Annotated in this window: 53 protein-coding genes (2 of these 53 cut by a window edge); 33 read left to right on the top strand and 20 right to left on the bottom strand. The window is 69.8% G+C overall.

Going from position 1 to position 57,671, the window contains the following annotated elements:
• A protein-coding gene (locus ABD259_RS14275; protein ID WP_344162810.1) for a Gfo/Idh/MocA family oxidoreductase crosses the window boundary here: on the top strand, positions 1-893 show its 3' portion. 208 nt of this gene lie to the left of the window's left edge; 893 of the gene's 1,101 nt are visible here — the last part of the coding sequence; the start codon falls outside the window, past its left edge; the stop codon is at positions 891-893.
• 373 nt (positions 894-1,266) lie between these two features.
• On the opposite strand, the gene ABD259_RS14270 is transcribed toward ABD259_RS14275, so the two are convergent.
• Both ABD259_RS14270 and ABD259_RS14265 read right to left on the bottom strand, forming a co-directional pair.
• A complete protein-coding gene (locus ABD259_RS14270; protein WP_344162808.1) occupies positions 1,267-2,937 on the bottom strand; it encodes a hypothetical protein in 1,671 nt (556 codons plus the stop codon).
• Positions 2,934-3,602, bottom strand: coding sequence for an ABC transporter ATP-binding protein (locus tag ABD259_RS14265; protein WP_344162805.1), 669 nt, complete (start codon positions 3,600-3,602; stop codon positions 2,934-2,936). The genes ABD259_RS14270 and ABD259_RS14265 overlap by 4 nt, the downstream gene beginning before the upstream one ends.
• Positions 3,603-3,899: 297 nt before the next feature.
• Here ABD259_RS14265 and ABD259_RS14260 point away from each other — a divergent pair, with 297 nt between their 5' ends.
• On the top strand, positions 3,900-4,244 hold the full coding sequence (locus tag ABD259_RS14260; RefSeq protein WP_344101287.1) for a PadR family transcriptional regulator: 345 nt from the start codon (positions 3,900-3,902) through the stop codon (positions 4,242-4,244).
• A 59-nt stretch (positions 4,245-4,303) separates the two neighbouring features.
• A complete protein-coding gene (locus tag ABD259_RS14255; RefSeq protein ID WP_344101285.1) occupies positions 4,304-4,918 on the top strand; it encodes a hypothetical protein in 615 nt (204 codons plus the stop codon).
• A 74-nt stretch (positions 4,919-4,992) separates the two neighbouring features.
• On the opposite strand, the gene ABD259_RS14250 is transcribed toward ABD259_RS14255, so the two are convergent.
• Entirely contained in the window at positions 4,993-6,117 is a 1,125-nt protein-coding gene (locus ABD259_RS14250; protein ID WP_344101283.1) for an MFS transporter, read from the bottom strand.
• A 231-nt stretch (positions 6,118-6,348) separates the two neighbouring features.
• Here ABD259_RS14250 and ABD259_RS14245 point away from each other — a divergent pair, with 231 nt between their 5' ends.
• The 4 genes from ABD259_RS14245 to ABD259_RS14230 all read left to right on the top strand — a co-directional run bounded on the left by ABD259_RS14245 (position 6,349) and on the right by ABD259_RS14230 (position 9,004).
• Positions 6,349-7,239, top strand: a complete 891-nt coding sequence (locus ABD259_RS14245; RefSeq protein WP_344162803.1) for a LysR family transcriptional regulator — start codon at positions 6,349-6,351, stop codon at positions 7,237-7,239.
• Between the two features lie 41 nt (positions 7,240-7,280).
• The gene (locus tag ABD259_RS14240) at positions 7,281-7,610 is read left to right on the top strand and encodes a hypothetical protein (RefSeq protein ID WP_344101279.1); all 330 of its coding nucleotides are present in this window, start codon (positions 7,281-7,283) and stop codon (positions 7,608-7,610) included.
• Positions 7,611-7,684: 74 nt separating this feature from the next.
• The gene (locus tag ABD259_RS14235; RefSeq protein ID WP_344101277.1) at positions 7,685-7,966 is read left to right on the top strand and encodes a hypothetical protein; all 282 of its coding nucleotides are present in this window, start codon (positions 7,685-7,687) and stop codon (positions 7,964-7,966) included.
• Between the two features lie 216 nt (positions 7,967-8,182).
• Complete coding sequence (locus ABD259_RS14230) at positions 8,183-9,004, top strand: hypothetical protein (RefSeq protein WP_344162801.1); 822 nt, start codon at positions 8,183-8,185, stop codon at positions 9,002-9,004.
• Positions 9,005-9,607: 603 nt separating this feature from the next.
• On the opposite strand, the gene ABD259_RS14225 is transcribed toward ABD259_RS14230, so the two are convergent.
• The gene (locus ABD259_RS14225; protein WP_344101273.1) at positions 9,608-9,823 is read right to left on the bottom strand and encodes a cold-shock protein; all 216 of its coding nucleotides are present in this window, start codon (positions 9,821-9,823) and stop codon (positions 9,608-9,610) included.
• Positions 9,824-10,012: 189 nt separating this feature from the next.
• Entirely contained in the window at positions 10,013-10,450 is a 438-nt protein-coding gene (locus ABD259_RS14220) for a hypothetical protein (RefSeq protein WP_344101271.1), read from the bottom strand.
• Between the two features lie 270 nt (positions 10,451-10,720).
• Between ABD259_RS14220 and ABD259_RS14215 the strand changes: the two genes are divergently transcribed.
• The 3 genes from ABD259_RS14215 (at position 10,721) to ABD259_RS14205 (ending at position 14,716) form a co-directional block, all read left to right on the top strand.
• Entirely contained in the window at positions 10,721-11,953 is a 1,233-nt protein-coding gene (locus tag ABD259_RS14215; protein WP_344162795.1) for an MFS transporter, read from the top strand.
• Between the two features lie 97 nt (positions 11,954-12,050).
• Complete coding sequence (locus ABD259_RS14210) at positions 12,051-13,427, top strand: four-carbon acid sugar kinase family protein (protein ID WP_344162792.1); 1,377 nt, start codon at positions 12,051-12,053, stop codon at positions 13,425-13,427.
• A gap of 152 nt (positions 13,428-13,579) precedes the next feature.
• Positions 13,580-14,716 carry an adenosine deaminase gene (locus ABD259_RS14205; RefSeq protein ID WP_344101265.1) on the top strand — a complete coding sequence of 379 codons (1,137 nt, stop codon included), beginning with the start codon at positions 13,580-13,582 and terminating at the stop codon, positions 14,714-14,716.
• 112 nt (positions 14,717-14,828) lie between these two features.
• On the opposite strand, the gene ABD259_RS14200 is transcribed toward ABD259_RS14205, so the two are convergent.
• The 4 genes from ABD259_RS14200 to ABD259_RS14185 form a co-directional block, all read right to left on the bottom strand.
• A complete protein-coding gene (locus ABD259_RS14200; protein ID WP_344101263.1) occupies positions 14,829-15,173 on the bottom strand; it encodes a DUF4873 domain-containing protein in 345 nt (114 codons plus the stop codon).
• On the bottom strand, positions 15,170-16,672 hold the full coding sequence (locus tag ABD259_RS14195) for a flavin-containing monooxygenase (RefSeq protein ID WP_344101261.1): 1,503 nt from the start codon (positions 16,670-16,672) through the stop codon (positions 15,170-15,172). Before ABD259_RS14195 ends, ABD259_RS14200 begins: the two co-directional genes overlap by 4 nt.
• Before the next feature lie 116 nt (positions 16,673-16,788).
• Positions 16,789-17,736, bottom strand: a complete 948-nt coding sequence (locus ABD259_RS14190) for an AurF N-oxygenase family protein (RefSeq protein WP_344162789.1) — start codon at positions 17,734-17,736, stop codon at positions 16,789-16,791.
• 28 nt (positions 17,737-17,764) lie between these two features.
• Positions 17,765-18,640: an SDR family NAD(P)-dependent oxidoreductase gene (locus ABD259_RS14185; RefSeq protein ID WP_344162786.1), complete on the bottom strand. Its 876-nt coding sequence runs from the start codon at positions 18,638-18,640 to the stop codon at positions 17,765-17,767.
• A 167-nt stretch (positions 18,641-18,807) separates the two neighbouring features.
• Here ABD259_RS14185 and ABD259_RS14180 point away from each other — a divergent pair, with 167 nt between their 5' ends.
• A complete protein-coding gene (locus tag ABD259_RS14180) occupies positions 18,808-19,605 on the top strand; it encodes a MerR family transcriptional regulator (RefSeq protein ID WP_344162783.1) in 798 nt (265 codons plus the stop codon).
• Positions 19,606-19,634: 29 nt separating this feature from the next.
• Here the strand turns inward: ABD259_RS14180 and ABD259_RS14175 are convergent, their stop codons facing one another.
• A complete protein-coding gene (locus tag ABD259_RS14175; protein WP_344162780.1) occupies positions 19,635-21,458 on the bottom strand; it encodes a GMC oxidoreductase in 1,824 nt (607 codons plus the stop codon).
• A 247-nt stretch (positions 21,459-21,705) separates the two neighbouring features.
• Between ABD259_RS14175 and ABD259_RS14170 the strand changes: the two genes are divergently transcribed.
• Positions 21,706-22,320: a DUF6230 family protein gene (locus tag ABD259_RS14170; protein ID WP_344101251.1), complete on the top strand. Its 615-nt coding sequence runs from the start codon at positions 21,706-21,708 to the stop codon at positions 22,318-22,320.
• Positions 22,321-22,324: 4 nt separating this feature from the next.
• Entirely contained in the window at positions 22,325-23,746 is a 1,422-nt protein-coding gene (locus ABD259_RS14165; RefSeq protein ID WP_344101249.1) for a DUF6114 domain-containing protein, read from the top strand.
• Positions 23,747-23,788: 42 nt separating this feature from the next.
• On the opposite strand, the gene ABD259_RS14160 is transcribed toward ABD259_RS14165, so the two are convergent.
• Positions 23,789-25,609: a UvrD-helicase domain-containing protein gene (locus tag ABD259_RS14160; protein ID WP_344101247.1), complete on the bottom strand. Its 1,821-nt coding sequence runs from the start codon at positions 25,607-25,609 to the stop codon at positions 23,789-23,791.
• A gap of 609 nt (positions 25,610-26,218) precedes the next feature.
• Here ABD259_RS14160 and ABD259_RS14155 point away from each other — a divergent pair.
• Together ABD259_RS14155 and ABD259_RS14150 are read left to right on the top strand one after the other, a co-directional pair.
• Entirely contained in the window at positions 26,219-26,593 is a 375-nt protein-coding gene (locus ABD259_RS14155; protein ID WP_344162777.1) for a DUF3817 domain-containing protein, read from the top strand.
• A 414-nt stretch (positions 26,594-27,007) separates the two neighbouring features.
• A complete protein-coding gene (locus ABD259_RS14150; protein WP_344101241.1) occupies positions 27,008-27,577 on the top strand; it encodes a DM13 domain-containing protein in 570 nt (189 codons plus the stop codon).
• 4 nt (positions 27,578-27,581) lie between these two features.
• Here the strand turns inward: ABD259_RS14150 and cydC are convergent, their stop codons facing one another.
• From cydC to ABD259_RS14120, 6 genes are all read right to left on the bottom strand, one after another.
• Entirely contained in the window at positions 27,582-29,342 is a 1,761-nt protein-coding gene (gene cydC, locus ABD259_RS14145) for a thiol reductant ABC exporter subunit CydC (RefSeq protein ID WP_344162774.1), read from the bottom strand.
• Entirely contained in the window at positions 29,339-31,132 is a 1,794-nt protein-coding gene (gene cydD / locus ABD259_RS14140; protein ID WP_344101237.1) for a thiol reductant ABC exporter subunit CydD, read from the bottom strand. The genes cydC and cydD overlap by 4 nt, the downstream gene beginning before the upstream one ends.
• A 37-nt stretch (positions 31,133-31,169) precedes the next feature.
• Positions 31,170-32,231 (bottom strand): cytochrome d ubiquinol oxidase subunit II, encoded by a 1,062-nt coding sequence (gene cydB, locus ABD259_RS14135; RefSeq protein WP_344101236.1) that lies wholly within the window; start codon positions 32,229-32,231, stop codon positions 31,170-31,172.
• 11 nt (positions 32,232-32,242) lie between these two features.
• Entirely contained in the window at positions 32,243-33,736 is a 1,494-nt protein-coding gene (locus ABD259_RS14130) for a cytochrome ubiquinol oxidase subunit I (RefSeq protein WP_344101235.1), read from the bottom strand.
• A 329-nt stretch (positions 33,737-34,065) separates the two neighbouring features.
• Positions 34,066-34,719, bottom strand: coding sequence for a formylglycine-generating enzyme family protein (locus ABD259_RS14125; protein ID WP_344162873.1), 654 nt, complete (start codon positions 34,717-34,719; stop codon positions 34,066-34,068).
• Positions 34,720-34,826: 107 nt separating this feature from the next.
• Positions 34,827-35,477 (bottom strand): DUF305 domain-containing protein, encoded by a 651-nt coding sequence (locus tag ABD259_RS14120; protein WP_344162771.1) that lies wholly within the window; start codon positions 35,475-35,477, stop codon positions 34,827-34,829.
• Positions 35,478-35,563: 86 nt separating this feature from the next.
• Here ABD259_RS14120 and ABD259_RS14115 point away from each other — a divergent pair, with 86 nt between their 5' ends.
• A complete protein-coding gene (locus ABD259_RS14115; protein ID WP_344101231.1) occupies positions 35,564-36,238 on the top strand; it encodes a thioredoxin-like domain-containing protein in 675 nt (224 codons plus the stop codon).
• Between the two features lie 37 nt (positions 36,239-36,275).
• Here ABD259_RS14115 and ABD259_RS14110 read toward each other — a convergent pair whose 3' ends face one another.
• Positions 36,276-36,752, bottom strand: coding sequence for a DUF3515 domain-containing protein (locus tag ABD259_RS14110; RefSeq protein WP_344101229.1), 477 nt, complete (start codon positions 36,750-36,752; stop codon positions 36,276-36,278).
• Positions 36,753-36,784: 32 nt separating this feature from the next.
• Entirely contained in the window at positions 36,785-37,018 is a 234-nt protein-coding gene (locus ABD259_RS14105; RefSeq protein WP_344101227.1) for an Lrp/AsnC family transcriptional regulator, read from the bottom strand.
• A gap of 104 nt (positions 37,019-37,122) precedes the next feature.
• On the opposite strand from ABD259_RS14105, the gene ABD259_RS14100 reads away from it, so the two are divergent.
• Together ABD259_RS14100 and ABD259_RS14095 are read left to right on the top strand one after the other, a co-directional pair.
• A complete protein-coding gene (locus ABD259_RS14100; RefSeq protein WP_344101225.1) occupies positions 37,123-38,082 on the top strand; it encodes a thiamine-phosphate kinase in 960 nt (319 codons plus the stop codon).
• A gap of 323 nt (positions 38,083-38,405) precedes the next feature.
• Positions 38,406-39,086 carry a cellulose binding domain-containing protein gene (locus ABD259_RS14095; protein ID WP_344101223.1) on the top strand — a complete coding sequence of 227 codons (681 nt, stop codon included), beginning with the start codon at positions 38,406-38,408 and terminating at the stop codon, positions 39,084-39,086.
• Positions 39,087-39,238: 152 nt separating this feature from the next.
• Here ABD259_RS14095 and rpmB read toward each other — a convergent pair whose 3' ends face one another.
• Entirely contained in the window at positions 39,239-39,424 is a 186-nt protein-coding gene (rpmB, locus tag ABD259_RS14090) for a 50S ribosomal protein L28 (RefSeq protein ID WP_344101221.1), read from the bottom strand.
• Positions 39,425-39,846: 422 nt separating this feature from the next.
• On the opposite strand from rpmB, the gene ABD259_RS14085 reads away from it, so the two are divergent.
• The 15 genes from ABD259_RS14085 to ABD259_RS14015 form a co-directional block, all read left to right on the top strand.
• A complete protein-coding gene (locus ABD259_RS14085) occupies positions 39,847-42,168 on the top strand; it encodes an ATP-dependent DNA helicase RecG (RefSeq protein ID WP_344101219.1) in 2,322 nt (773 codons plus the stop codon).
• Positions 42,169-42,218: 50 nt separating this feature from the next.
• Positions 42,219-42,800: a 16S rRNA (guanine(966)-N(2))-methyltransferase RsmD gene (rsmD, locus tag ABD259_RS14080; RefSeq protein WP_344101217.1), complete on the top strand. Its 582-nt coding sequence runs from the start codon at positions 42,219-42,221 to the stop codon at positions 42,798-42,800.
• Between the two features lie 76 nt (positions 42,801-42,876).
• On the top strand, positions 42,877-43,407 hold the full coding sequence (coaD, locus tag ABD259_RS14075) for a pantetheine-phosphate adenylyltransferase (protein ID WP_344101215.1): 531 nt from the start codon (positions 42,877-42,879) through the stop codon (positions 43,405-43,407).
• Between the two features lie 278 nt (positions 43,408-43,685).
• Positions 43,686-44,192: a YceD family protein gene (locus ABD259_RS14070; protein ID WP_344101213.1), complete on the top strand. Its 507-nt coding sequence runs from the start codon at positions 43,686-43,688 to the stop codon at positions 44,190-44,192.
• Between the two features lie 136 nt (positions 44,193-44,328).
• Positions 44,329-44,505 (top strand): 50S ribosomal protein L32, encoded by a 177-nt coding sequence (gene rpmF, locus ABD259_RS14065; protein WP_017617437.1) that lies wholly within the window; start codon positions 44,329-44,331, stop codon positions 44,503-44,505.
• A gap of 265 nt (positions 44,506-44,770) precedes the next feature.
• Positions 44,771-45,508: a ribonuclease III gene (gene rnc, locus ABD259_RS14060; protein WP_344101210.1), complete on the top strand. Its 738-nt coding sequence runs from the start codon at positions 44,771-44,773 to the stop codon at positions 45,506-45,508.
• Positions 45,509-45,515: 7 nt separating this feature from the next.
• Positions 45,516-46,400 (top strand): bifunctional DNA-formamidopyrimidine glycosylase/DNA-(apurinic or apyrimidinic site) lyase, encoded by an 885-nt coding sequence (gene mutM, locus ABD259_RS14055; protein WP_344101208.1) that lies wholly within the window; start codon positions 45,516-45,518, stop codon positions 46,398-46,400.
• Between the two features lie 42 nt (positions 46,401-46,442).
• Positions 46,443-46,718 carry an acylphosphatase gene (locus tag ABD259_RS14050; RefSeq protein ID WP_344162767.1) on the top strand — a complete coding sequence of 92 codons (276 nt, stop codon included), beginning with the start codon at positions 46,443-46,445 and terminating at the stop codon, positions 46,716-46,718.
• 317 nt (positions 46,719-47,035) lie between these two features.
• The gene (locus ABD259_RS14045) at positions 47,036-47,227 is read left to right on the top strand and encodes a hypothetical protein (RefSeq protein ID WP_026125550.1); all 192 of its coding nucleotides are present in this window, start codon (positions 47,036-47,038) and stop codon (positions 47,225-47,227) included.
• A 375-nt stretch (positions 47,228-47,602) separates the two neighbouring features.
• The gene (gene smc / locus ABD259_RS14040) at positions 47,603-51,166 is read left to right on the top strand and encodes a chromosome segregation protein SMC (RefSeq protein ID WP_344162764.1); all 3,564 of its coding nucleotides are present in this window, start codon (positions 47,603-47,605) and stop codon (positions 51,164-51,166) included.
• A gap of 402 nt (positions 51,167-51,568) precedes the next feature.
• On the top strand, positions 51,569-52,507 hold the full coding sequence (locus ABD259_RS14035) for an ABC transporter substrate-binding protein (protein WP_344101202.1): 939 nt from the start codon (positions 51,569-51,571) through the stop codon (positions 52,505-52,507).
• Positions 52,508-52,514: 7 nt separating this feature from the next.
• On the top strand, positions 52,515-53,549 hold the full coding sequence (locus ABD259_RS14030; protein ID WP_344101200.1) for a FecCD family ABC transporter permease: 1,035 nt from the start codon (positions 52,515-52,517) through the stop codon (positions 53,547-53,549).
• A 67-nt stretch (positions 53,550-53,616) separates the two neighbouring features.
• Positions 53,617-54,798, top strand: a complete 1,182-nt coding sequence (ftsY, locus tag ABD259_RS14025) for a signal recognition particle-docking protein FtsY (RefSeq protein WP_344101198.1) — start codon at positions 53,617-53,619, stop codon at positions 54,796-54,798.
• A 476-nt stretch (positions 54,799-55,274) separates the two neighbouring features.
• The gene (locus ABD259_RS14020; RefSeq protein ID WP_344162761.1) at positions 55,275-56,618 is read left to right on the top strand and encodes an ammonium transporter; all 1,344 of its coding nucleotides are present in this window, start codon (positions 55,275-55,277) and stop codon (positions 56,616-56,618) included.
• A 466-nt stretch (positions 56,619-57,084) separates the two neighbouring features.
• Positions 57,085-57,671, top strand: partial view of a LolA-like protein gene (locus ABD259_RS14015; protein WP_344162758.1) — the 5' portion only. The gene runs 583 nt beyond the window's last position; the window shows 587 of its 1,170 coding nt (coding positions 1-587); its start codon is at positions 57,085-57,087; its stop codon lies off the right edge, out of view.

Here is a 57,671-nt window from a genome sequence, read left to right as displayed (position 1 = left end):
AGCGAAGCGACGAGTTCGAGATCGCCGTCATCACCACCCCCAACGCCACCCACGCGACGCTCGCCCGCGCCGCGCTCAAGGCCGGCATGGCTGTCGTGGTCGACAAGCCGTTCGCGCTCACCGCCGACGACGCGCGCCAACTCACCGAGGAGGCGGAACAGCTCGGTCAGGTCCTCACCGTCTACCAGAACCGACGCTGGGACAGTGACTTTCTGACCCTGTGGAAGCTCATCGAGGAGGGGGAGCTGGGCCGGGTCCACCGCTTCGAGTCCCGGTTCGAACGGTGGCGGCCGACAGCCAAGCAGACCTGGCGCGAGCGTGGCGGTGCCGACGACGGAGCCGGGATCCTCTACGACCTCGGACCACACCTCATCGACCAGGCGATCAACCTCTTCGGTCCGGTGTCCTCCGTCTACGCCGAACTCGACGCCCGCCGCGACGGCGTCGCCGCCGATGACGACTCCTTCCTGGCACTGACCCACACCCGCGGGGTTCGGTCGCACCTGTGGATGAACGCGCTGAGCGCCCAGCCCGGCCCGCGCTTCCGTGTCCTCGGCGACCGCGCGGCGTTCACGATCGACGGCTTCGACGGGCAGGAGGCGCGACTCGGAGAGGGGCAGCGCCCGGACTCCGCCGACTGGGGAGTCGAGCCCGAGTCGGCATGGGGCCGCATCGGTGCCGATGGCGACCTGCGCCCGGTACCGTCCGAACGCGGCGACTACCTGGCGTTTTACGCGGCCCTCCGCGACGCGGTCGCCGAGGGGGAACCAATCCCGGTGGAACCGCATGAGGTGGTGCACGGCCTGGAGGTCATCGAAGCCGCCCGCCGCAGCACACGGACCGGCGGCACCGTCGACCTGGGGGAGTCCGCGGGATGGGGAACGTCGACCTAGCGCGTCCCGGGCCGACTCCGCTGGTGGAAGGGGACGCGTTTCCCGGAGGACGCGAGTCTTGTCGCGACGCGCCGTACTGCGGAGGCGACGAACCCGCGGGGAAAGCCGCCTGGGACCTTTTCCGTGCCTCGCGGTGTCCGGCCCGCCGCCCCCGCCCCCTGCCTTTCGGTCAGGTAGCGCCAGGCGCCCCGCTGGCTGTCGTCGGTGCCGATCGAGCCTGTCGAGCCGTGCACGGTGGCGGCTGGACAGTGACGACGGACATCTTCAACGCGATGCTGAAGGACGTTCGCGGGCCCGGTGATGACGGCAAGCCGCGGCCCTCGTGCACTGGCGGTCGACAGCCAGGACATCAGGCATCGCACGGACCGTAACGTCAGTCCGTCCGTGGGGACGGGCCGCCACCGCGGACAGCCTGACGGCCCCTGCGGAACGCCCAGCTGCCCAGCAGCAGCGTGGCCAGTACGGTCCAGGCGGACGCGGCGGAGGCCGGAAGCCACGCCCCCAGCGCTGGGGCGACGACTGTCACCACCGCGATGGGTCCCTGCGCCTGCCACCCCAGAAGCTGGAGCGGAGCGGTGTTTCCCATTGGGGTCTCGTAACCGATCCACATGTGCGCTGGAAGAGAACCGCGGAACACTCCGGCGAGCACGCCGGCAACGGCAGCGGGCAGCATCGCCAGCACCAGGAGGCTCTCGGTGGCGCCTGCCAGGACAGCGGCCGCGATCGCGGGGAGCGCGAGGGCACCCAGAGCTATCAGCGGGGCGCAGCCGTGCAGCAGCACGGCCGTCTCCGGCCGATGCGGGAAGAACAGGATTCTGCGGGGTACCGACGCGGTGAAGCGTGCCCCGCCCGCCAGGGACGAAGCCGCGATAAAGAGGAGTGCTCCGCCTGCGACGGCTGCCCCTGCGCGCAGCGCGGGCGCGGCGCCCACGCCCGCGCTCACGGCGAGCACGGCCATCGAGACGGCCACCCAGGCGCGTACCAGGGAAGACGGGGCGCGGACCAGTCCAGTCGCGTCCCGCCAGGGCACGACCGCCCATGGCCGTGGGGGCTGCGGCAAGCGCAGCCAGGTGAGGAGGGGCCCATCCCCTTCACGCAGTGTGTCGTGCAGCCAGTTAGCCTCGCTCATCCACATACCGGTCCGCACGCCCGCATGCATGTCGGCTCGTGCTCGGAGTGCGGAGGTCGGGATGAACGCGAGAATCCGGTCGGCGAGAAGGACGGCCGCCGTGGTGGTGACGGCAAGTGCCCCGAGCGAGATCCATCCGCCGACAGGGGCTGCTCCCACCGAAGCGAGTACTCCGTGGGCCGCCCATCCCCATGGCCCCGACGCCAGCGCTATCGGCGTGGCCGCGCTTTCGCTGTCGGCGGCGCACAACGCTATGCCAGCCAGGGTGGCCAAGGCAGCGAGATAGACCGGAGTCAGCCAGGCCATCACGGTACGGGAACGGCGGCTGTATAGGACGATCACCGCGATCGCGGCGCTGAGCACACCCAGCAGCGTCCCGGCCGACAAAGCCGGCGCGAACAGCGCCCACGGCGCGGTGTCATCGGGCAGACGACGCACAGCGGAGCCGACCGCCGCCACGGAGAGCAGGCCGACGCCGGCCCCGGTCGCCCCTCGGATCAGGAGGGCCCTCGCGAAGAGAGGGCGCAACAGCTGTCGGCGGTCGACGGGCAGGGAGAGCAGCCAGTCGATCATCGGCCGATCGACGGCGAGCGGGCCTCTGACCAGCGCGTCTCGGGCCGAGATCCATAGGGTGGCCAGCGCGGCCGCGGTGAGGACCGCCGGAAGCGCCCCCGATGCCCGGTTCGCCCATGAAGGCAGGTCGGGGTCAGCCAGTGCCGAGGCCAGCCAGGACATCAGCGACAGCCCCGCCATGGTTGCGGCGAAGACGCCGACGTAGACAGTGAAGGCCCGATCGTCGCTCCGGCGTCCGCGGGCGGCACGCCGTGCCGTGCGAAGGTGGCGTGTTACGAGCTGGGCCGCATCGCCGCTGCGGGCGTGGGCTCGTGGAGCGGTGGACGGTGCTCGGGCGGTCACCGCTGTCCCTTGGGAGCGTCTGTACGGGCGGTGCCATCGGCGATACGGAGACGCATGTCGGCGAGGCGATCGACGAGGGTTTCGTGGTGCGTGGCGAGAAGAATCGCCGAGCCCGCGGATTTGGCTTCGGCCAGCAATTCAGTGAGAGAGTCGCGCGCCGCAGCATCGAGATGGCGCTCCGGTTCGTCAAGGATGAGCAAACGGGCGTTCGGGCGGACGAGGAGTGTGGCGATGAGGGTGAGCTGCTGGAGCCCCCTGGACAACCGTCCCGGAGTAAGGTCGGCGTGCTCGACCAGTCGGCATCGCCGCAATGCCGCCGTGACCACGTGCCTACTCTCGGCGCCGCAGCCATGCCCGACCGCGATCAGCTCCAGGTGCTCGCGCACTGTCAGGTCTGGGTAGAAAGCGGCCTCGTCGAGTAGGGAGACGTTGCGGCGGAACTCGCGCGCGAACTCGTTCGGCGTACGTGAGCAGACCTCCACGACACCTTCATCTGGTAACTCGCGGCCTCCGGCAATGCGGACGAGTGTGGATTTCCCCGCCCCGTTCGGCCCTGTCACCGCCAGGCACTCACCGGGGTCGAGGTTGAGACTGAGCGGGCCGAGGACCCGGCGATCGCCGTACCGACGGACGACATCGGTCATCGCGATCACGGGGTTTGGCATGTGGAATTCCCATCGGTTGCGGGAGGGCGGGCGATAGCGTATCCGACCGCGTCCCTCGCGGCCGTTCACCCCCGCGGGCGACGAAAAAGCTCCCGCGCCTCGCGTACGGAGCCAGCGAGTTTGGTGCGCGAGCGTAGAAGCTACCCACAGGCCGCTCCGCGGACCGAACCAGCCGTGGCTCGACGCGTGTTCGCTCTTGGGCGCCCCGCAGGGTGGGTGGCGGCCCCATGTGCCGGCCGCCTCCGAGGATCAGCATGTCGCGTGGCAGTATATGTCGTCATCTGATATATATCCCCTATGGCACTGAGAGAGCAGAGCTACCTCGTGCTGCTGGCTCTTGCCGAGGGGGAGCAGCTGCACGGGTACGGCATCATCACCGCGGTCCGGAGGTTGTCCGACGACCGGGTCAAACTCGGTGCCGGGACGCTCTACGGAGCGCTGGACCGCCTGGCCACGGAGGGCCTGGTGGAGGTGTCCGGTCAAGAGGTCGTACGGGGCCGCAACCGGCGCTATTACCGACTGACCGAGGATGGTCGCCGCGTCCTGTCCGCGGAGACCGACCGCCTGGCCAAGCTGACCGACGTCGCCCGCCAGCTGCTGGGCCGCGGCACCGGGCCACGTCCGGCGGCGGGAACCGTGTAGGGCCCACCGCGGCCACACGCTCGATGCATCGGAACGACGGAATGGGAGACCGCCTGACCATGGACCGCTATGAGTCGGAACTGCGCCGGGCGCTGCGCTGGTACCCGCGGCACTACCGCGAGCGGCACGGAGATGAGATCGTGGCGACCGCTCTGGACCTGCGTGAACCCGACGAGTCGATACCGGGGCGGGCCGAGCTCTGGGGGTTGATGACGGCCGGGCTACTCACCCGGATCCGCGAGTTTCCGCCGCTGTGGCACTGGGCGGGTTACCGTTTCCTTGGGAAGCGCGTGCCGTATCGATACCGGGCGTGGGTGCGGGACGACCTCACGGGGCGCCGCTACCACGCGAGGAACGTGGTCTGGAGGGTGCTGGCCCCTGTCATCCCGTTCGCCGTGTTCATGGTTCCGCTCGCGGTATGGGCGACCATGGCCTCTGGAGTCGATCCATGGGGCCACGAATACACGCTGGGATTCGCACCCAAGATTGTGGAAACGCTCGCGCAATGCTTCTTGCTCATGGCGATCACCTGGTGGCCCTTGACGCTCAACAACTTCGGCGAACGGAGGCGCGTCGAGCTTCTGGCCAGACACGATTTTTACCCGAACGGCCGCCCTGTGCGTTGGCAAGAACAGCAGGAGCCCGGCACGATCGCCAGGTGTGAGCGTTCCTGACGGGCGATACGGGCATAAGGGCGACCAGTGTCGCGGCCGCCCCATATCCAGCTCAAACAGGCAGCATGACTCGGCTACCCGGCTGACGAAGCAGGGGCGCGCCCAACCAGCGTCGCGACCATCGCTCCGATGGCGAGCGCACCCGCCAACCACATGGCCGACACACCGCCGGCGCCGTCCGTCGCTATCCCGCCGACGAAGGCACCCAAGGCGATGCTCCCGTTGAAGACACCGACGAAGAGGGCGGTGACCGCCTCGCCGTCCTCTGGAGCGGACTTCATCATCCATGTCTGGGCGCTCACCGACACACCACCGTAGGACAGGCCCCACACGATCATCAGGAGCCCGGCGGCGGGGGCAACCGTGCCCAGCCACGGAATCAGCAGCACCGCCGCACCCACCCCCAGACTGAGAACCACGATGGTGGTGCGCGGGGCACGCACCGCGCGTGGGCCCGCCGCGAAGTTACCGACGATCCCCGCGATGCCGTAGATGAGCAGCATCGTGCCGACCAGCCCCGCGCTAATGCCGGTGACCTCCTCCAGGACCGGCCTGACGTAGGTGTAGGCGGCAAAGTGGCCCGTAACGAGCAGCACAGCGAGGACCAGGCCGGTGACCACCCGCGGGTTGCTGAGCACCCGCGCCACACCGCTGAGTCCCGCCGCCCGCTCAGCGGTGAGTTGCGGCAACAGAACGGCCATCGCGACCGCCACCAGCAGGGCCAAGCCCGCGATCGCGACGAACGCGGCGCGCCACCCGACCAGGGCGCCGATGTAGGTGCCGGTCGGGACGCCGAAGACCGACGCCACCGCGATGCCGCTGAAGATCATGGAGGTCGCCGCTCCGACCGACTGCGCCGGGACGAGCCGGGGCGCCAGCCCGGCGGCGAGTGCCCATACGCCGGCCATACCGAGGCCGATGAGCACTCGCGCCACGACCATCATTGGGAAGTTCGGAGCCCACGCGGCGAGGAGATTCGCCGCGGCGAGCAGCACCATGAGCGCGACCAGCACGATGCGCCGGTCGGAGCGTCGGATAGCAAGAGGGAAGAGTGGTGCGGACACGGCCGCGACCAGCCCCGTGATGGTCAGCGTCAGGCCCGCTGTGCCCTCGCTGACGTTGAGCGCGCCACCGATCGGTGTCAGCAGCCCCACTGGCATCATCTCGGAGGTCACGACCGTGAAGGTTCCGATGGCCACGGCGATCACCGCGAGCCACCCCCGCAACGGATGGGGTTTTTCCGCTAGGGGGGATCGACGTATTGCAGAAACGTTGGACATGCGGATGATCAAAGCCGCGGCGGGAGGCCGGAACAACGGTCAATTCCTCATGCTTCAATGAGCCGGGCTCATCGATGCACGTCGCGCTGCGGTTGGTGGGGAGAAGGGCGTGGAAGCCGAGCGCGGGGGCGCGAGGGAGGAGCAGTGGACATGCGGGGACTGGACGTGCGCGAGCTGGAGTGCTTCCTCGTCCTCAGCGAGGAACTGCACTTCGGCCGCACAGGTGACCGCCTGTACGTCTCGCAGAGCCGGATCAGCCAGCTGCTCCGCAAGCTTGAGAGCCGTATCGGCGCCCGCCTGGTCGAGCGCACGAGCCGCCGCGTCCGGCTCACCGACTTCGGTGAGGAGTTCGCCGTGGCACTCCGACCGGCCTACGACGCTCTCGCCTCCACGGTCGAGGAGGCACGCACCAGGGCACGCGGCGGGCGGGGACGGCTGCGCATCGGGTTCCAAGGGACCGTTTACGAGCAGGTCACCAGGGCCATCACCACGTTCCACGATCGCCATTCCGACTGCAGGATCGACCTCGTCGAGATCCCCCTCTCAGACCCGTTCGGCGCACTTCGGCGTGCGGAGATCGACGCGGCCGTGGTCCTCCTCCCCATCGAGGAGCCCGACCTGACCGTGGGTGTGACGTTCTCCGAGCAGCAGCAATACCTCGCCATGTCGACGCACCACCCCTTCGCCCGGCGCAAAAACCTGACAGCGGAGGACCTCGCCCGCACGCGCCTCATCCCTCTCGCGGGACCCGCCCCCGACTACTGGAAGCGGGTCCACTGCCCCGACAGCACACCGTCGGGTCGCGCCATCCCCCAGGAAGACGGCGTGCACACCCTCCAGGAGGGACTGACCCAGATCGCAGCCGGGCGAGGCGCGATGCTGCTGTGTGGAGCCACCGCCAAGTACAACTTCCGCCCGGACATCTCCTTCGTCCCGATCACTGGACTTCCCGCCTCCGCACTTGGCCTGATCTGGTCATCCAGCGGTGAGACCCCTCACCTCAAGGAGTTCGCCACCACTATCTCCGACTTTGAGCGGTAATGTCCGCCCTGCAGGTGAGCGGATACCAGAACAGGTGAGCTGTGAGCGAAGGAATCGGCGTCAACGTCGTCAAGGGCAAGAGCAAGGGTGAGGCAGCCGAAATGCTCGCCGAAGCCATGGTGGGCCTGACGGACACCTTCGAGGCGATGCTTGAGGACATTCGGAGCCCAGCGGCTGAAGCCCCGGTACGGCAGGGGTACGACAAGTTTCGTGAGGACACGTCGGTCTTCCTGGGAGAACTACAAAATCACGGGCTCCAGCTGAGTGAGAACATCCAGGCCGGCGCATCCGCAGCCGCGAAGAACGACTACGACAGTTCCAAAGATTTCGACGGACCCTGGCCTGGTCTCAGCCGCAACGTCAACGGCTGAATCTTACTTTTCCTGCCCCCAACCCCCGGAGACGACTGTGGCGAAATTTGAGTTTAACGAGTCCGGTTGCACGTTTGTTCCAGACGAGACACTCGCACGAGAAAAAGCTGAGGGAATTCATTGATGAGTTCGACATTTTCGTCGGTCGTGTTAATGGTCGCTCGGGAGATCTCTACGGCGAGCTTGATGGCGCTTCCGTAGACTTCAGTGACTTTATTGCATGGCGGACGACCAAGGTCCATGTTTCGCAAGGAAACGACGACTGGATCGCAATTACACCCGACGTTATGCATGGGGTTGATCCAAGCTCTGACGAATTCGGGGCGACGGTGTTCGATTGTGTTGGGGTGTATTGATATGAATGCTATCTCTCTGAATGAGCGAGAAATTTTTTGAATCCCCGTGATTCCTCGGCGTCAGATGCTCGTAGTTGTTTTGTGAGGCGGTTTGTTCGGAACATGAAATCTCCACGCCCTCCCCTTCTGGTTGCGGCAGCAACGGGTGCGTTAGTTCCTGCCCTCTGGTTGGTTGTCATGAGTAACGCTTTGGGTGCATTCGGGTACATTTTACTCATGTCATTCATCAACCCCCCGTTTTGGATTATTCCGTTGGCGATCCTGGCGGGAATATGGGGGATCGCCTGGTTCGTCCTGCACCTATCTGGGGTTCCTCGCCCCAAATCCGTTGCCGGGTTGGGGATTGCAGCACTAACGTGGAACGCTCTGCTGACGGTATATCTTATTATCGGTCTATCAGTGGAACCTCCACTCTGGCTGTTTGCCATAATGAGTCTGGCGGGTGTGTTTGCATGTTCGGCGACAGTCTATAGGTCCCGAAATCACCGCAGTCGGAATGAAATTGGCGTTGTTGTTATTATTTCCGGTATCGTCATTTCCTTCTGTGTGAGTGTCGCTCTGAGTGCTCATGACAAGTTTCTGAAAGTCGAGGAAGAGGCTCAGCGGCAGTCGGACATGCTTCGTCGTGAAATTCAAAAGTGTGATGATGGATTCGCCATAATCGATGGGGATGAATGGCAGCCAAGAACGATTCCTGTGGAGGCGTATAGAGGGTGCGTGTCCATTGAATACCAGACGATTCAGGGGAGGATTGTCGAGGTCTCCTCTTATCGAAAAGGAGAGGATATTCATCAGGGCTGTGATCGGTATATTTGCGAGGACCGGGATGGTTTTCTTTTGGTGTGGCGGGATTTGAACGAGCTCAAGGAGGCGCGTGTCCATCTGGATCAGCGGATAGTTGTCCACGTTAGTGGAGTCGATTTCGACGAGGAAGATGCCCGCCAGGCCGTTGGGCTGCTGCGGATGGCTACTCCGAAGGATCGCGAATCCCTCATCAAGTCCCTGGCCGAGTCATATGCTGAACAACGTTTTTCTTAATGGTGTCCCACGGTCTAAGTGGGGCGGCGTTTGAGTTCTCTTTGACTTCTGAAAGGGCTCTCTTCGTATGCTGTGCCTTCAGTGTGCACTGCGGGGACACGGGAGGAAGCCTGTACGCGGCGCCTCCGTCGGCGAGGAGCAGGAACCGAGCGAGTGACCCGTTCATCGTCTGCGGTCTATATACCTGAGGGAGGGGTAGCCCGAGAGGCTAACGGGGCCACGAGCGGTCCGATTCATGTCCGACTTCTGTTGCGATCCGTTGTGGCGTCGCGGCAGCGAGGGGCCGGATAGTTCGTGCGGCTGCGGCGTCAGCTCGCGTGGGGGATCGATGAGGGGCTCGGGGTGCCTGGAGCGTTCGGTAATTCGACAGTGCCGAATGTCGGGATGTGACCATCGCGCTGGACATGTCGAGGGCGTCGTGCGAGCCGAAAACTGCCTTGTTGGCTCCACGAACCAACTGGTGAGCTTGGCGGAAAACAGTGCCGTGGGACCGAGGAGCAGTTGCAGCGAGGGGTAGTGGCCCCTGCCCGCTGGGTCGTCGTCTCGTCTTTCGGTCGTGACCACATCGCTGGTGCGACGGCTTCTGTTTGTGTGCGGCGGGGTTTACTGATCCTGTTGCTCTTCTTGCTCTTCGAGGACCCTCACCCGCTGTGCGTGTGGGCCCCTGTCAGCCTCGACGAGTTCGAATTCGACCTGCTGGCCGGCTTCGAGAAGCCCGGAGCCGGGGAATTTGATGCCGCTGTCGTGGACGAACACGTCATCGCCTTCGCTGTCGGGAGCGATGATCCCGTAGCGCGCCTCCGCGTCGAACCACTTCACCTTGCCCTTAATGGCTACCCCTCCCTGGTGGCTGATCCTGACTGCCGTAGGGGGATTCGAACGCTACTTTCCGGCGCGGTCCCAGAGTGGAGCGACACGCCAGCAGTGGGCCTGCTGGGGGAATCTTTTTCCCACATTTGTGCACGTCTCCTGCGCGTGACGGCGCCTGGCGGACGAGGTGGCCATCGTCTACATGATGAGCCAGGAGGCAAAGCGCTCGGCGGTGTGCTCACCTGGGTGCTGCCGGATGAGGCCCTCCTTGGCGGCCGCCCGGAGCCGGACGACGGAGTTGTCGCCTCGGCCCTGCGCTACCAGGGCGGTCACGACGACCGGATTCTTGTACTTCGGACCCCCGTCGGTGAGGATGCGGACCATCTGCTGCCCCTCGTCGCGATCGGTGTGTGTCCACTCGACGTGGGGTGGCCCGATTCGTTGGCCCGCTTGTTCGAGGACGCTGGAGACATGCTTGACAGCACCTTCGAAGGGCAACGGGATGACCAGGTCGATCTCGTGCGTGTCGGTCTTCCGCCTGCTGGCGATGAATTCGTTCAAGCGGGCGCTACCGCCATTCGCGGCGGCGGCCGCACCGTGTGCCTGGACCAGGATCTCGTCTTCGGTCTGAAGCATGATCGCCCCTCCCCGCCTCCGCCCCGATCGCGTCTGCGGCCGAGCGATGAGGCGCGGACACCTGAGGGGCGGCAGGCTGGCCTTCAATGCGCTTTGTAGGTCTGTGATGCGTTGGGGGCAGGTTCTGACCCGCTGAGTTCGTGGCCGAGTCCGGTCAAGTTCCGCCTGGCGGGGTGGTGGGGCGGCCGACGCGGTGCGGGAGGAGGCCCTTCTCGCTGTTCGGGGACCCGGGTGGGGTGTCTGATTCATCCGACGTCTAACGTCGTACGAGTGAGCGACACCCTTACCGGGCACGGACCCCACGACCGGGTAGGACATCGCGTCGGTACCCCTGGATACCGGCGTGTGATGATCGCGATGACCGCGGCCGGGATCGCGACGTTCGCGCAGCTCTACGCGGTCCAAGCCGTCCTCCCCGGCCTCGCTGCCAGCTTTGACGCCTCTGCCGCCAGCGTCGCGCTCAGTGTCTCGTTCGCGACCGCGGGACTCGCCGGGTTCGTCCTGGCGTGGAGTGGTATCTCCGACCGGTTCGGGCGCCTGAGGGTCATGACCGTCGCCCTCACCGTCTCGACCGTCCTTGGGCTCATCGCGCCGTTCGCCCCGGATCTGTGGGTGCTGATCGGGCTCCGGGCGCTCCAAGGGGCGGCCCTGGGCGGGGTGCCCGCTGTGGCCATGGCCTACCTCGCCGAGGAGATCGACCCGGCCCACCTGGGCCGTGTCGCCGGGATCTACATCGCGGGAAACACCGTCGGCGGCATGAGCGGCCGGCTCGTCGCCGGGGCCGTCGCCGACGTCGGCGGGTGGCGCTGGGGCGTCGCGGCCGATTCTCTGCTCGGGCTGGTCGCCCTGGTCGTGTACCTCGTGGCCGTCCCCCGCGCGGTCGGGTTCACGCCGCGGTCGAAGAGTACGGCGGAACCGGGACTGGCTCGGCGTATCCTCACCGGTGTCGCCGACCCCGGTCTCATCGCTCTCTACTGCCAGGCGCTCTTCCTCATGGGCGCGTTCGTGACCGTCTACAACTACCTCGGCTTCCGGGTGACCGGGGCGCCTTTCCACCTGTCGCAGACGCTGGTCGCTTTCCTCTTTGTGGCCTACCTGGCCGGGACCTTCAGCTCGGCGGTCGTCGGCCGGGTGACCGAGCGCCTGGGGCGGCATCCGGTGCTGCTGGCCTGCGTCGGGGCGATGGTGATCGGCGCGTGCGCGCTGCTCGTGCCGTCGCTGGTGGCGATCGTCGGCGGGTTAGTGGTGTTCACGTTCTTCTTCTTCGCCGCCCACGCCACGGCCTCCGCCTGGGTCGGCCACCGTGCCTCCGCCGCCACGCGCGCCCAGGCCGCCGCGCTCTACACGCTTGCCTATTACCTCGGCTCCAGCCTCTTCGGCTGGCTCGGCGGGCTCTTCTACGACCACTTCGGCTGGCGCGCCGTCGTCCTCTACGTCGCCTCCCTGTGCGCCGCCGCGGCGGTGGCCGGTCTGGGCCTGCGCGTACGCGGCGTCCGCTCCTGATCACGATCCATCACACCACCTGGGCCCACGTGGGCGGTTCCCCTAATGTTGAGGTTGACCCGCCCATGAAACATGATTGACATCTAGGAGCCCCGCCGTGGTCCAGGTCCTCGTCGTGGCAGACGATCTCACCGGCGCGACCGCCACCGGTGCGCGTTTCGCTCGTACCGGGATGCGCGTGGCCACTGTGACCCCCGAGCACGTGAGCGCGGTCGCCGACGAATACGACGTCGTCGTCGCCAACCTCGACAGCCGCCACCTGCCTCCCGAGCAGGCGTCCGACCTCGTCACCGACGTCGTCGAAGCGGTCTGGCCCGTCGGTCTGGTCGTCAAGCGCACCGACACCACGCTGCGCGGCAACGTCGGCGCCGAGGTGGAGGCCGCCTGGCGCGCGGTGCGCGAGAGAGTCTCCGCGGAGACGCCGGTTCGGGCGCTGATGGTGCCCGCGTTCCCCGCGTCCGGCCGCATCACCGTCGACGGTGCCCAGCTCCTCAACGGCGTCCCCCTCGACCACACCGAGCTGGCGGCCGACCCGTTCTGCCCGATGACCACCGCCGACGTCACCGCTATCCTCGGCTGGCAGACCGACCTCGCCGTACGCCACGTGCCCATGCGCCAGGTCACCCGGACCCTGCTCACCGCCGACCTGGTGGCCGGCGACGAGCCCGTCGTCCTCTGCGACGCGCTGGAGGACCGCCACCTGGAGGACATCGCCGAGGCCGCCGCCGAGGCCCACCGCCGCGACGGTACGGTGTGGGTCGCCGTGGACCCCGGGCCGACGAGCGCGCTGCTCGCCTACGCGCTGCGCCTGCGCGGCCAGGCCGGGTCGCCCGGCCCGCTGCTGGCCGTCGCCGGAACCAACACCGGGCTGACCTCCCGCCAGCTCGACACCGTCGCCCGCATCGGCCCCGCCCGGTTCGTCGACTTCGAACCGGCCCGCCTCGCCGACCCCAAGGACGACCACTTCGACGACGTGGCCCGCACCCTCACCGACCACCTCACCTCAGCGATCTTCCCCGAGGTCGTGATCCTGCGCGGCACCGTCCCGCAGGAGCGCGAGGGCGCCCCCGCGGTCCCCGGCATCCCCGTCGAGGCCCGGCGCCGCCTGCCGCAGCGCCTGGCCGAACTGGTCGCCGAGGTGATCCACGACGTCGCCGCCGACGCCGGGACGCACGCGCTGCCCAGCGGCCTCTATCTCGTGGGCGCCGACGTGACCTCCAGCCTCCTCGACGAGCTCGGTGTCCACTCGCTCGCGGTCGGCGGCGAGGTGGTCCCGCTGACGGTCCACGGCACGCTGAGCGGCGGCCCGCTCGACGGCGCCCCCATCGTCACCAAGGGGGGACTGGTGGGTGACGACACCACCGCCGTGGAGTGCCTGCGCAAGCTGCGCCGGTCTGCCCAGGCGCGCTTGCAGCAGGTGCGTTCGGAGGTTTCCGAGCATGTGGTGCCCACGGGGGCTCCGTCGCGGCTGTGAGGCTCTCAGGCCCTGTCGACGTGGGAGTGTCGGCCGTTCCGGGTATGTAGATCTCGGGGGGAGAGCGGGCTCACAGCGTTTCACTGTGCCGCGAGCGGCGCACATCGTCTAGACTCTCGGAAATTTATCCACATTCCTTGATGAGGAGGACGATGACTCGACTCGGCACCGACACGATCCGGCGCCTGCCCAAGGTGCTGCTGCACGACCACCTCGACGGAGGGGTGCGCCCCGCCACGCTGCTCGATCTCGCCGCGCAGTCCGGCTACCAGGGCCTTCCCGAGACCGACCCCGAACGGCTGCGTGCCTGGCTGACCGCACCGACGTCCGGCGCCGCCGTCCGCACCCAGGAGGGCCACCTGGGCCGGTTGGCCCCGATCCTGGATCTTCTCCAGACCGCCCCGGCCCTCAGCCGCGTGGCCGCCGAGTGCGTCCAGGACCTCGCCGAGGACGGCGTCGTCTACGCCGAGCTCAAGGTCGCCCCCGAGCAGCACACGCGCGAGGGCCTGACCCGGGAGCAGGTCGTCGACGCGGTCCTGGAGGGCCTGCGCGTCGGCACCGCCAAGGCGCGCCTCTTCGGCCGCCGTATCGACGTGCGGCTGCTCCTCACCGCGATGCGTCAGGCGGCCGACTCCCTCGAAATCGCCGACCTGGCGGTCCGCTACCGGCACGACGGCGTGGTCGGCTTTGACATCGCCGGCCCAGAGGCCGGGTACCCGCCCACGCGGCACATCTCCGCCTGCGAGTACATCAAGCGGGAGAACTTCAACCTGACCCTCCACGCGGGCGAGGGCTTCGGCCTCTCCTCGATCTGGGAGGCCATCCAGTGGTGCGGCGCCGACCGGCTCGGCCAGGCCGTCCGGATCGGCGACGACATCGCCGTGGCGGACGACGGCACCGCCAAGCTCGGCCAGCTCGCCGCCTACGTGCGCGACAAGCGGATCCCCCTGGAACTGTGCCCCACGTCGAGCGTGAGCACCGGTGCGGTCCGCGACATCTCCGAACACCCGGTGGACGTCCTGCGGCGGCTGCGGTTCCGCGTCACCGTCAACACCGACAACCGGCTGCTCGACGGCACCTCGATGACCGGGGAGTTCGCCCGGCTCGTCGAGACCTTCGACTACGGTCTGGACACCCTGCGCTGGTTCACGGTGAACGCCATGAAGTCGGCGTTCATCGGGCACGACGAGCGCTTGGAGCTGATCGACGGGGTCATCAAGCCCGGCTACGCGGGGCTGAGCACCGAGCACGTCGGCGCGGCGTTCTTCCGCATGGAGGATCCCTGGTAAGGGCGGCCCTCCGGAGCCCGTCCGGCCGTTGCCCGCGGGGGAAAAGGGTCGCACCGGACGGTCGGCGGTCCCCTTTTGTGCCTATTAACGGTCCGACCGCCCGGTGCGAGTCTCAGGTGTCCTCGCCGTCCGGATCCACTTCGGGGACGGCGAAGGGGGGCGTGCCGGTGCCGGTGACGGCGTGGCCGCCCCAGACGTTGGGTTCGCCCAGGCTGCCCCGCCCCTCGCGGCCGTCGGCCGCCCGCACGACGACCTCGGTGCGTCCCTGCTCGAACGCGTCGGTCACCACCGGGTCGGGGGACAGCCGCCCCACCCACCGGTAGCCGCCGATCAGCGGGTCGAAGTGCCCGGCGAGATGGGCGTCCAGGGCGACGGCGGTGGGTTCGCTTCCCTCGCCGAGGATGAGGAGGGTGACCTCGCCCCGGTACTCCTCTTCCTCGTCGCCCATGCCGCTCATCGCCGCACCGCCGCCTGTTTGCGCAGGTGGTAGTTGTGCGCGTCGAAGCGGCGGGTCTGCAGCGCGAACTCCCAGGAGAACCCGGGCCACAGGGTCGTGTTGCGCCCCTCGGAGTTCAGGTACCAGCTGTCACAGCCGCCCGTGACCCACACCGTCGAACGCATCTTGCGGTCCACCCGCTCGCAGTAGGCGGCCTGCGCTTCGGGGCGCGGTTCGATCCGGTCGATCCTGTTGCGGCAGGCGTAGCGCAGCGCGGCCATCGCGTAGTTGATCTGGGACTCGATCAAAAAGACCTGGGAGGTGTGCCCGGGGCCGGTGTTCGGCCCGGCCAGGATGAACAGGTTCGGGAACCCGGCGACGGTGGTGCCGCGCAGCGCCTGGGCGTCCTCGCCGTCGCCGCCCCAGTGCTGGGCCAGGGAGACGCCCTGGCCGTCGTAGACACGCTTGGCGACGGGGATGTCGGTGACGTGGAAGCCGGTGCCGAAGATGATGGTGTCGACGTCGCGTTCGGCGCCGTCGCGGGTGACGATCGACCGCGGCCGCACCTCGGCGATCCCGTCGGTGATCACCGAGACGTTGGGCTGTGTCAGCGCCGGATAGTAGTCGTTGGAGATGAGGATCCGCTTGCAGCCGGGCAGGTACTCGGGCGTGAGCTTGGCCCGCAGCTCGGGATCGGACACCTGGCGCTTCATGTGCGCGACACCCAGCTTGGCGACGAGCTTCATCAGCCGCGGGTTCTTCACGAAGCCGAACACGTAGTTCTCGCGCGCCCAGTAGATGCTCTTGCGGGCGATCTGCTGCGTGACCGGCAGACGGTGGAACAGCCAGTGCTCGACGCGGGTGATGTCGCGGTCGGTGCGCGGGATGATCCACGGCGGGGTGCGCTGGAACAGGTGCAGGGCGCCGACCCTGGGCTGGATCTGCGGCACGAACTGGATGGCGGAGGCGCCGGTGCCGATCACGGCGACGCTGCGCCCGGCCAGGTCGTGGTCGTGGTTCCAGGTGGCGGAGTGGAACATCGTGCCCTCGAAGGTGTCCAGTCCGGGGATGTCCGGCGTTGCCGGGTCGGCCAGCGCCCCCGACCCGCTCACCAGGAACTGCGCGGTGATCGTGCCGCCGGTGGTCTCTACCCGCCAGCGGTTGGCCTCCGGCTCCCAGCGCGCCGCGGTCACCTCGTGGTCGAACCGGACGTGCCGGACCACGTCCTCGTCCTTGGCCACGCGCCGCAGGTAGTCCCAGATCTCCGGCTGCGGGGAGAAGCTGCGGCTCCAGTCGGGGTTGGGCGCGAACGAGAACGAGTAGAGGTGGGACGGGACGTCGCAGGTGGCGCCCGGGTAGGTGTTGTCGCGCCAGGTGCCGCCGATGTCGTCGGCGCGCTCCAGCAGCACCAGGTCGTTCAGCCCGGCCCGCTTGAGCCGGACCGCCATGCCGATGCCCGCGAACCCGGTGCCGATGATGGCGACCCGGTAGTGCGGGGGCGTGGTCTCCTGTTCGGTCACGTCGGCGGTTCCTCTCAGAGGTGGGAGCAGGGAAGTAAGGGGAAAGTGGGGGTACCGGAGTGCGAGGGGAAACCGGCCCGGACCCCCGGCGCATGGGTATCCGGGCCGGCGGTCTGTCAGGCCTTGGCGCCCGTGGGGGTGGGCGCGCTGTTGCCCGGTCGGCCCAGCAGCCCGGCCTTGCGCCAGAAGTACCGACCGGGGCCGGAGATGGCTCCGGCGCCGCCGAGGGTCGCCACGACCTTGCGCGCGGCCCAGGTCTTGGTGTCGATCCAGTGGGGGTTGCGGCGTGCGGCCCGGCGCGCTTCGCGCGGGTTCAGGCCGACCGCGGCGTAGACCTTCGGGTTGATCAGGCGGGTGGTGGAGAAGTAGATGACCAGCCCGAGCACGAGCCTGCTGTAGGCCTTGGACAGCGGGTTGCGCCCCTCCCATGTGCGGGCGAACTCCTCGCGGGCGTAGCGCATGTGCCGGGCCTCCTCCACGACGTGGATGCGGGAGACGGCGCGGACGAGCGGCTCCAGGCTTTCGTCGACCATGGACTCACGCTGCAGCTGGTCCAGGATCTCCTCGACGAACAGCGCCCCGCCGAAGGTCAGCGGCCCGTTGGAGATCGTCTTGAAGACCCGGCCGAGGAACTGCGTCACGGGGTCGAGCCGGTAGTACGGCGCGCCGAGCCGGCCCACCATCTTGGCGAACATGACCGAGTGGCGGCACTCGTCGGCGATCTCGGTGTAGGCGTACTGCACGTGGTTGGAGGTGGGGTCGCGGTCGTAGGCGTGCCGGACCAGCATCTGCATGAGGATGGTCTCGAACCAGATGCCGATGCTGGCGATGCTGGCGACCTCGTGGCGGCTGAGCTCCTTGCGCTGCTCTTCGGTGAGCCGCTCCCACAGCTCGGTGCCGTAGAGGGACAGCCGCTCGGGGCGGATCGCGTAGACATCCTCGTTGATGGGGGCCTCCCAGTCGATCTCCACCAGCGGGTCGAAGGAGGCTTTCGCCGAGGAGCGCAGCAGGCGCTTGGCGATGTCTTCTCGGTCGGTGATACGGGTCTCGTCCTGAACGGTCATGGCGGTACTCCTGTGGGGCGTCGAGTGATCACGTGGTCGCGGGGGAGGCCGCGACGGTGACGCCGTGGCGTTCGTGTAGGCCACGGGCGATCTCCGCGTCGCCGAAGTGGCCGGAGCGCGCGAGGTCGGCGATTTGGACTGCGGCGAGCCGGTCGGTGGCGCCCGGCCAGCTCCGGGTGAAGCGAAGGACGGCGGTGCCGAAGTCGGTGGAGGCGAGGTCGCGGCGGGGGCGGGCGACGGCGGCGGCGCGAACGGCGGTCATGACGGTGTCGCGCACGCGTTCGGCGGGGACAAGGCCGTCCAGGCAGACGCCCGCGGCCCGCGAGCTGTCGTGGATGGGGGTGTCGACGTAGCCGGGGTAGACGGTGGTGACGCCGATGTGCGTGCCGTACTCGGCGCGCAGGGTGTCGGCGTAGGCGGTCAGGGCCCGCTTGGAGACGGTGTAGGCCCCGGCGAACGGAAGGGGGAGTCCGGCGAGGAGGGACGCGGTGATAATGACCCGGCCGCGCTGGCGCAGCAGCGCGGGCATCGCGGCGGCGGTGACCCGCCAGGCGCCGAGCAGGTTGACCTCCAGGACCTCGTGTACGTGGCTGTCGGGGGCGGCGCCGACGTCCACGGCGGGGCCGATGCCCGCGTAGTGGATGAGCCGGTCGAGGCGGCCGCCGAGCCGCTCGATCGCCTCGGGGACGACCGCGCGCACCTGCTCGTCGTCGGTGATGTCGCAGGCGAGGACGGAGTCACCGGCGGTGTCGGGTTTGCGGTCGATGCCGACAACACGGACACCGAGGTGCCGCAGTACCTGGACGGTCGCGCTGCCGAAGGCGCCGGCCGCACCGGTGACGATCGCTGTGCGTCCGTCGAGGGTGCGCAGCGTCCTCAGGCTCCGCGGTGTCGCGTCGGGCATATGTGACCTCCTCCACGGTATGTATGTGGCTGAACGTTACAATGACCATTGTCACGATGCAATAGGTCAAGTTCTCCAAGATGCGGCAAGGTTTCGGTCACGTGGCGGTTCAGACCGCTCCGCTTGCGGGGCGAGCGCTCGCTGCCGGCGGTCCATAGGGTGGACCCATGGCCGACTACCGCATCGATGAGCTTGCCCGGCTCGCCGAGACCACCGTGCGCAACGTCCGCGTTTACCAGGACCGCGGGTTGCTCCCGCCACCGCGCAAGGAGGGGCGCGTGGGCATCTACACCGAGGCGCACCTGGCCCGACTGCGGCTGATCGGCCAGCTCCTGAAACGCGGCTACACCTTTGCCAACATCAGCGAGCTCGTCTCGGTGTGGGAGCGGGGCGGCGACCTCAACGACATCCTCGGCTTCGAGTCGGCCGTCGGCGACCCGTGGTCGGACGAGATCCCCACCTACATCACCGTCGCCGAGCTCAGCGAGCTGTTCAACGGCGAGATCACCCCGCCCAACATCGCCCGCGCCCTCCGCCTCGGCCTGCTGGAGCGCGAGGGCATCCGGTTCCGCGTGCCCAGCCCCCGCCTGCTCAACGCGGGCGCCGAACTCGTCGCGGCGGGCATGCACGTGTCCACAGTGCTCGATATCGCCGAACGTCTGTGGGGGCGCGTCGATGTGGCGGCGAGCGAGTTGGTCCACACCGTGGCCGAACACATCCTCGCCCAGCACGCACCCGAGGGAATCCTCGCCGGAAGCGACGTAGCCGAGGCCGCCGATCTGGTCCGCCGCCTGCGCCCGCTCGCGCAGAGCGCCGTGGACGCGATGCTCGCCAAGTCCATGGCCCGGCACCTCAGCGACGCGATGGGGGAGCACTTCGCCGACGTCCTGGAGCACCTGGGCGCCGAAAAGCTGGGCGAGCACGCGGAGGAGGCGGAGGAGGCGGAGCAGCGTCCGGCCTCCTAGGGCGGCCGTCCGCTGCTCCGTCGGGCTTTCTAGTCGGCGCCCGTGGTGGCCGAGTCCACAACCTCCAGCGGCAGACTGCGGCCGAAGCGCAGCTCAGCGAAGGCGCCCGCCGGGACGGCCGGGGAGGCGGGGTAGACGGGCTCCACGCGGCGGTACGGAGCGCCCGGAGCCGGCCGGGGGTCGGTCTCGCCCTTGTTCGGCCAGAACGACATCGCCCGCTCGGCCTGCGCGGTGATGGTCAGGGAGGGGTTGACCCCGAGGTTGGCGGTGACCGCCGACCCGTCGACCACGTGCACACCGGGGTGGCCGAACAGCCGGTGGTAGGGGTCCACCACGCCCTCGTCGGCGGTGCTGCCGATCGGGCAGCCGCCCAGGAAGTGCGCCGTCAACGGGATGTTGAACACCTCGCCCACCGAGCTTCCGGCGAATCCGTCGATGCGTTCGGCCAGCCGGTTCATCACGTCCTGGCCCTCCGGGATCCAGCTCGGGTTCGGCTCGCCGTGGCCCTGCCGCGAGGTCAGCACGCGGCGGCCGAGCAGCCCGCGCTTGGTGTAGGTGGTCAGCGAGTTGTCCAGGGACTGCATGATCAACCCGATGATGGCGCGCTCGGAGAACCGCCGCACTGACAGGCTGCGGGCGAAGACGTAGGGGTGCCGCGCCGCCTGGGCCAGGAACTTCATCCAGCGCGTGGCGCGCCCGCCGCCGGGGACCTGGATGGTGGCGAGCATCCCCATGGCGTTGGAGCCCTTGCCGTAGCGCACCGGCTCCACGTGGGTGCGCTCGTCGGGGTGGATGGAGGACGTGATGGCCACGCCGCGGCTGAAGTCCTCGGGAGGGTCGATGCTGCGGGTCATCGCCCCGTTGATGGCTTCGGAGTTGGTGCGGGTCAGCGATCCGAGCCGGTCGGAGATGCGGGGGAGCAGCCCCTGGTCGCGCATGGCGTGCAGGAGGCGCTGCGTGCCATAGGTTCCGGCGGCGACCACGACCTGGCGGGCGGTGAACGTGCGCGCGTTCCGCCGCCTGCGCGGTGCCCCCGTCACCAGGGTGTCGACCGCGTAGCCCCCGCCGCGTTCGGACGGGCGCTCGCGGAGCCGCGCGACCGTGGTCATCGCGTGGATGACGGCGCCCTTGCGTTCGGCGAAGTACAGGTAGTTCTCGGTGAGCATGTTCTTGGCGCCGTGGCGGCAGCCGGTCATGCACTCGCCGCATTCGATGCACGCCCGCCGCTCGGGCCCGGCCCCGCCGAAGTAGGGGTCGGCGACGACGCTGCCCGGTTCGACCGCCGCCTTCGCGGATCCGTCGTGCCCGTCGCCGAAGTGCACACCCACGGGCGCGAGGTGGAAGGTGTGCCCCACGCCCATGTCCTCGGCGACCTGCTTCAGGTGGGTGTCGTGCGGGGTCATGGTCGGGTTGGTGCGCACGCCCAGCATCCGTTTGGCCTGGTCGTAGTAGGGGGCGAGCTCGGAGCGCCAGTCGGTGATGTCCCGCCACTGCGGGTCGGCGAAGAAGTCGTCCAGCGGCTCGTAGAGCGTGTTGGCGTAGTTGAGGGAGCCGCCGCCCACCCCGGCGCCGGCCAGGATCATGACATCGCGCAGCAGGTGGATGCGCTGGATGCCGAACATGCCCATCGCGGGCGCCCAGAGGAAGTTCTTCAGGTCCCAGGAGTTTTTCGGCAGCGTCTCGGGGGTGTAGCGCCGTCCGGCTTCCAGGACCGCGACGCGGTAGCCCTTCTCGCTGAGGCGTAGCGCGCTGACCGATCCGCCGAAGCCGGACCCGATGACGATGACGTCGAAGTCGAACCCGGCCTCGGTGTCGGACGTATGGCTCTGTGATCGGTTCCTCGCGGTGGGCACGTGCGGACACCTCTCAGCGGGTCGGATGGCGGGCGGGACACGGGGGGTTAATCGCAGGATGCGACGAAACTGTTACAGACGGATAGAAATTCGCACTTGGAAGTGTGACATTCGCTATTGTAATGTTCGTCACCTACTTGTGAGTAGGTGTGACCCATAAAACCCCCGGGGCATCACGCGGCGCAACACCCCCATTCCCCCGACACCGCCGACCACCTGCGGTGCGGGACCAAGGAGGAAAAGCCTCATGTCCGACGACTCCGTCCCCCAAGCGACCGAAGGCGGCACCCGCTGGCGCAAGTTCGGACTTGCGCTCATCCCCGGCCTGGCGGCGGCCGGAATCCTCGGCGGGATGACGACGCAGGGAATGCTCGCCGCCTCCTTCGCCGTCTCCGGCGACAGCTTCAAACTCTCCGCGGACTCCCTGAGGGGCCAGGGCTTCGCCCAGTACGGCGACGTCGCCACCTCGGTGGACGACACCTCGCGGCCGGTTGGCCTGTCCGTGATCAACACCGCCGAACTGGACAACCTGTGCATGTCCTCACTGGTCGACCTGCCCATCGGGGAGGCGACCCTGCTCATCAAGGCCGGTGAGAGCAGGCCCGTCGAAGCCTCCTCGATGGTCGTCGACGTCGAACAGCTCGACGGCAACGCGTCCTTCGACACCATCGAGATCGGGCGCGACGCCAGCACACTCGACAAGATCTCCGGTCCCAAGGGGCCGGCCGGGGCCTTCGGGCTGCAGTCCGACAGCGCCGTGATCGACGACCTCCAGCTCACCGCTTGGTCGGTCAACTCCGGAACGCTGAAGCTCGCCGGGCTCAAGCTCGGCGTGCAGCCCGGCAAGCACGAGTGCTTCTAGTCCCATGACCGACACCGAGCGCGGGCCGGGAACGTGGGCGCGGGTGCGAGCACTGACCCGCCCCCGCCCGCCGGCCCGCAGAGGCATACCACCGCGGGTGAGCTGGAGCGGGTTTCGCGCCTGGCGGCGCTCCCGCCCGTTCTGGGGCGGACTTCTCGTGCTCGCCGCGGGCGTGGAAATCCTCGTGGCCCCCGCCGCGCAATCCCTGATCCTCCCGATCAACCTCGTCATCTACGCCGGAATCGCGGGTATCGCCGGGTACCTGGTCGGACTGCTGCTCATCGCTCTCGGCCTGCTCTCCTGGGTCCAACCCCAGCAGCGCGTCTTCTTCGGCGTCACCGCGACCCTGCTCGCTCTGGCCTCCTTCCTGGCGTCCAACTTCGGCGGCTTCGTCATCGGCATGCTGCTCGGTATCGTCGGCGGCGCACTGCTGATCGCCTGGACGCCCACCCGCGAACGCCGCGCCCGGCACGCGGCACCGGACGACGACCGGAGCGGCGGGGAGGACGGGGACGATGCTGCCCCGGCAGGCCACGGCGAAGGGGAGCGCGGCGCGGATCTGCGGGCCATGGCGGCCCTGCCCATCGCCCTGGTGCTGGCCCTGCCCGGAGCGGCGCCCGCGCCGATGTCCTGGCCCTGGGACTGGCTCTTGCCCGGCGGTGGCCAGGAGGAGACACCGCCGCCGTCCCCGCGCCCCACCCCCGTGCCGTCCTCGCCGTCCCCCTCCCCCGCACCTTCCCCGGGGGAGGGGGACTCCCCGGCGGAGGGTGAGGGTGACCCGGGCGAGCAGGGGCCGGCCGCGGACGACGGTGACGACGGCACCGCCGAGGACACCGCCCCGGACGAGGACGGCGGCGACGGGCGCACCCCGGATACCGAATGCCGGATCGAGCAGGGCGACGCGTCGGTCGCCCAGAGCGAGGAGGAGTTTCTGGAGGCCGTGGGCGCCTGCGAGGCCGCCCGCGAGCGCGGACAGTCCCCGCAGGTCCAGGTCCAGCAGGAGGACGACCGCTTCACCGCCGCCGTCGCCGCGTCGGGGCTCTCCGCCGAGCGATTCACCATGAGCGGGGCACGGTTCGGCGGCGTCGTCGAGTACCCCACCACCAACGGCCCCGAGCGCTACCTGAAGATCTCCATGAGGCGGGGCCAGCTGCGCGACGGCGAGCTCTGGGCACTCTTCGGCGACGACGCCCGCAAGACACTCACGCTGCCCTCCATGGAGCTGACCGGCGACGTCGTGCTGCACGTGACCCGGCTGGAGGCGCGCATCCTCGGCATCAAGGTCGTCTTCACCCCCGACTTCCCGCCCCCGCTCCTGCTGCCCTACATGGTCGTCACCGACCTCAAGGTCGACCGCCCGCTGGCCCAGGCCGGGACCATCACCATCGACGGGCTCCGCAACCACTTCGGCCCGAACACGGGCTGAGCGCCCGGGGACCGGGCGCTCAGCCCCACAATGCTGTTTGGGTCAAGCGGGCTGGGCCTGCGCCTCGACGCTGGGCAGCAGTCGGCTGGGCGCGCCCACGTAGGAGACGTACAACGCGTCGCGGGCCCGCGTGCACGCGACGAAGAGGAGGTTGCGCTCCTGCTGGTGGATCTGCTCCAGGGCGACCGGGTCACCTTCGGCGGAGTCGAGCGCGGCCTTCGGCGGCAGCAGCGGTTCACTCATGCCGATCACCGCCACGCACCGGAACTCCTGCCCCTTCAGCGCGTGCAGGGTGCCCACACGGACGGCCCGGATGCCTTCCGCCGAGTCCAGTGGGGCGGTCGGAATCCCCCGGGCCTGGAGCTCCTTGCCGATGCTGCGGACGATCCAGTGGTTGCGCCCGGCCACCGCGATCGACGACGGGTGGACACCCGCCTCCAGCCAGACGCGCACCCACTCGCCCAGCGCAGCCCGCTCCTCGCCGCGGTCGGCGCACCCGCGCAGCACCGGGTCGGTGCCGTGCAGCAGCGAGCGGTAGCCGACCAGCGTGTCGGCGTTGTCGTCCATGCCGATGGCGGTCGGCCGGCCCAGCATCGGCATGGCCCAGTCCAGGATCTCCTGGGTGACCCGGTAGCTGACGCGCAGCCGGTGGCTGCGTCCGCGCACGTTGATGCCGAGCGAGGCGAGCGAGACGCGGTTGTCGTAGATGCGCTGGTGCGGGTCGCCCACGATGAACAGGTCGTCGGGGCCGTCGGGAACGGCGGCGCGCAGCATCCGCCACTGCGCCGGGTGCAGGTCCTGGGACTCGTCGACGATCACGTGCCGGTAGCGCGGTCCCGATCGCCGCAGCAGGCGGGCCGCCTCCAGGGCGATCTGGGGATAGGACCACTCGCCGCTGACGCGCATGGCCGCCGTGTAGCGCTGGATCGTGTCCCACACGTGGCCGCGGTGTTCGGGCGCCAGGTGCAGGACCCGGCCGCTGCGCTCGCAGCGGATGTAGGCGGGGCGCGTGGTGATGTTCTGGGCGAGGATCACCTGCTCCCACTCGTCGGCGAGGAACCGTCCGGAGAAGGGGATGCCGTCGGCCCAGGCCGACTCGCGCCAGCGCTCGCTCAGCGTCTCTTTGCTGACCGCCTCGGGGATGCGGCCCGTGCGCTCGTAGAGGACACCGCGGGCCAGGCTGTCCACGGTGGCGACCTCGACGCGGCCGCGTACCTCGGGGTCGGGGAGGAGCCGGTCGAGGTGGTTGGAGAGCCGTTGGGCGAGCAGCCGGTTGAAGGTGGTGAGCAGGATGGTGTGCCGATCCTCGCCGGGGAAGCGGGCGGCGTCGCGCGTGGCCAGGTGGGCGGCGCGGTGCAGGGCGAGCACGGTCTTTCCGGTGCCGGGCCCGCCGGTGATCTGTGCGGATCCGGCGAAGTGCGCGTCGACGACGCGGTGCTGGTTGGGGTGCAGGGTGATCTGCCAGTCGTCGAACGACCGGCCGAGGTCGGGCGCGAGCTCGTCGGGTCCGGTCACCTCCGGCAGCCCGGGGTGCGTGGGGACGGGGGAGCGGTGCGGCTCGGCGATCGCCAGTTCGGGGACGTCGGTGGGCGTGAACTCGCGGGCGTAGCCGATGGCCTCGTCGCGCGGCCGGATCGCGACGAGGCAGCCGCCGCCGTCGGCGGCGGGGGTGACGACACCGGACCAGCCGGCGCCGATGCGCAGCAGCCGGACACGGGGGTCGATGGCCTCGGTGAGGGGTTCCAGCGGCTCGCCATCGCCGTTGAGGTAGGCCTGAACCGCCGTCAGCGCCGCTGTCTGGATTCCGGTGTCGAGCCGGGAGAATTCGGTGAGGAGGTTCGGGGAAATCGCGAGCTTGGGCACGTCCTGTGTTCCTCCGGTTGCTGTCGTGACGTGGGAAGTCGCGTGGGGAAGAGGTGGGGAAGCCACCCAGCGCGTCTCATGTCGGGCATGCTCGTGGCCGAATTCCGGCAAACGCGGCGCGATGGTTGATTCCGCCCCTGGTCGGTGAAGCTGGAACGGCCGATATCTCAGCAGGTCAGAGCGGTTTTCCGCGGGTGTTTTCGAAGATTTTTTCGAGTGGTTTCGGTGGGCGCTGCTGACCTGCGGGTCTCCGCGAGGGGCCGGTGTCCGAAAGCTCGTATAGGCACGGTCCGAAACTCGCTCTAACGCGCGTGTCGGGTGCTTCGCCGGTCGGCTGGCCGCCGCGGACCGGTGCGGAGGACTGTGCCGTAAACCGCGCTCGGCGGGTGTGCGCGCGCCCTCGCACGGTCAAACCCGGCGTTCGGTGGCAAGCGATTCGCAAGGGTTGTTTTCGGATAGTCTCCCTGGGGAGCCAGCCGGGCACCTCCCGCGGTCGCCCCTGGGCCCCGCCCCCAGTGACCGGGGTGCCGGGATCCGCCCCACACTGGTACGGGCGCCTCGCGACACCGAGCACCCCGTCCACGACGTCCTCACCGAACAGGAGCCCCTGTGTCCCTCGCGTCCGCCGTGCCCACCCGCAAGGTCCTGGCCGCGTTCCGCGCCGTAGCCGCCGCCGAGGCCGTCACCTGGGCCGGGCTGCTGATCGGGATGTTCTTCAAGTACGTGGTCGTGCGCGACGAGATCGGCGTGCAGATCTTCGGCCCGGTGCACGGGGTCGCGTTCATCGTCTACGTCGCCGTCACGCTGCTGGCATGGCACCGCCTGGGCTGGAACCTGCTGACGGGCGGGCTCGCGCTGGTGGCGAGCGTGCCGCCGTTCGGCACCGTCGTATTCGAGCGCTGGGCCTCGCACACCGGGCGCATTCACCCCGCGGCGCCCGGCGGGACGTCCGCGAACGTTCCCGAGGACTCGGTGCGAGGCTGAGGTACGACGGCAGCGACTCAGGACCCTGCCGGGGCCCGTCCTACCCCGGCAGAGGCCTCAACCGCCCGCTGCACCCCCTCGGGACCTGTGATCCGGGGACAAGCCCCAGGGATGCATTACCCAGATGGGGGCGCGGCCAATTGACCTTATGTCCGGCGGACGACATTTCTTCAGCGACAGTGCACGGCCCGTGAGCTGACAATCATCGCATGAGAAGTGCCGGAGGGTGGGGTTTCGGTTAACTGCTGGGGCATATGAGCGCCCGCGCCACCCTGGACGTGGCGGTGCGGCGGAACAGAGGTGGTAGAAATCGCCTCCCCACGAACGTCTCCTCGGCGGATCCGGCTCCGAAGTAGCAGAGCCGGGCCGCCACCAGTGTCCGGACATGGTCCCGGAACTGACAGGAGACGCGTCATGACCTCGACATCCTCGAATCGGCGCCGACAGCTGCTCTGGATCGCCGCCGCCGTCCTGGCGGTCGTCATCGGCGGGGGACTGTGGGCCTTTCAGCCCTGGCGGCTCTTCACCAGTTCGACGGTGAACGAGGAGCTGCCCGCCGCCACCGCGCCCCCACCACCAGCCGACGGTGGTGCGGACCGGGCGGAGGGCGAGGACAGCCGCGCCGAGGACGCGGCCCCCGAGCCGCGTGTGCTCGCCGAAGGCGAGTTCGTCAGCCAGGAGCATGAGACCAGCGGAACAGCGAAGGTCGTGGAACTGGCCGACGGCCGCCGCGTCGTCCGCCTGGAGAACCTCGCCTCCAGTGACGGACCCGACCTCAAGGTCTGGCTGACCGACCAGGAGGCCGGCGGCGACTGGTACAAGTACGACGACGGCACGTACGTCGCCCTCGGCGCCCTGAAGGGCACGCACGGAAACGCCAACTACGAGATCCCCGCCGGCGCCGATATCGAGGACATGACCAGCGTGGTCATCTGGTGCGAGCGGTTCTCCGTGGCCTTCGGCTCGGCGCCCGTCGCGCTGTGAGCGTTCACGGCACCCTCAGGGCGTCGCGGTACCAGCCCTCGCGCGCGGCGAGCTCGGCGGGCGAGCCGTGCTGGAGAACCCGGCCCTCGGCGACGACGTAGATCTCGTCCACCCGCTCCAGCCCCGCCATGTCGTGCGTGATCAGCAGGGTCGAGTACCCCTCCGCCGCGTCGAGCAGGTCGGCGACGACCGCGTCGCGCGTGTCGGGGTCCAGGTGGGCGGTGGGCTCGTCAAGGACGAGCACGCGCGGCGCGGCCAGCAGCGCGCGGGCCAGGGCCAGGCGCTGCCGCATGCCGCCGCTGAGTCGCGTGCCGTGCGAGCCGACCTCGGTGTCCAGCCCGCGCGGCATGGCCTCGACCTCGTGGGCGAGCCGGGCGCGGCGCAGGGCCGCCCAGATCTCCTCGTCGGTGCACCCGGGCCGGGCCAGCCGCAGGTTCTCGCGCAGCGTGCTGGCGAAGATGTGCGGATCCTGGGGCACCCCGGTGATCACCCGGCGCACCTCGTCCACGGGGAAGCGCGTGATGTCGGCGCCGCCGAGCTCGACCGTCCCGGCATCGGGGTCGCGGAACCGCAGCAGCACTGCGGCCAGCGTGCTCTTCCCGGCCCCGCTCGGGCCGACCACCGCCACCGTCCGTCCGGGCGCGATGTCGATGTCCACACCGTCCAGCGCCCAGGGCTCATCCGGCCCGTAGCGCACCCGCAGCGAGCGGATGCGCAGATCGGTGTCTTCAGGGGCGCCCTCGGAAAGGGCCCCGTCCGCTGCGGCGTCCGGCTCCGGGGCGGTGACCGACGGCGGGGTGTCCAGCACGCCGAACAGCCGCTCCCCGCTGGCCCGAAGGGCGCCCAGGCGTGCGGCCACGGCGGGGAGCGGGGTCACGGTCTCAAAGGCGGCCAGCGTGGTCAGCACGAGGACGGCCAGGGAGACCGCGTCGAGCCTGCCGCCCTCGACGGCCGCCACCCCCAGCACCAGCGCGCCCCACACCGTCAGCCCGGTGATCAGCGCCATCGCCCCGGCGCCGAAGCCGAGCAGGGTGGAGTCGCGGCGCGCCACGCGGGTGAGTTCGGCGTCGGCATCCTCGACGCGCCGCACGGCCCGGTCCATGGCTCCGTAGGCGATGAGGTCCGGGGCGCCGTACAGCGTGTCGACCAGCGCCGCGGACATCTCACCGCGCGCCGCGGCCTGCCGGCGCCCGGGGCCACGGCCCAGTGCGGCGGCCATCAGAGGGACGGCCAGCCCGGCGAGCAGCAGCCCGGCGGCGAGCAGGAGGCCGCCCGGGACGAGCAGCGCGGTGCAGAACGCCACCACCGCGCCGCCGGTGAGGAAGGCGACCAGCGGCGGGGTCAGCCCTCGGAGCAGCAGGTCCTGGGTGGCGTCGGTGTCGCTGACCAGCCGTGAGACCAGGTCGCCGGAGCGGAAGCGGCGCACCGGCTCGGTGCGGGCGAGCCGCTCATAGACGCGCACCCGCACATCGGCCAGTGTGCGGAACGCGGCGTCGTGTGTGACCAGCCGCTCCAGGTAGCGGGCCACGCCGCGGGAGACGCCCAGCGCGCGCGTGGCCACTACCGCGACACTCAGTGCGGTGATGGGCGGATGCTCGGCGGCCGTGGCCAGCAGCCAGGCGGCCACGCTCAGCAGTGCCACCCCGGCCCCCGTCGCCACGGCGCCCAGCACCACCCCCAGCGCGAAGCGCCCCCCGCGCGGCCACGCCAGCGCGATCATCCGCCACAGCGGGTCGTGTCGGGAGCGGGCGGTCTCGGCGGTCATGACCGGGCCTCCAGTTCGCCGAGAACCCGGCCCTCCTCGACGCGGACCACCTCGTCCGCGAGGTCGGCCCAGCCGGTGTCGTGCGCGACGATGACGCCGGTGCGGCCCTCCAGCAGACGGGCCACGGCGGTGCGCACGGCAGCGGCGTTGTCCGGATCGAGGTGCGCGGTGGGCTCGTCGAGCAGCACGATGGGCGCGTCGCGCAGGAACGCGCGGGCCAGCGCGACGCGCTGGCGCTGCCCGGCCGAAAGCCGGGCGCCGCGTTCGCCCAGACGGGTGTCGTAGCCCTCGGGCAGCGCCGCGATGAACGCGTCGGCCTCGGCGAGACGGGCGGCGCGCCGCACCTCGTCGAGGCCGGCCTCGGGGCTACCGAGGGCGATGTTCTCGGCGACGGTGGCGTCGAAGAGGTACGGGTGCTGCGGCACCCAGGCGAGGCGTCGCCGCCACGCATCGGCGGGGATGCCGTCCAGCGGCGTCCATCCCGCGCGGTCGTCGTGCACCTGGATCATGCCGCTGGTGGGTTCGGTGAAGCGGAGCAGCAGCGCGAGCAGCGAACTCTTGCCCGAGCCGCTGGGGCCGGTGAGCAGCAGGCGGCGCCCCGGCTCGATGCGCAGGTCGACGTCGCGGAGCGCGGGCGCGTCCCGGTCGGGGTAGTGCAGGGTCACCCTCTCCAGGCGGATGCGCATGGGCCCCGGAGGGGGAATGACGGCGGCGCGGGGTGTCCCCGCCGGTCGCCCGCGGCCACCGCGGTCGAGTTCGGTGAACACCTGCTCCGCCGCGGCGACGCCCTCCATGCTGGCGTGGAAGCGCGCCCCCACCTCACGTAGCGGCAGGTAGGCCTCGGGCGCCAGGATCAGTACCATCAGGGCGGTCTGGTAATCGAGCATCCCGTACATCAGGCGGATGCCGATCTCCACCGCGACCAGCGCGACCGAGAGTGTGGCCAGCAGCTCCAGCACCAGCGCCGACAGGAACGCCACCCGCAGTGTGGACATGGTGGTGCGCCGGTGCTCGTCGGTGATACGCCGGATGATCTCCGCCTGGGCCTTGGCGCGCCGGAAGATCGCGAGGGTGGGCAGCCCCTCCACGACGTCGAGGAAGTGCCCGCCCAGCCGGTTGAGCAGCCTCCACTGCCGCTCGGTCCGCGCCTGGGTGTGCCAGCCGACCAGCGCCATGAAGATCGGGATGAGCGGGAGCGTCACCGCGATGATGACGCCCGAGAGCATGTCGGCGCCGAACACGACGACGAGGACGGCGAGGGGGACGAGCACCGCCAGCACCAGCTGCGGGAGATACCGGGCGAAGTAGTCATCCAGCGCGTCGAGGCCACGAGTGGCGAGTGTGACCAGTTCACCGGCGCGGGGAGTGCCCGCCCCCTGATCGGTTCCGGCCTGCCCTGACAACCAGACCGGTCCCGAGCCCTGCGCGCCGGCCGTGGCTGTGTCGGCGCGTGTGTCTGTACTTGTGTCTGTACCTGTACCGGTCCCCGTCACGTGGGCGACGAGGCGGCGGCGCAGCTGCGACTTGGCGCGCGCGGCCGAGCGGAGCGCGGCCGTCTCGGCGCCGTAGGACAGGGCCGCCCGGGCGACCGCGACCGCCGCGACGGCCGTGATCGCCCACGCCAGGTCCCGCGAGCCCGACCCCGCGGCCACTCCGGCGATGATGTGCGCGAGCAGCCACGCCTGGGCGAGGATCAGGGCGGTGATCGCCAGCCCGCTGACCACGGTGACGACCAGGTGCACCCGGACCGCCCGCGCGGTGCGCACGAGTCGGGGGTCAAGGGGTTTCATCGCGGGACGCGCGTCCTTTCCGTAGCTCCTCAGCTGCTCAGCCGGTGCCGGGCGACGGGGCGGAGCCGTCGGCGTCTCCGGTGTCACCGCCACCGTAAGCGGGAACCGGATCGACGTGCTGGCGGGTGACGCGCTTGCGGAACACCCAGTAGCTCCACGCCTGGTAGGCGAGCACGAGGGGAAGGAACACCACGGCCACCCACGTCATCACGGTGAGCGTGTAGGGCGCGGAGGACGCGTTGCCGATGGTGAGACTGTAAGCGGCGTCGGTGGTCGAGGGCAGCACGTTGGGGAACATGGCACCGAAGACGGCGACCGACAGGGCGGTGATCGTCACCGCCGTGGCGGTGAAGGACCAGCCCTCCCGCCCCCGGACGCCCAGGATCACCCCGATGACCAACGCGGCGCCCGCCAGCGCCACGACCGGGCCGGTCCAGGCCTTGCCGTAGGCGAGCTGCGTCCAGGCCAGGAACGCCAGGGTCACCGGGATCGCCACGTAGGCGACGCGGAGCAGCAGGGCGCGGGCGCGCGTGCGGACCTCGCCGTCGGTCTTCAGGGTCAGAAAGACCGCGCCGTGCAGGACGAACAACGACAGCGTCGTCACCGCGCCGAGCAGGGCGTAGGGGCTGAGCAGGTCGAGCAGGCCCGCGCGGACCACGTGGTCGGCGTCCATGGGCAGGCCGCGCACGAGGTTGGCGAAGATGAGGCCCCACAGCACGGCGGGCGCGGTGCTGCCGAAGATGATCGCCGCGTCCCATCGTGCCCGCCACTGGTCAGTGTCGCGCTTGCCCCGGTATTCGAAGGCGACGCCGCGCACGATCAGCGCGAGGAGGATGATGAGCACCGGCAGGTAGAAGCCGCTGAACATGGACGCGTACCAGGCCGGGAAGGCGGCCAGGGTCGCGCCGACGGCGGTGATCAGCCACACCTCGTTGCCGTCCCAGATCGGCCCGATGGAGTTGATCATGACCCGGCGGTCGGTGTTGTCCTTGCCGAGCACGGGCAGCAGCATGCCCACGCCGAAGTCGAAGCCCTCCAGGACGAAGTAGCCGGTCCACAGGATGGCGATGGCGAGGAACCAGATCAGTGGAAGGTCCATGGTGGCGGCTCCTAGTAGACGAAGGCGGGGACGCTGGCGTCGGAGGTCGTGCCGTCCTCGCTGTCGTCGTCGAGTTCGGGGACGACGTGGGAGGGCCCGGCCTTGATGTAGCGCCACAGCAGCCCGGCCTCGACCACCGCGAGGATCCCGTAGGTGAGCGTGAAGAGCACGAGGCTGGTGGCCACCTGGGCGAGGCTTACGCCCGGGGAGACGCTGTTGGCGGTGAGCAGCTGGCCGTTCACGGTCCAGGGCTGGCGGCCCATCTCGGTGAGCACCCAGCCGAGGATGTTGGCGGCCAGGGCGGCGGGCAGCGCGAGTATGGCGGCGAAGTAGAAGCTGTTCTTCGCCCAGCCCGGCAGCCAGGCGGGGGCGGTGCGCAGCTCGGGGAGCCGCCGCTTGCGGGTCAGCAGCAGGCCGAGTGCCGACAGCGCCACACCAGCCATGCCGAGCCCCATCATCAGCCGGAACGACCAGTAGGTGACGAAGACGTTCGGGATGTAGTTGCCGGGGCCGTAGTGGTCCTCGTAGGCCTTCTGGAGGTTGTTCATACCGTGCACCTGGCCGTCGAACTCGCCGGTGGCCAGGAAGCTCAGCACGTTGGGGATGGTGATGTCGATGGTGTTGAGGCCCACGGTGGTGTCGCCGACCGCGAAGGCGGAGAAACCGGCGCCTTCTTCGGTGTTCCACAGGGCCTCGGCGGCGGCGAGCTTCATCGGCTCGTACTCGGCGGCGAGCTTGGCCTGGTGGTCGCCTGAGTAGACGACCAGGATCCCGGCGAGGAGGGTGACGACCATGCCGGCCCGCAGCGTCTTGCGGAACAGCTCGTGGTCGCCCTTGGGCGGGACGACGCCCGCGTCGCCGGTGTCGTTCTTGGCCCGGTTGCGCCAGAGCTTGAACGCGCTGACGGCGACCACGAACAGCCCCGCGGTGATGAACGCGGCCGAAACGACGTGCAGGTAAGTGGACCACGCCTGGGTGTTGGTGAGGACCGCCCAGATGTCGGTGAGCTGGGCACGTCCGGTGGCGGGATTGACCCGGAACCCGACGGGGTGCCGCATCCAGGCGTTGGCGGCCAGGATGAAGTAGGCGGACAGGTTGGTGCCGACGGCCACCACCCAGATGCAGGCCAGGTGCACCCGGCGCGGCAGCTTGTCCCAGCCGAAGATCCACAGCCCGATGAACGTGGACTCCAGGAAGAACGCGAGCAGCGCCTCCATGGCGAGCGGGGCGCCGAAGACGTCGCCCACGAAAGTCGAGTAGTCGCTCCAGTTCATCCCGAACTGGAACTCCTGCACGATGCCGGTGACGACCCCCATCGCGAAGTTGATCAGGAAGAGCTTCCCGAAGAACTTGGTGGCCTGCAGGTACTCGTGCTTGCCGGTCCTGTGCCAGGCGGTCTGCAGGGCGGCGACGATGACGGACAGCCCGATCGTCAGCGGCACGAACAGAAAGTGGTACACGGTGGTCAATCCGAACTGCCACCGCGCGAGATCCAACGCGTCCATCTGAGCGCCTCTCCAAGGACCAACGGGTCGACGGGCTGTAGTACTACGAAGTGTAGTACTTCCGCTTGTAGTTGACCTATTGGGGTCAACGAGGCATGGATCACGCGGTCATTGCCACGCTTCGCGTGCGGTTCTCCCTCTTGCGCTGCCACCTGGCGATGGGAATTCGCGTCCCCGACGCACCTGGTCGCGCTTCGCGCGCGGTTCGTTCTGGGCTGCCACCCTGTGGTTGGGGTCGCCGGCCCCACCGCCCGTCGCCGCGGTGCACATGTGCGTGCGGACCCGCCCAACCCCGCCGGGCCGCTTACTCAGCGTTTCAGAACGAATTGTCACGGCCGAGACGGCAGTGATCGCGCGATGCGGAACCCCACGTCGTCAATTCGTAGGGTCGGATGGCTGCGCCGCCGCACCGAGGCCCGGCAGCTCCAATGCTCGTCGAACCATCCACCGCCGCGAAGCAGCCGGTAGGTGCCATACATCTCGGCATCGTAGATGTCCCAGCACCAGTTCCACACATTGCCCAGCACGTCGTACAGGCCCCACGCGTTAGGCTGCTTGCCGCCAACAGGATGGATCTGCCCATGTGAGTTGCCCCGGTACCAGGCGACCTCGTCAAGCTGGCCGTACCGAGGACCGGTGGTACCCGCGCGGCAGGCGTGCTCCCACTCGGCTTCGGTCGGTAGCCGGTACCCGTCGGCAGAGACGTCCCATTCGGCCGTGTCGTCGGCGTGGAAGCGATACGCGGGCATCAGCCCCTCGCGCTGGGACAGCGCATTGCAGAACTGGACCGCGTCCTCCCACGAAACACTCTCAACAGGCAACTGGTCGCCACGGGCGGTGCTCGGCCGCTGACCGATGACCTGCGCGTACAACGACTGCGTGACCGGGAACGCCGCCATCTGGAACGCTGCGACGTCGACCGGCCAACTCCGCTGCGTCCGCCGGTCCGACAGCGTTACCCGTCCCGGCGGGACCGCGACCATCTCGTTTCCTAGGCCAGCGTCCATAACGGGTCACCCTACCGGCGTCTTCTCCCCGGGCGATGGTCGAGGTCGGCGGCCGATTCCGAGACGGTCTTTCCCCCGCGGGCTCAGGCGCCGCGGTCGGCGAGCATGTCCTCCATCAGTTCGATCTCGCTCTGCTGGGCCTTGGCCATGCCCGCGGCGAAGTCGGTGACGATCTTCTGGTCGGCCGCCGCGACCGCCGTCTTGGCCATGTCGATGCCGCCCTTGTGGTGGTCGATCATCAGCCGAAGGAACAGGATCTCGGCCTCGGTTCCCTCGGCCTCCTCCAGTTTCTCCATCTGCTCGTCGGGGACCCAGCCCGGCATCGTGTCCGGGGCCTCGTCGGCTCCGTGGGAGCCGTGCCCGGCCATCCACGCCATCGGGGGCTGTACGCCGCGGATGTTCAGTCCCCACTGCACCAGCCATCCCCGCATCCGGCCGATCTGCGCCTGCTGCGTGCGCGCGATGTCCTGGGCGAGGATCGACAGCTGCGGGTCGTCGCTCTTCTCCAGGATCAGCAGAGACATGTCGACGGCCTGGGAGTGGTGCACGCTCATATCGCGGAGGAACCCGGCGTCGGCGCTGTTGTCCAGCGGAACCGCGGGCCGTCCGAGGAGGAAGCCGCCAAGCAGTGCGACGACGGCGATGGCCGCGGTGAGCCACAGCGGCACCGGGCGTCCCACCCCCCACTTTTTGGGGCGGTCAGAAACAGCCTCGGTCTCGGTTTCATCTCCCACGGAACCATCCCGCCTTAGCCGACGTTCTTGAGCATGTTAGGCAAAGGATAGGGAAAAACCACAAGTCACCGCCCCAGGGAGCCGCCGTGAGTAAAAAGTCCGCCGCGGAACGTCGGCGCCGCGCCGCCGAAATGCGCGCCCAGCGGCAGCGCCAGGAGCGGCGCCGCACCATCGCGATCGGCACCGGCGTGGCCCTGACCGGCGTCCTGGTGCTCGGTGCGATCGGCTTCGGCGCCTACAACGCGTGGAACCGCCGCAACATCGAGGGTCTGGAGTCGTTCGACGTGGGGCGGGGGCACGTGGCCGCGTCGGTCGACTACGAGCAGAACCCTCCCGCCGGTGGCGAGCACAACCCCGCCTGGCAGGACTGCGCGGTCTACACCGAGCCGATCGTCAACGAGTTCGGCGTGCACTCCCTGGAGCACGGCGCCGTATGGATCACCTATCAGCCGGACCTGGACCCCGAGCAGGTGGAGAAGCTCGAAGCGCGCCACACCCCCGGCAGCTACGTGCTGGTCAGCCCCTACCAGGACGACCTGCCCGCGCCCGTCGTGGCCTCCGCATGGGGCAAGCAGATCCAGCTCGACAACGCCGACGACGACCGGCTGGACAAGTTCCTGCGCACCTACGAGCAGCACCCGGGCGTGCCCGAACCGGGGGCCGCCTGCTCCGGCGCTGTCAGCTTCACCGCCAAGCAGTTCGAAGAGCAGGGCGGGTTCGAGAAGCTCGACGTGGGCGGCATGGACGACCCCACGGGCTGAACGCCGCCGGGCGCGGTGGCCGCGTGGCGGTCGGCGGCTAGAGCTCCCCGTCGGGTAGAGCGGGGACCTCGTCGGCGATCAGGTCGCTGATGGCCACCAACCCCTCGGCCGGAGCACCGTAGGAGGGCGGGAGCGACAACTCGACGTAGGCCTCGCGCCCGACGGCGGTGAACAGGTTGGGCTGGTCCTCCGGCTCCGGAAGCCACGCGATGTCGTTGACGACCATCAGCTCGGAATCGGGCCGCAGCCCGGAGGGGCGTTCAACACCGCAGCGCAGGGCGATCGGCGGGTCCCCCCACGCGGCCACGAGATCGGAGCTGGGTGTCACGTCGACCCTGCTCTGGTCGAACAGGGTCTCGGGGGCCCGCTCCACCAGCGCGCGGCACAGCTCCGCCGCCTTCTTCCCGGGCGCGGGCGCGGGCACTTCGACAGCGCCGCCGGTACAGCCCGCCAGCAGCGCCAGTGTCGGCGCGACCACCGCCACCGCTCGGCCCACCGTTGCCGCGCGTCGCATCACGTCGCCTTCGCTCCTGTTGTTCCTGGACCTCAGATTTTGACGATCGGACAGGTCAGTGTGCGGGCGATGCCCTCCAGCCGCTGGATCCGGGCCACGACCATCCGACCCAGCGCGTCGATATCGTCGGCGTTCGCGCGCACGATGACATCGTAGGGCCCGGTGACGTCCTCAGCCTGGGTCACGCCGTCGATCCCGGCGATCTCACGGGCGACATCGGCGGCCCGCCCCACTTCGGTCTGCACCAGGATGTATGCCTCCACCATGAAACCCCTCCAGGAAAAATAAGAGCGTGACCGCGCGCCGGGCCACCCGGATCGCCGCGGGGTCTAGACCATCCCGACGCGAGCGTCACCGTACCCTGTGGTCTGTGTTGAGCACCATTGGGGACCTGGGTGAGTTCGGCCTGATCGAGCGCGTGACGGCCAGATTCCCCGGAACCGACGACGTAATCCTGGGCCCGGGCGACGACGCCGCCGTGATCAAAGCGCCAGATCAGCGTGTCGTGGCGACGACCGACATGCTCATCGAGGGACGGCACTTCCGCCGCGATTGGTCGTCGCCGCGGGACATCGGGCACAAGGCCGTCGCTCAGAACATCGCCGACGTCGAGGCCATGGGCGCGCGGCCGACCGCGCTGCTGATCGCCTTGGGGGTCCCCACCGACCTGCCCGTCGAGTGGGCGGACGAGTTCGCGGCGGGGGTCGCGGACGAGTGCGCGACCGCGGGCGGCGCCGTGGCCGGCGGGGACACCGTCCGGTCGGAGGTCCTGACGGTCTCCGTCACCGCGCTGGGCGACCTGGGTGGCCGGGTCGCGGTGCGCAGGGACGGGGCGCGCCCCGGTGACGTGGTCGCGGTGGCCGGGCGCCTCGGGCTGTCGGCCGCCGGACTCGCGCTTCTGCAGCGGGGCCTGGAGGGCCCCGCGGCCTGCGTCAGCGAGCACCGCCGCCCCCGCCCGCCCTACGCGGAGGGAGCGCGGGCGGCACGGCTGGGGGCCACCGCCATGCTCGACATCAGTGACGGTCTCGTGCAGGACCTGGGCCACATCTGCGCGGCCTCCGGCGTCGCCGTCGACCTCGACAGCGCCGCGCTGGTGCCGCTCCCCGAGCTGCGCGCGGCGGCCCAGGTACTCGCCGCGGACCCGGTCGAACTCATGCTGGCCGGGGGAGAGGACCACGCCCTGGCGGCCACCTTCCCGGCCGATACCGAGCTTCCTGAGGCGTGGATCCGGATCGGTACGGTGACACTGGAGCGAACCGTGGCGGCGGGCGCGGCTGTCACCGTGGACGGGCGGCCGAGCGAAGCGGCCGGGTGGCGACACTTCGGCTGATATCCCCCGGCGGGCGTGATGGTTGATCCGCCCCCGGTGGAAAACTTCCGTCACTGTGGGTCAGTATTAGGTAACGGCCTGAGGGGTGTCGGTTTTAGGGGGTAAATCACGCTAAGCTGCTGCCCCGAACGGCCCTTGTGAAGCGGGAACGAACCGCACTCGCGCCGGAACCGACACCGGCCGGGGCGGAGGAGAACAGAGGCGAAACACGGGTGTCCGTCCGTGAGACGGCGCACCCATCGTCACGTGGCGCAGTGGCACTCAGGGATGACGGGGACGGCAGGGGCCGTCGTTTCAGGGGCAGACGTGTCGGAAGGCGGTACATGGGGCGGCATAGCGGGGCTGGCGGCAGCCGACGCGGCGCGCACCGGTCCGAACCGGAGAACACCAGTGCCCTGGCGAGCGTCGGGCACGTGCTGGAGAGCACCGTCCCCAAGCGTGTCGAACCCCCGCGTCTCCTGACCGTTCTGCTGATCTCCGGGGTCACCCTGGCGCTCACCCTCTTCGGGTACAGCACCACCCAGATCTACCTGCGGTTCAGCGACCCGCCCGCGGGCCATGAGTCCGCCCCCGACACCGGCAAGAGCGAGCGACTGGACCAACCGGACGCCCGACCCTCGGCCTCGACCACGCCGGAGGGAGGCGGCGAGCCGCGCTCCGCCGCCGAGAACGCCCCCGCCGGCACCGGCGACCCGGAACCCAGCACGGTCACCTACCGGCTGGTCGAGACCACCGACACCACCTTCACCGGTGAGCTCACCATCACCAACACGGGGAACGCCCCGCTGCCCGGCTGGGAGCTGGCCATCGGGTTCTCCGACGTCACCGTCACCTCCGCCTGGGACGCCGACTGGGAGACCACGCCGACCGGCCTGATCGCGCGCCCGAGCGATGGCCGGGGCGGTCTCGCCCCCGGAGAGTCGGTCACCGTGCGCTTCATCGCCGAGGGCCCCGCCCAGAGCCCCACCAGCTGCTCCCTCAACGGGCACTTCTGCGACCTGTAGCTCCCAGTCCCTCGGAGCGGGGGGTTACGTGGGTACTGGGCTCGCCGTGCGGAGGCTCAGGTTCGGCTACGCCAACGCCTGAGGGCGCCATGGCGAAGCTGCCATGGCGCCCTCAGGCGTTCGTTATGGACGAAAGGCGACCGTCCGCTCGATCAGCGGTCGACCTTGCCGGCCTTGATGCACGACGTGCACACGTTCTTGCGCTGGGGCGTACCGCCCACGCGGGTGCGCACGGTCTGGATGTTGGGGTTCCAGCGGCGGCGGGTGCGGCGGTGCGAGTGGGAAACACTGTTACCGAACCCTGGTCCCTTGCCGCAGACGTCGCAGACGGAAGCCACGGTAACTCCATTCAAGCGCTCGGGCCCGCGCGCTGTCACACGCGCGGTGAACGACCCGAGAAGAGGTCTGATGAGCAAACAGGTCAGCGCGGGCGCGCCAACCGTGGAAGCGTACACGACCGCCGACGTTCACCCCCAAACGGGAGAAAAGCACCGGCGCTATGCCCCGCATACGCGCCTAACCGGGACCGGAGACCGGCCCCGCACCCCCCGTCCGATCGGCCGGTAAGGCGGCGTCGCAGGTGGGAATGCTGGATCGAGTATAACCCGGCGCGCGTCCCCCGGCGCCATCGCCGAGCACTGTCGCACTGTGCACTCTGTTCGTTGTACACACGTTCTAACGTGGTGCATGAGGTTCGGGTGGGGACGCGATCCCCGTGAGCACGGCCGTGCGGGAAGAGACGACCAGTGGGAGGCGACCAGTGATCGCTTGGGACGAGCCGCTGCGCAAGTCGCTGGGGGCCAGCGCGGCCAAGAAGCTCGCCGCCGACTTCGATCTGCACACCGTGGGCGACCTGCTGCGCCACTACCCGCGCCGGTACGCCACCCGGGGCGAGCTCACCCCGCTTGGCGCCCTGACCGAGGGCGAGGAGGTCACCGTGGTGGCCGACGTGTACAGCGTGCGCCGCCGCGAGTTCCGCCAGCGCGCCACCGGGCGCAAGACCGAGCGCCTGGAGGTCGTCATCACCGACGGCGCCCACCGGCTCACCCTGGTCTTCTTCCAGAAGGCCGGGTACCACATGAAGTACCTGCGGGTCGGCGCCCGCGGACTGTTCGCCGGGCGGGTCAGCGACTACCGGGGCACCGCCCAGCTCGCACACCCCAAGTACGAGATGCTGCCCGACGACGGCAGCGAGGAGGAGCGCGTCCGAGAGTTCGCCGACAAGATCATCCCCATCTACCCGGCGACCAAGGACATCTCCTCCATGGACATCGAGCGGTGCCTGCGCACCCTGCTCGACCAGATCGACGACGTCCCCGACCCGCTCCCCGCCGAACTGCGCGAACGGCACCGCCTCTCCACCCTCCACTCCGCCCTGCTGGCCATCCACCGCCCCGCCGACCAGGCCGACATCGGCCGCGCACGCAAGCGCCTCAAGTGGGACGAGGCGTTCGTGCTCCAGCTCGCCCTGGCGCGCCGCCGACACGAGGCCGCGGCCCTGCCCGCCCGGCCCCGCCCCCGCACTGCCGGCGGGCTGCTCGACGCGTTCGACGCCCAGCTACCGTTCACCCTGACCGACGGGCAGAAGGAGGTCGGCGCGACCATCGCCGCCGGGCTCGACTCCACCCACCCCATGCACCGGCTGCTCCAGGGCGATGTTGGGGCCGGCAAGACCCTGGTCGCCCTGCGCGCGATGCTCCAGGTGGTGGACGCCGGTGGGCAGGCCGTGCTCCTCGCCCCCACCGAGGTCCTGGCCCAGCAGCACCACCGGTCCATCACCGCGATGCTCGGCCCGATGGCGCGCGCCGGGCGGTCCGACGCGAGGCCGAACGAGCGAGCGGAGTCGTCGGTGCCGTGTGCCGAAGGCCGGTGTGTGTCGGCGGCGGAGTCGAGTGAGGAGGCTGAGCGCGCGGGCAGCACGTCCGGCGCCGACCAGGCCACCCGGGTGGCGCTGCTCACCGGGTCCCAGGGGGCCGCGGCTCGCCGTGAGGCCCTGCTGGACGCCGCCTCCGGCGCCGCCGGGATCGTCGTCGGGACCCATGCTCTGCTGCAGGATCAGGTGAGCTTCGCCGACCTCGGCCTGGTCGTCGTGGACGAGCAGCACCGGTTCGGCGTGGAGCAGCGCGACGCGCTGCGCGCCAAGGCGGCCGACGGCCGCCCGCACGTCCTGGTGATGACCGCCACCCCCATCCCCCGCACCGTGGCCATGACCGTTTACGGCGACCTGGACGTGGTCGCCCTCACGCAGCTGCCCTCGGGCCGTTCACCGGTGGCCACGCACGTTGTCCCGGCCCGGGACAAGCCGCATTACCTGGCGCGGGCCTGGGAGCGGATCCGCGAGGAGGTGCGCCAGGGGCGGCAGGCCTATGTGGTGTGCCCGCGCATCGGCGGGGACGAGAACGGGGCCGCGGATGCCGCGGACGAGGCGGACGCGCCCGCGGATGAGGACGCGGCCCAGGCGGGTCGGCGCCCGCCGCTGGCCGTCCTCGACGTCGCCTCCGGTCTCGCCGAGGGACCGCTGTCGGACCTGCGGGTGGCCGCGCTGCACGGTCGTCTCGCACCGGAGGAGAAGGACGCGGTCATGCGCCGCTTCGCGGCCGGCGAGCTGGACGTGCTGGTGGCGACCACCGTCATCGAGGTCGGCGTGGACGTGCCCAACGCCACCGTGATGGCGATCATGGACGCCGACCGCTTCGGCGTCTCTCAGCTGCACCAGCTGCGCGGACGGGTGGGCCGGGGTGATCTGCCGGGCCTGTGTCTGCTGGTGACCGAGGCGGAGGCCGATACCCCCGCCCGCGAGCGGCTGGCCGCGGTGGCGGCCACCACCGACGGGTTCGAGCTGTCGCGGGTCGACCTGGAGCAGCGCCGCGAGGGCGACGTGCTGGGCGGCGCCCAGTCCGGCCGCCGCTCGTCGCTGAAGATGCTCACGCTGCTGCGTGACGAGGCCCTCATCCACGGGGCGCGCGGTGAGGCACAGCACTACATCGAGAACGATCCCGAGCTCACCGGTCACCCGATGCTGGCCGCCGCGCTCGACGATCTTCTCAGCGAGGAGCGCGCCGAGTACCTGGAGAAGACCTGACCGGATCACGGCTCGGCCGGTACGGTCCCTCGCCGCGCTAACGTGGCGCTATGACCCGCATCATCGCCGGTACCGCGGGCGGGCGCAGGCTCGCGGTCCCCGACGGCCGCGCCACCCGGCCCACCAGCGACCGGGCGCGCGAGGCCCTGTTCGCCTCCGCGCTCAGCGACCTCGGTTCGCTTGAGGGGACCCGGATGCTCGACCTGTACGCGGGGTCGGGCGCCATCGGACTGGAGGCGCTGTCCCGGGGCGCGGAGCACGCCCTGCTGGTGGAGGCCGACCGCAGGGCGGTGGCGGCCATCCGCAAGAACATCGCCGCGCTGGGGCTTCCGGGGGCGCGCGTCGCCGCGGAGAAGGTCGAGCGCGTGCTGGAGCGGGGCCCGGGGGGCGAGGGCTACGACCTGGTGGTGGCGGACCCGCCGTACGCGGTTTCCGACGCCGAGGTGGAGGGGATGCTGGTGCAGCTGCGCGACCGCGGCTGGCTGGAGCCCGAGGCGCTGGTCGTTGTCGAGCGGGCGACCCGCGGAGCGGGGCCCGAATGGCCCGAAGGGTACGTTGGGGGCAGGGTCCGCCGTTATGGCGAGGCGTCCCTTTGGTACGGTCACGCGGCGAACCTTCCCGAATCCACCTGACCGTCCGCGCGCCCGTGTCCTTTTGGGGGACGCGGTCCGCCGGACCCCACCGGTCGCCAGAGAGGAGCGGTGCACCGTGCGCCGTGTCGTCTGCTCCGGGTCGTTCGACCCGGTCACCAACGGTCACATCGACATCATCGGTCGTGCCGCACGGCAGTACGACGAGGTGGTCGCCGCGGTCCTGAACAACGTGAACAAGCGCGGGCTGTTCGACGTCTCGGAGAAGATCGACATGCTGCGCGCGTGCACCCGGGACATCGAGAACGTGCGGGTCACCGAGTTCGACGGGCTGCTGGTGGACTTCTGCCGGAGCAACGGGATCGACATGATCATCCGCAGCCTGCGGTCGGTCAGCGACTTCGACTACGAGCTGCAGATCGCCCAGATGAACTACCGCCTCTCCGGCGTTGAGACGATGTTCATGACGGCTAACCCGCAGTACTCCTTCCTCAGCTCCAGCCTGGTCAAGGAGGTCGCGCAGTACGGTGGCGACGTCAGCAGCCTGGTCAGCCCCTACGTCGAGGAGCGGCTTCGGGAGAAGTTCGCCAATGCCGCGCGGCCGCGTGGGGAGGCGTCCGGCCCCAACGGCCGCGCGCCCGGTGCCTGAGGACCACGTGCGCGATCCGGTTCGGGCGGTTCCCTGATTTGGGGGTGGCCTGGGCTGATCGGTAGACTCCAGGGTTGACCATGGTCGCGGATTCGGTGGCGGGTAACTCCCGCTCTTTCGCCGGATCCGGTCGGCGACCACAGAATGCCGCCGCCCGCGCGAGCGGGTGTGCGGATCCCGATACCGAAAGCGCGATCACCCTGTCTCGTTCAGATCTCCGTTCCCCCTTCGTGGTCGACACCCGGCCGCTGGGGCGCCAGCCAGGTTCGATGCGGACCATGGAGCGCGTCGTTCCCGCGCCCGGTGCGTTTGCGACCGGGATGGCCGGTGTACCCGAGGGGACCGATATCGAGCTGGACTTCCGGCTTGAAGCGGTCATGGAGGGCGTGCTCGTCACGGGCACGGCAAGGACGGTCACGGCCGGGGAGTGCTCCCGCTGCCTGGATCCGGTGTCCGATTCGCTCGAAGCCGGGTTCCAGGAACTTTTCCACTACCCGGTGGAGGACGAGGCCAAGGGGACCCAGGTCTCGGTTGGGGTGGACGCGGAGGACGACAAAGAGGACTACTATCTTGAGGGCGAAGTTCTCGACCTCGAACAGGTGGTCCGCGACGCGGTCGTTCTCGCCCTACCGCTTTCACCGCTCTGCCGGGACGACTGTCCCGGTCTGTGCGTCGAGTGCGGTGAGAAACTGGCCGAGGTAGGCGCCGACCACGGCCACGGTGATCGTGTCGACCCCCGGTGGGAGGCGCTGCGGAAGCTGAGCGACGAGCTCGGCGACCAGTGAGTTCTTCGGCTTCGCGGATGTGATCCGCCGCGCGCCCGGTGCGTGGTGGACGATTCGGCGGAGACGAGTGTTTCCCGCGTATGCGGGGATGTACCGAGATTTCCCGCGACCGCGCGGGTGACCCAGGAGGATTGAAGTGGCTGTCCCGAAGCGGAAGATGTCGCGGAGCAACACCCGCACCCGCCGTTCGCAGTGGAAGGCGTCGCGCCCGGTACTGGTCGACTGCCCGCGCTGCCGTGACCCGAAGCTCCCGCACGTCGCGTGCCCCTCGTGCGGCACCTACAACAACCGCCAGGTCGTCAACCCGGCCTAGGCGAGCGCTGAGGCGGGTCCGGGTCACCGGGCCCGCCCTTTTGGCTACCTGAGGGTCGCCGACCGACGGAGAAAAGAGAAGAAAGCGCCGACACGGGCTATCCCGAGGCCGTGGTGGCCGTCGCGGAGGCACGACCCATTCCGCGACGCTCACCTCGCTCTCGAGCGTCCCGGATCGGCCCCAAGATGCGCGGCGCGGCCGCCCCCCGCCCCCAGCGGTTCCGGAGAGGGCACGCGCGGCGTCCGAGAAGGGGTGTGAAGGTCCAGTGGCCACGCAACTCAGTGCGGCCGAGGCGCGCGACTTCTACCGCGCGATCGGCATCGAGTTGGATCCCAAGGTGCTCACACGCGCGTTGACGCACCGTTCCTACGCTTACGAGAAGGGCGGCCTGCCCACCAACGAGCGGCTGGAGTTCCTCGGCGACTCGGTGCTCGGGCTGATCGTCACCGACACGCTGTTCCGGGAACACCCGGATCTCCCCGAGGGGCAGCTGGCCAAGCTGCGCGCCGCCGTCGTCAACATGCGCGCCCTGGCCGACGTGGCGCGCGGCCTGGACATCGGCCGCTACATCCGGCTGGGTCGGGGCGAGGAGGGCACCGGGGGCCGGGACAAGTCCTCGATCCTCGCCGACACGCTGGAGGCCATCATCGGCGCGGTCTACCTCGACTGCGGCCTGGACGCCGCCTCCGACCTGGTGCACCGCCTCTTCGACCCGCTGATCGCCACGGCTTCCGGACTGGGCGCCGGCCTGGACTGGAAGACCTCGCTTCAGGAGCTGACCGCCTCGGAGCTGCTGGGCGTTCCCGAGTACCACGTCGACGAGAGCGGCCCCGATCACCAGAAGACGTTCCGCGCGACCGTCCGCGTCGCGGGGGAGGACTACGGCCTGGGGCAGGGGCGCAGCAAGAAGGAGGCCGAGCAGCAGGCGGCCGAGTCCGCGTGGAAGGCGATCCGCGCCCGCTCCGCCACGCGGAGCGAGAGCGAGAACGAGAAGGCGAACTGAGGCGTCAATGCCCGAGCTCCCCGAAGTCGAGTCGGTCCGGCTGGGGCTGGACCGCTGGGTGGTCGGCCGCACGGTCGAGGCCGTCGACGTTCTCCACCCCCGTTCGATCCGTCGGCACCTGAGCGGCTCGGGGGACTTCTCCGGGCGGCTGGCCGGGCGCAAGATCACAGCCACCGCGCGGCGCGGCAAGTACATGTGGCTGACGCTGGACTCCGGCGACGCGCTCCTGGCCCACCTGGGGATGAGCGGCCAGCTGTTGGTGCAGCCGCCCGAGCGCGCCGACGAGAAGCATCTGCGGGTCCGGATGCGGTTCGACGACGGCGGCACCGAGCTGCGCTTTGTCGACCAGCGGACGTTCGGCCACCTGATGGTGGAGCCGCTCGTGTCCGATGACGCGGACGCCGAGGTGCCCGGCGCCGTCCGGCACATCGCGCTGGATCCGCTGGACCCGTCCTTCGACGGCGACGTGTTCGCCGGCGTGCTGCGCCGACGGCGCACCGAGATCAAGCGGGCGCTGCTCGACCAGTCGCTGATCAGCGGAATCGGCAACATCTACGCCGATGAGTCGCTGTGGCGGGCGCGGCTGCACTGGGCCCGCGCTACGGGCGGGCTCCAGCGTCGTCAGGTGGCGGACCTGCTGGAACACGTGCGGGCGGTGCTGGGTGAGGCGCTGGCCGAAGGGGGTACTTCCTTCGACGGGCTCTATGTCAATGTCAACGGGGAAAGCGGTTACTTCGAGCGCGGGCTGAAGGCGTACGGGCGGGTGGGGCTGCCGTGTGAGCGCTGTCAGACGCCGATCCGGCGGGACGCGTTCATGAACCGGTCGTCGTTCAGCTGCCCGAAGTGCCAGCCCCGGCCGCGTAGCGCGCGGGTGTCGGCCACGCCGCGCTGACCGTGGCGCGGGTAGCGGGGGCGACGGGAAAGGGATGACCGGGTGAGCGAGGTGCGGGTGACCGCGTGGGTGCGCGGTCGTGTGCAGGGGGTCGGGTTCCGCTGGTGGGTCCGCGCCCGTGCGTTGGAGCTGGGGCTCGTGGGGGCTGCCACCAATCTCGCCGACGGCAGGGTGGAGGTCGTCGCGGAAGGGACGCACGAGGCGTGTGAGCAACTGCTCGCACACCTGCGCGGCGGTGAGACGCCTGGTCGTGTGGATTCGGTCGTTGAACGTTGGGGAAATCCCGGGGGTTCCTTCACCGGATTTGCCGAGCGGTGAGTATGCTGGAAGTAGTACGCGATCCGTGGGCGCCGTGCGCCGCGTCGTGATCCGCCCAGTCCACCGCTGTACCGGGGTTGGGCGTGTTTCGACCGGGGGGACCCGATGTCGGATCGTGCGATGCGACATGCCCAGTTACTGCTTGGTTACTTACGGTTTCAGTCAATCTTGACCAGGGACGCGCATAGTGAGACGCTGGAAGGCAGACCGCGCGCCTTTCCTTCCACGACGCGGACGGCGAGCAGTACCCGCCCGCGAGATCGTGGCTCAAATGTGCGTGCCAAAAGTCTGGTCACTCAGTGTGGAGGACCCACATCATGGCGAAGGCTCTGTTCGGCCACGTTGGCGGTCCTGATCCTCGTATGGTTCAGGAAATGCGACGGCTGCAGAAGCGAGTACGTGACCTCGAAGACGAGATCGGACGACTTCAGGCCCACAACGATCAGCTCTCCGCGGCAGTCACGGACGTCACGGTAAGTGCGACCGACCGCGAGCCCGCACTCGCGTAACGCCCACCCCGCACAGATTCGAACCCGCGTTGACGCAACGGCCGGTCAATGGGACGCCTCCTGCAACACTCCCGGCGTCCCTAGGGTTCACTAGAAGTCCGCGTTGCCCTCTGTTTTCCGACCCTTGACCCTTCCTCTTTTCTAAGGGCATACCCCCGGGGCGATTTCCACAATCTTCGGTGAATCGGGCAATTGGTATGCCCAGGGGTCGGTTTCACCTTCCCTGTGCGCCTCCGTCGCTAACGTCCCCGTTACCCCTGCTGTGGCTATGACCATGGCCGACACCGCGACGATCGTGCCGCATCGGCGCGATGTTCATGGCACCCTTATGCATTAGCCAAGGAACGGTGCGCGTAGGGGAGGAGGCCGCCGGGCGTGTACCTGAAGAACCTCACGCTGCGGGGATTCAAATCCTTCGCGTCGGCCACCACGCTGCGCTTCGAACCGGGTATCACGTGCGTTGTCGGCCCCAACGGCTCGGGCAAGTCCAACGTCGTCGACGCCCTCGCCTGGGTCATGGGCGAGCAGGGCGCCAAGTCCCTGCGCGGCGGCAAGATGGAGGACGTCATCTTCGCGGGGACCTCCTCCCGCGCCGCGCTCGGCCGCGCCGAGGTCAGCCTCACCATCGACAACACCGATGGCGCGCTTCCCATCGACTACTCCGAGGTCACCATCAGGCGGACCCTGTTCCGCAACGGCGGCTCGGAGTACGCGATCAACGGCGACACCTGCCGTCTGCTCGACATCCAGGACCTGCTCAGCGACTCCGGCATCGGCCGCGAGATGCACGTCATCGTCGGCCAGGGCCAGCTCGACACCGTCCTGCACGCCGGCCCCGAGGAGCGCCGTGCCCTCATCGAGGAGGCGGCGGGCATCCTCAAGCACCGCAAGCGCAAGGAGAAGGCGCTGCGCAAGCTGGAGGCGATGCAGGGCAACCTCGACCGCGTCACCGACCTCACCGCCGAGCTGCGCCGGCAGCTCAAACCGCTGGGCCGCCAGGCCGAACTGGCGCGCCGCGCCGCCATCATCCAGGCCGACCTGCGCGACGCCCGCCTCCGGCTGCTCGCCGACGACATCGTCACCCTCACCGAGGCGCTGCGCAAGGAAGAGGCCGACGAGTCGGCCGTGCGCACGCGCCGCGAGGCCACCGAGAAATCGCTCGCCGACGCCCAGGCCCGCGAGGCCGAGTTGGACGCGGCCGCCGCCGAGGCCGCACCGCTGCTCGCCCAGGCCCAAGACACCTTCCACGGGCTGTCCCGGCTCAAGGAGCGGCTGAACGCTGTCGCCGGGCTCGCCACCGAACGCCACCGCAACCTCGCCGCCGAACCCGAGGAGGAGGAGCGGTCCGGCCGCGACCCCGAGGAGATGGAGGCCGAGGCCGAGGAGGTGCGAGCGCAGGAAGAGGAACTCTCCTACCGCCTCGACGACGCCCGCGAGCGGCTGGAGGCCGCCGTCAGCGAGCGCACCGCCGCCGAGGAGGCCCTGAAGGACGAGGAACAGCGCATCGCCCACCTGGCCCGCGCCGCCGCCGACCGGCGCGAGGGCATGGCCAAACTGCGCGGCCGCGTCGACGCGCTGCGCAGCCGCCTGGCCGCGAGCGAGGCCGAGCTGGAGCGGCTGGACGACGCCGCGACCGAGGCCCGCGAGCGCGCCGAGATCGCCCAGGCCGAGTACGAGCAGGCCGCCGAGGACTCCGCCGGGCTCGACGAGGGCGACGCCGAACTCGACGCCGCCCACGAGCACGCGCAGAACGAACTCGCCGCGACCGAGGCGCGGGTGAACGAGCTGCGCGACGCCGAGAACACGGCCGAGCGCGAGCGCGCGGCGCTCGCCGCCCGCAAGGAAGCCCTGGAGATGGGCCTCAACCGCAAGGACGGCGCCGCCGCCCTGCTCGGTGCTGCGGAGCGGTTGCCGGGCCTGCTCGGCTCGTTCGCCGCGCTGGTGGAGGTGGAGCCCGGTCATGAGACCGCCATCGCGGCCGCGCTGGGGGTGGCCTCCGACGCCGTGGCGGTCGCGGACCCCGCGGCCGCCGAGTCGGCGCTGGAGCTGTTGAAGAGCGACGACGCCGGGCGGGCGGGCATCGTCGTCGCCTCGGCGCAGGCGTCCGGCGAGCGTGCGGCGCCGCCGCGCGAACAGTGGCCGCGGCTGGCCGGGAGACCGCGCTACGCCGTCGACGCCGTCAGCCCGCCGCCGTCCCTGGCCGATGCCGTCACCGAGCTGCTCGACCGCGTCGTCCTCGTCACCGACGCGGTCCAGGCCCGCGAGGTCATGGCGGCTCACCCCGGTGTGCGCGCCGTCAGTGCCGAAGGGGACGTGTTCACCCCCGCCCTCGTGCACGGGGGGTCCTCCACCGCGCCGAGCCTGCTGGAGGTCCAGGCCGCGGTCGACGAGGCCACCGAGCAGCTGGAGGAGGCGGTGACCGCGGCCAAGCGGGCCGCCGCCGACCTGGACGAGGCCAAGCGGGAGCGGGCGCAGGCGGCGAGCGCCGTGGAGGAGATCGCCGTGCGCCGCCGCGCCGCCGCCAAGCGCCGCAACGAGGTCGCCCAGCAGGTCGGCAAGCTCGGAGGGCAGGCCCGCTCGGCCGCCGCCGAGGTGGAGCGCTACACCGCCGCCGCGGCCAAGGCCGCCGCCGGACGCCAGAGCGACCTCGACAGCCTCGCCGAACTGGAGCAACGGCTCGCCGAGGCCGAGGCCGAGCCCGTCGACGACGGTGAGCCCGACACCGAGCGCCGCGACGCCCTCGCCGAGAGCGCCGCCGCCGCTCGCGCGGCCGAGATGGAGGCGCGGCTGGCCGTCCGCACGGCCGAGGAACGGGTCCGCTCGATCGCCGGGCGCGCCGACAGCCTGCTGCGCGCGGCCGCCGCCGAACGGCAGAGCCGCGAGCGCGCCGCCCGGCGCCGCGAGCGCCGCCGTCGCCAGTCCCTCGTGGCCAAAGCGGTGGCCGAGGCCGCGGCCGAGGCGCTCCGCCGCATCGAGTCCTCCCTGGCCGGAGCCGACGCCGAGCGCGCGGCGGCCGAGGAGGAGCGGGCCGCCCGCGACGGCGAACTCAAGACCGTCCGCGCACGGGTCCGCGAGCTGTCGGTGGAGCTGGAGAAGCTGGTCAACGTCGTCCACGGCAGCGAGGTGGCGCGCGCCGAGCGCAAACTTCGGCTGGAACAGCTGGAGACCAAGGCCGTCGAGGAGATGGGTGTCGACGTTCCTAACCTCATCTCCGAATACGGCCCCGGTGTTCCCGTCCCGCCCCCGGCCGACGCGCCCGAGGGGGAGGCCGTGCCCGTCCCCTACGTCCGCGAGGTCCAGGAAAAACGCGCCCGCACCGCCGAGCGGCAGCTCAACCAGCTCGGGAAGATCAACCCCCTCGCCCTGGAGGAGTACGCGGCCCTGGAAGAGCGCCACGCCTTTCTCACCGCACAGCTGGAGGACATCAAGAAGACCCGCCGCGAACTGCTGGGCATCGTCGAAGAGGTCGACGGCCGCGTACGCGAGGTCTTTACCGCCGCCTTCACCGACGTGGAACGCGAGTTCGCCGCGATCTTCGGCCGCCTCTTCCCCGGCGGCGAGGGCCGACTCGTCCTCACCGACCCCGACAACATGCTCACCACGGGCATCGAGGTCGAGGCCCGCCCGCCGGGAAAGAAGGTCAAGCGCCTCTCCCTCCTGTCGGGCGGCGAGCGCTCCCTGACGGCGGTGGCCTTCCTCGCCTCGATCTTCAAGGCCCGTCCCTCACCCTTCTACGTGATGGACGAGGTCGAGGCCGCTCTGGACGACACCAACCTCCAGCGGCTCCTGGTGATTTTCGACGAGCTGCGCTCGTCCTCCCAGCTGATCGTGATCACCCACCAGAAGCGCACCATGGAGGCGGCCGACGCGCTGTACGGCGTAACCATGCAGGGGGACGGCATCTCCCAGGTCATCAGCCAGCGCCTGGAGCGCCGCTGACCCGTCGCCCACCCTCCCTTCCGTTGATCTCGGCGATATGGACCTCATACCGGCGAGCCGGCGAGTATGAGGTCCATATCGCCGAGATCAACGGGGGAGGGGGCGGGCAGCCGGTGGGGCGTGGCGTGAAACGGATAAAGTGGACACGTTGTACTGCCGGAACGCACCGGCGGTTCAACGGCACTGAGTGAGCGAAGTCCGGTCCGGGTAGCCGCGAGGTTCCCCGGGGAATCCGGCGCTGTCCCGCAACTGTGGTGCCCGACGCCTGTACAGCAGGCGCCGGGACGAGCCAGGACGCCTCGCTCAGCTGTCGACGACACCTGTCCTCGTGGGGAAGGACGGTCCGTCCTGACATCGGCGGGCTGCGCGCTTCCCCCGTCCTGCGTCCCCCGAAGGAGTCTCGTGCGCATCGCACGCCGTATACCGGCCCTCGTGCTGCCGGCCGCGCTCGTTCTGACCGCCGCCTGCGGCGGCCCCGACACCACCGACGACTCCGCGTCCAGTAAGCCCGCGGGCAGTTTCCCGGTCACCGTCAACGACGCGCGCGGCGAGGTCACCATCGACGAGGCGCCACAGCGCATCGTCTCCCTCTCGCCCAGCACCACCGAGATGCTCTTCGCGATCGACGCCGGAGACCAGGTCGTCGCCGCCGACGAGTACTCGGATTACCCCGAAGAGGCGCCCACCACCGACCTCTCCGGCTTCACCCCCAGCGTCGAGGCGATCACCGAGCACGACCCCGATCTGGTCCTCCTCGCCCGCAGCGCCGAGGACGCCGCCGACAAACTGGAGAAGGTGGGGGTCCCGGTCCTCGTCCTGGACGCGGCGACGACGCTGGACGACACCTACGACCAGATCCGCCTGCTCGGCAAGGTCACCGGTGACGAGAAGAAGGCCGACGCGGAGGCCGACCGCGTCGAGTCCGAGATCGACACGATCGTCACCGATACCAAGAAGAAGCTCGGCGACACCGACCTCACCTACTACCACGAGGTCGACGACACCATGTACTCGGCCACCTCCGACACGTTCATCGGGCAGATCTACGGCGAGTTCGGTTTGGAGAACATCGCCGACCAGGCCGACGACGCCGCGGGCGGCTACCCCCAGCTCTCCCCGGAGTTCATCGTCGAGCAGGACCCGGACCTGATCTTCCTCGCCTACGCGGGTGAGGACGCCGTCGCCGCCGTCGCCGACCGGCCCGCCTTCGACAAGATCAGCGCCGTCAAGAACGGCAACGTCGTCCAGCTGGACGAGGACACCTCCTCCCGCTGGGGCCCGCGCGTCGTCGACCTCGCGGAGGACATCTCCGAGGCCCTCGTGGCCGCGGAGGAGAACTGACCCCAAATTGTTCGGACGCACTCGGCCGTCCTGGGCCTGGCTCCTCGGCGGCTTCGCGGTCCTCGTGGCGGCGATGATCGTCGGCGTCTGCGCGGGGGCCGCCTCCATCACCCCGTCCGACATCGCGCGCACCCTGCTCGCGCAGGTCGGGGCGGGGGCAGACGCGCCGCTCAACGAACGCCAGGTCGCGGTCCTGGTGCAGCTGCGCCTGCCGCGCGTCGTGCTCGGCGCGATGGTCGGCGGGCTGCTGGCCACAGCGGGCGCCGCCTACCAGGGCGTGTTCCGCAATCCCCTGGCCGACCCCTACCTGCTCGGGGCGGCCGGCGGGGCCGGACTCGGCGCGACCGTGATCATCGCGTTCGGCGGCGACCTGTTCAGCTCGCCGCGCGGACTGGTCCCGGTCGCTGCCTTCGTCGGGGCGCTTCTCGGGGTCGCCGCCGCCTACGCGCTGGGCCACACGACCGGCCGCGGCGGCACCGCGTCGCTCGTCCTCGCCGGCGTCGCCGTGTCCTCGTTTCTCGCCGCGGTGCAGACCCTGCTCCAGCAGATGCGCATCGAGGAGCTGGAGCGCATCTACGCCTGGGTGCTCGGCGGGCTGGGGCGGGGCGGCTGGGACGACATCAGCATGGTCGCCCCCTACGCCGCCGTGAGCGTGATCGTCCTGCTCGGCTGCGGTTACCTACTCGACCTCCTGGCGCTCGGCGACGAGAAGGCGCTGAGCCTCGGGCTCAACGCGACGGTGGTGCGGCTGATCGTGATCTCCACCGCCTCCCTGGCCACCGCTGCGGCGGTGGCGGTGAGCGGGCTGATCGGCTTCGTCGGCATCGTCGTGCCGCACATCGTGCGCCGGTTCGTCGGCACCGGCTACCGGATGATCCTGCCGATGTCACTGCTCATTGGCGGCGCCTTCCTCGTCCTGATGGACATCGTGGCGCGCACCGTCCTCGCCCCGGCCGAACTCCCGCTGGGCGTGGTGACCGCCTTCCTCGGCGCCCCGTTCTTCGTCCTCGTGCTGCGGGGCACACGCGACCGCGCCGTGTGATGTCGGCCCACGTCACCCCCATCCGTGACCTGATCGCGCCCCTCCTTCTGCGAAACTGGACGACGTTATGGACTACACGATCTTCGCCGTTGCCATCTTCCTCATCGCCGTCCTGGTGTTCGGCGGCGTCTTCCTGATCCGGCCCCGGCGCCCCGGGGTCACCGACGAGAAGCCGAGCCCCGAGGTGACGGACGAGGCCGCCGCCACTGGCACGGCCGTCGCCGAACCGGAGGAGCGGGAGGAACCGGCCGGGGGCGTGGAGACCGCCCAGCCGGAGGCGCCGTCCGTCGAGGTCCCGGCCGCTCCGGAGCTGGAGACCCCGCCGCCGTCGGCCGGACGGCTCGTGCGGCTGCGCGCCCGGCTCGCCCGGTCGCAGAACGTCTTCGGGCAGGGGCTGCTCTCGCTGCTCGCCGCCGACAAGCTCGACGACGACACCTGGGACGAGATCGAGGACACCCTCATCACCGCCGACGTCGGCGTGACCTCGGCCGCCCAGATCGTGGACAACCTGCGCACCAAGGTCAAGGTGCACGGCGGGCGCACCCCGGACGAGGTGCGCGACATGCTGCGCGCGGAGCTGATCGCGCACATCGACCCCGACCTGGACCGCACCGTGCGCACCGAGCCGCACGGCGACCGCCCCGCCGTGCTCATGATCGTCGGGGTGAACGGCACCGGGAAGACCACCACCACCGGCAAGCTCGCCCGCGTGCTCGTCGGCGACGGCCGCAGCGTCGTCCTGGGCGCCGCCGACACCTTCCGCGCCGCCGCCGCCGACCAGCTGGAGACCTGGGGTGGCCGCGTCGGCGCCCCGGTGGTCCGCAAGGACGAGGGCGCCGACCCGGCGAGCGTCGCCTTCGACGCGGTGGCCCGCGGTGTCGACGACCGCGTCGACACGGTCATCGTCGACACCGCGGGGCGCCTGCACACCAAGACCGGGCTGATGGACGAGCTCGGCAAGGTCAAGCGTGTCGTGGAGAAGAAGTCCCAGGTCGACGAGGTCCTGCTGGTCCTCGACGCCACCACGGGGCAGAACGGGCTGCGCCAGGCGCGCGTGTTCGCCGAGGCGGTCAACATCACCGGCATTGTCCTGACCAAGCTGGACGGCACGGCCAAGGGCGGCATCATCATCCAGGTGCAGCGGGAACTGGGCGTCCCGGTCAAGCTCGTGGGTCTGGGCGAGGGCCCCGACGACCTCGCGCCGTTCGACCCCGAGACGTTCGTCGACGCGATCCTCGGCCAGGACTGAGTCCGCGGAGCGGACGCCGGGCGGAACTGAGGGCCGCCTCGTGTCCCCGGCGCCATTGGAGGCGCAGGGGACACGGGGCGGCCCCTTTGTGTTTGGGCCCCGGGCCGCGCGTCGGGTGCGGGCCGGCACCAAAAAGATGTCCCGTTGGCCCTGAGCTCACAGGACGCGGTAGTGCGTCCGTAACGCGCGGAAACCCGCTGGTGACGCTTGCCCGACCTCGCCACGGCGACGCGCTGGCCGACGCTCCGCGTCTGGAGATCTCTCCCATGCGGCGCCGTTTGACCTGTCGATTCACCCAGACGTAACACGCGAATCGATCTCTTCACCTGCGTGCAACATCACCTGCCGCATGGAGAAACACGCAGCTAGGAGCCTGGTCGGCGCAGAAGATCCCCGCCGAGCCCGACGATGTGCTCGCCGTCCATCTCTTCGGATCGCCAACGACACATCCCCCCACCCCGAATCACGGAGGCGACATGATCGACAGCGGCAACACCGCGTGGCTGCTCATCAGTGCCGCGCTGGTGATGTTGATGACACCAGGGCTGGCCTTCTTCTACGGAGGCATGTCCCGCGCGAAGAGCGTCCTGAACATGATGCTGATGAGCTTCGCGAGTATCGCGATCGTCAGCGTCCTGTGGGTGGTCGTCGGACACTCGCTGACCTACGGCGGCGGTGCCGGACCGCTCACCCCCTTCATTGGCGGGCTCGACTACGCCGGGCTCAACAGCCTGGTGGGGCAGGTCGCCGACGACGGCTACCCCGAGCTCGTCGACGTCGGTTTCCAGATGATGTTCGCCATCATCACCGTGGCGCTGATCAGCGGCGCCATCGCGGACCGCGCCAAGTTCGGCGCCTGGCTGGTGTTCGTCCCCGTATGGGCGCTGCTCGTCTACTTCCCCGTCGCCCACTGGGTGTGGGGCGGCGGCTGGTTCGACTCCCTGAGCATCGGCGGCGCCAGCGTCGTCGACTTCGCCGGCGGTACGGCGGTGCACATCAACGCGGGGGCCGCCGCGCTCGCCCTCACCTTCGTGCTGGGCCGCCGCAAGGGTTTTGGGTCGCAGGAGATGCGCCCGCACAACCTGCCCTTCGTGCTGCTCGGTACCGCTCTGCTCTGGTTCGGCTGGTTCGGGTTCAACGCGGGCTCCGCCTACGCCGCCGATGAGGTCGCCGCTCTGGCGCTGGTCAACACCCAGGTCGCCACCGCTGCGGCCGTGGGCGCCTGGATGCTGGTGGAGCTGGTGCGCTACGGCAAGACCAGCGCCCTGGGCTTCGCGTCGGGTGCCATCGCCGGTCTGGTGGCCATCACCCCGGCCGCCGCCAACCTCACCCCGCTCGGCTCCATCGTCCTCGGCCTCGTCGCCGGTGGCGTCTGCGCCTACGCGATCAGCTGGAAGTACCGGTTCAAGTACGACGACGCCCTCGACGTGGTCGGCATCCACCTGGTGGGCGGTGTCATCGGCTCGGTCCTGATCGGGCTGCTGGCCTCCTCGCTCACCGGTGAGGGCGCCCCCAACGGCGTCTTCGGCCCGCTGTTCGCCGGCGAGGGCTTCATCGACACCGCCGGCCTCTCCCTGCTGGCCATCCAGGTGATCGCGGTTGTGGCGGTCCTCATCTACTCCTTCGTGGTGACGTTCGTCATCGGCAAGGTCATCGATGTGGCCATGGGCTTCCGGATCGCGGAGCACATCGAGACCAACGGCCTCGACCACGAGCTGCACGCGGAGAGCGCCTACGCCTTCGACGAGCTGGACGAGGTTGAGAGCGGGAACAAGCTCTCCTCGCCGACGCCTCCGGGCGAGGAGGTGACCTTGCGGTAGGTCCGGGCGGGGCGCTCAGCGTAGAGCGCGCCCCCGCGCCACGAACGCCGCAAGGGAGAAGGAAGCCGGACCGGTGAGGGACCCCCTCGCCGGTCCTGGTGCGTCTCGGGGCACCTGCTCAGCCCCCTCGGACGCGTCTGCGGATATGACCGGCTACGATCAGACCCGAACCCCAACTATTCGTGATCTTCTGTGCCGGGAGAGGCTGAGGGGTTCGATACGCTTGTCAAACGACGGGGGCATTGCGCCGATCGTGCCAGGGGTGATCTCCCGGCGCTCAGGACGCCTGAGGACGCTCCCCGTACTACCCGGAACCGCGACCCGTGTTTCGCGCGTCCGAAGGCTCACAAAGGCAGCAGAGCCCGAACGATCCCGTGTACCCCGTTTTCGTGGGGCTGGAGGCAAGATGGCGCCGGTCAATCTCAACAGACGCCGATCGAGCGGACCACTTAGGTGCGCGGCCGTGGTGGCCGCGTTCGCACTCGCTGTGTCGGGATGCTCGATCGACCTGAGCGGGTTGCGGCCCGGCGGCGGGGACACGCCGTCGCCGTCACCGACCCCGGTTGACGCCAAACCGGTGCTGGACGCCGCGGTCAAGGCGCTCGGTGAGATGCCGGCGGTGGCTGTGCAGGGCCAGATCGCCCCCGCCAGCGGGGGCAAGGAAGACAAGGGCGACGTCAACGAGGTCGCGCTCACCGTCACCGACTCGGGTGCCGTCTCCGGGACACTCCAGGAGAACGAGAACGAGGCCAGGGTGATGGAGGCCGACGACAAGCTCTTCGTCAACGCCCCGACCGAGTACTGGCTCGACCAGGATGTCGCCAACCCCGACTCCGACAAGTACGGGGGCAGCTGGGTGCGGGTTTCGGGCAGCCAGCTCGGCATGGACCCCTCCCAGGTGCTCGCCCCCGAGAAGCTGGCCGCGATCCTCAAGGAGCTCGCTCCGACGAAGGACACCGCCACCCTGGAGAACCTCGACGGCACATCCGCCTACCGCGTGGATCTCGGCGGCGGTGAGAAGAACCGCGTGTGGATCAGTGAGGACGAGCCCTA

Origin of the sequence: Nocardiopsis rhodophaea (genome assembly GCF_039530945.1) — a bacterium.
Lineage (GTDB): Bacteria > Actinomycetota > Actinomycetes > Streptosporangiales > Streptosporangiaceae > Nocardiopsis_C > Nocardiopsis_C rhodophaea.
Note: the sequence above shows the minus strand (reverse complement) of the source record. Positions and strands in the feature narration are given on the sequence as shown.

What these genes read in the sequence shown, in the direction of transcription:
- ABD259_RS14265 (WP_344162805.1), bottom strand. Translation starts at nt 3,602, where the DNA reads ATGCCAAACCCCGTGATCGCGATGACCGATGTCGTCCGTCGGTACGGC.
- ABD259_RS14260 (WP_344101287.1), top strand. Translation starts at nt 3,900, where the DNA reads ATGGCACTGAGAGAGCAGAGCTACCTCGTGCTGCTGGCTCTTGCCGAG.
- ABD259_RS14255 (WP_344101285.1), top strand. Translation starts at nt 4,304, where the DNA reads ATGGACCGCTATGAGTCGGAACTGCGCCGGGCGCTGCGCTGGTACCCG.
- ABD259_RS14245 (WP_344162803.1), top strand. Translation starts at nt 6,349, where the DNA reads ATGCGGGGACTGGACGTGCGCGAGCTGGAGTGCTTCCTCGTCCTCAGC.
- ABD259_RS14230 (WP_344162801.1), top strand. Translation starts at nt 8,183, where the DNA reads ATGTCATTCATCAACCCCCCGTTTTGGATTATTCCGTTGGCGATCCTG.
- ABD259_RS14220 (WP_344101271.1), bottom strand. Translation starts at nt 10,450, where the DNA reads ATGCTTCAGACCGAAGACGAGATCCTGGTCCAGGCACACGGTGCGGCC.
- ABD259_RS14205 (WP_344101265.1), top strand. Translation starts at nt 13,580, where the DNA reads ATGACTCGACTCGGCACCGACACGATCCGGCGCCTGCCCAAGGTGCTG.
- ABD259_RS14200 (WP_344101263.1), bottom strand. Translation starts at nt 15,173, where the DNA reads ATGAGCGGCATGGGCGACGAGGAAGAGGAGTACCGGGGCGAGGTCACC.
- ABD259_RS14190 (WP_344162789.1), bottom strand. Translation starts at nt 17,736, where the DNA reads ATGACCGTTCAGGACGAGACCCGTATCACCGACCGAGAAGACATCGCC.
- ABD259_RS14185 (WP_344162786.1), bottom strand. Translation starts at nt 18,640, where the DNA reads ATGCCCGACGCGACACCGCGGAGCCTGAGGACGCTGCGCACCCTCGAC.
- ABD259_RS14180 (WP_344162783.1), top strand. Translation starts at nt 18,808, where the DNA reads ATGGCCGACTACCGCATCGATGAGCTTGCCCGGCTCGCCGAGACCACC.
- ABD259_RS14170 (WP_344101251.1), top strand. Translation starts at nt 21,706, where the DNA reads ATGTCCGACGACTCCGTCCCCCAAGCGACCGAAGGCGGCACCCGCTGG.
- ABD259_RS14165 (WP_344101249.1), top strand. Translation starts at nt 22,325, where the DNA reads ATGACCGACACCGAGCGCGGGCCGGGAACGTGGGCGCGGGTGCGAGCA.
- ABD259_RS14150 (WP_344101241.1), top strand. Translation starts at nt 27,008, where the DNA reads ATGACCTCGACATCCTCGAATCGGCGCCGACAGCTGCTCTGGATCGCC.
- cydC (WP_344162774.1), bottom strand. Translation starts at nt 29,342, where the DNA reads ATGACCGCCGAGACCGCCCGCTCCCGACACGACCCGCTGTGGCGGATG.
- cydD (WP_344101237.1), bottom strand. Translation starts at nt 31,132, where the DNA reads ATGAAACCCCTTGACCCCCGACTCGTGCGCACCGCGCGGGCGGTCCGG.
- cydB (WP_344101236.1), bottom strand. Translation starts at nt 32,231, where the DNA reads ATGGACCTTCCACTGATCTGGTTCCTCGCCATCGCCATCCTGTGGACC.
- ABD259_RS14130 (WP_344101235.1), bottom strand. Translation starts at nt 33,736, where the DNA reads ATGGACGCGTTGGATCTCGCGCGGTGGCAGTTCGGATTGACCACCGTG.
- ABD259_RS14125 (WP_344162873.1), bottom strand. Translation starts at nt 34,719, where the DNA reads ATGGTCGCGGTCCCGCCGGGACGGGTAACGCTGTCGGACCGGCGGACG.
- ABD259_RS14110 (WP_344101229.1), bottom strand. Translation starts at nt 36,752, where the DNA reads ATGCGACGCGCGGCAACGGTGGGCCGAGCGGTGGCGGTGGTCGCGCCG.
- ABD259_RS14105 (WP_344101227.1), bottom strand. Translation starts at nt 37,018, where the DNA reads ATGGTGGAGGCATACATCCTGGTGCAGACCGAAGTGGGGCGGGCCGCC.
- ABD259_RS14095 (WP_344101223.1), top strand. Translation starts at nt 38,406, where the DNA reads ATGGGGCGGCATAGCGGGGCTGGCGGCAGCCGACGCGGCGCGCACCGG.
- rsmD (WP_344101217.1), top strand. Translation starts at nt 42,219, where the DNA reads ATGACCCGCATCATCGCCGGTACCGCGGGCGGGCGCAGGCTCGCGGTC.
- ABD259_RS14070 (WP_344101213.1), top strand. Translation starts at nt 43,686, where the DNA reads ATGGAGCGCGTCGTTCCCGCGCCCGGTGCGTTTGCGACCGGGATGGCC.
- mutM (WP_344101208.1), top strand. Translation starts at nt 45,516, where the DNA reads ATGCCCGAGCTCCCCGAAGTCGAGTCGGTCCGGCTGGGGCTGGACCGC.
- ABD259_RS14045 (WP_026125550.1), top strand. Translation starts at nt 47,036, where the DNA reads ATGGCGAAGGCTCTGTTCGGCCACGTTGGCGGTCCTGATCCTCGTATG.
- ftsY (WP_344101198.1), top strand. Translation starts at nt 53,617, where the DNA reads ATGGACTACACGATCTTCGCCGTTGCCATCTTCCTCATCGCCGTCCTG.
- ABD259_RS14020 (WP_344162761.1), top strand. Translation starts at nt 55,275, where the DNA reads ATGATCGACAGCGGCAACACCGCGTGGCTGCTCATCAGTGCCGCGCTG.